At 73.7% G+C, this 56,760-nt stretch carries 48 protein-coding genes, 4 tRNA genes and 1 pseudogene; 26 read left to right on the forward strand and 27 right to left on the reverse strand.

The window, feature by feature from the left end; translation table 11 throughout:
* Positions 1-255: hypothetical protein (locus G339_RS40055; RefSeq protein ID WP_205625640.1), on the forward strand; the 255-nt coding region annotated here is incomplete at its 5' end.
* A 279-nt stretch (positions 256-534) separates the two neighbouring features.
* Here the strand turns inward: G339_RS40055 and G339_RS0126425 are convergent.
* Complete coding sequence (locus tag G339_RS0126425; RefSeq protein ID WP_157408020.1) at positions 535-1,923, reverse strand: nucleobase:cation symporter-2 family protein; 1,389 nt, start codon at positions 1,921-1,923, stop codon at positions 535-537.
* Between the two features lie 90 nt (positions 1,924-2,013).
* Positions 2,014-2,514: a metallophosphoesterase family protein gene (locus G339_RS0126430; protein WP_019634080.1), complete on the reverse strand. Its 501-nt coding sequence runs from the start codon at positions 2,512-2,514 to the stop codon at positions 2,014-2,016.
* 106 nt (positions 2,515-2,620) lie between these two features.
* Here G339_RS0126430 and G339_RS0126435 point away from each other — a divergent pair, with 106 nt between their 5' ends.
* Complete coding sequence (locus G339_RS0126435) at positions 2,621-3,478, forward strand: alpha/beta fold hydrolase (protein ID WP_019634081.1); 858 nt, start codon at positions 2,621-2,623, stop codon at positions 3,476-3,478.
* Positions 3,479-3,652: 174 nt separating this feature from the next.
* Positions 3,653-4,060 (forward strand): helix-turn-helix domain-containing protein, encoded by a 408-nt coding sequence (locus G339_RS35350; protein WP_157408021.1) that lies wholly within the window; start codon positions 3,653-3,655, stop codon positions 4,058-4,060.
* Between the two features lie 46 nt (positions 4,061-4,106).
* Here the strand turns inward: G339_RS35350 and G339_RS0126445 are convergent, their stop codons facing one another.
* Positions 4,107-5,672 carry a purple acid phosphatase family protein gene (locus tag G339_RS0126445; protein WP_019634083.1) on the reverse strand — a complete coding sequence of 522 codons (1,566 nt, stop codon included), beginning with the start codon at positions 5,670-5,672 and terminating at the stop codon, positions 4,107-4,109.
* Between the two features lie 126 nt (positions 5,673-5,798).
* Complete coding sequence (locus G339_RS0126450; RefSeq protein WP_019634084.1) at positions 5,799-6,185, reverse strand: DUF427 domain-containing protein; 387 nt, start codon at positions 6,183-6,185, stop codon at positions 5,799-5,801.
* A gap of 169 nt (positions 6,186-6,354) precedes the next feature.
* On the opposite strand from G339_RS0126450, the gene G339_RS0126455 reads away from it, so the two are divergent.
* Positions 6,355-6,429, forward strand: a tRNA-Val gene (locus tag G339_RS0126455).
* 116 nt (positions 6,430-6,545) lie between these two features.
* On the opposite strand, the gene G339_RS0126460 is transcribed toward G339_RS0126455, so the two are convergent.
* Positions 6,546-7,223: a response regulator gene (locus G339_RS0126460; protein WP_033324423.1), complete on the reverse strand. Its 678-nt coding sequence runs from the start codon at positions 7,221-7,223 to the stop codon at positions 6,546-6,548.
* Complete coding sequence (locus G339_RS0126465) at positions 7,220-8,428, reverse strand: sensor histidine kinase (protein ID WP_240489910.1); 1,209 nt, start codon at positions 8,426-8,428, stop codon at positions 7,220-7,222. The genes G339_RS0126460 and G339_RS0126465 overlap by 4 nt, the downstream gene beginning before the upstream one ends.
* Before the next feature lie 183 nt (positions 8,429-8,611).
* Here G339_RS0126465 and G339_RS0126470 point away from each other — a divergent pair, with 183 nt between their 5' ends.
* Positions 8,612-9,298 (forward strand): hypothetical protein, encoded by a 687-nt coding sequence (locus tag G339_RS0126470; RefSeq protein ID WP_205625641.1) that lies wholly within the window; start codon positions 8,612-8,614, stop codon positions 9,296-9,298.
* A gap of 79 nt (positions 9,299-9,377) precedes the next feature.
* On the opposite strand, the gene G339_RS35355 is transcribed toward G339_RS0126470, so the two are convergent.
* Both G339_RS35355 and G339_RS0126480 read right to left on the reverse strand, forming a co-directional pair.
* Entirely contained in the window at positions 9,378-10,451 is a 1,074-nt protein-coding gene (locus tag G339_RS35355) for a cytochrome P450 (RefSeq protein ID WP_019634088.1), read from the reverse strand.
* The gene (locus G339_RS0126480) at positions 10,441-11,844 is read right to left on the reverse strand and encodes an ABC1 kinase family protein (RefSeq protein WP_019634089.1); all 1,404 of its coding nucleotides are present in this window, start codon (positions 11,842-11,844) and stop codon (positions 10,441-10,443) included. Before G339_RS0126480 ends, G339_RS35355 begins: the two co-directional genes overlap by 11 nt.
* 53 nt (positions 11,845-11,897) lie before the next feature.
* Here G339_RS0126480 and G339_RS40635 point away from each other — a divergent pair, with 53 nt between their 5' ends.
* A complete protein-coding gene (locus G339_RS40635; protein ID WP_026341800.1) occupies positions 11,898-12,485 on the forward strand; it encodes a TetR/AcrR family transcriptional regulator in 588 nt (195 codons plus the stop codon).
* A gap of 51 nt (positions 12,486-12,536) precedes the next feature.
* On the opposite strand, the gene G339_RS0126490 is transcribed toward G339_RS40635, so the two are convergent.
* Positions 12,537-13,487: a carboxylesterase family protein gene (locus G339_RS0126490; protein ID WP_476692186.1), complete on the reverse strand. Its 951-nt coding sequence runs from the start codon at positions 13,485-13,487 to the stop codon at positions 12,537-12,539.
* 14 nt (positions 13,488-13,501) lie between these two features.
* Here G339_RS0126490 and G339_RS41215 point away from each other — a divergent pair.
* Together G339_RS41215 and G339_RS40645 are read left to right on the forward strand one after the other, a co-directional pair.
* Positions 13,502-13,570 (forward strand): annotated as a pseudogene (locus G339_RS41215) (TetR/AcrR family transcriptional regulator); the annotation flags it as partial.
* Positions 13,554-13,907, forward strand: coding sequence for a TetR family transcriptional regulator C-terminal domain-containing protein (locus tag G339_RS40645; protein ID WP_276203776.1), 354 nt, complete (start codon positions 13,554-13,556; stop codon positions 13,905-13,907). The pseudogene G339_RS41215 and the gene G339_RS40645, both read left to right, overlap by 17 nt.
* Positions 13,908-13,913: 6 nt before the next feature.
* Here G339_RS40645 and G339_RS0126500 read toward each other — a convergent pair whose 3' ends face one another.
* The 5 genes from G339_RS0126500 to G339_RS0126520 are packed head-to-tail and all read right to left on the reverse strand — an operon-like array spanning position 13,914 to position 21,213.
* Positions 13,914-16,232, reverse strand: coding sequence for an arylsulfatase (locus G339_RS0126500; RefSeq protein WP_019634093.1), 2,319 nt, complete (start codon positions 16,230-16,232; stop codon positions 13,914-13,916).
* Positions 16,229-17,833, reverse strand: a complete 1,605-nt coding sequence (locus G339_RS0126505; RefSeq protein WP_019634094.1) for a dipeptide ABC transporter ATP-binding protein — start codon at positions 17,831-17,833, stop codon at positions 16,229-16,231. Before G339_RS0126505 ends, G339_RS0126500 begins: the two co-directional genes overlap by 4 nt.
* Positions 17,833-18,684, reverse strand: a complete 852-nt coding sequence (locus tag G339_RS0126510; protein ID WP_019634095.1) for an ABC transporter permease — start codon at positions 18,682-18,684, stop codon at positions 17,833-17,835. Before G339_RS0126510 ends, G339_RS0126505 begins: the two co-directional genes overlap by 1 nt.
* Positions 18,681-19,640: an ABC transporter permease gene (locus G339_RS0126515; RefSeq protein WP_019634096.1), complete on the reverse strand. Its 960-nt coding sequence runs from the start codon at positions 19,638-19,640 to the stop codon at positions 18,681-18,683. The genes G339_RS0126510 and G339_RS0126515 overlap by 4 nt, the downstream gene beginning before the upstream one ends.
* Before the next feature lie 10 nt (positions 19,641-19,650).
* Positions 19,651-21,213, reverse strand: coding sequence for an ABC transporter substrate-binding protein (locus G339_RS0126520; RefSeq protein ID WP_019634097.1), 1,563 nt, complete (start codon positions 21,211-21,213; stop codon positions 19,651-19,653).
* A gap of 141 nt (positions 21,214-21,354) precedes the next feature.
* On the opposite strand from G339_RS0126520, the gene G339_RS0126525 reads away from it, so the two are divergent.
* Positions 21,355-22,281: a TauD/TfdA dioxygenase family protein gene (locus tag G339_RS0126525; RefSeq protein ID WP_019634098.1), complete on the forward strand. Its 927-nt coding sequence runs from the start codon at positions 21,355-21,357 to the stop codon at positions 22,279-22,281.
* Positions 22,282-22,687: 406 nt separating this feature from the next.
* Positions 22,688-23,611: a MarR family winged helix-turn-helix transcriptional regulator gene (locus tag G339_RS37135; protein WP_019634099.1), complete on the forward strand. Its 924-nt coding sequence runs from the start codon at positions 22,688-22,690 to the stop codon at positions 23,609-23,611.
* Here the strand turns inward: G339_RS37135 and G339_RS0126535 are convergent.
* Genes G339_RS0126535 through G339_RS35375 form a run of 5 tightly spaced genes read right to left on the reverse strand, consistent with a single transcriptional unit; the run spans position 23,580 to position 28,798 of the window.
* Positions 23,580-24,497 (reverse strand): hydroxymethylglutaryl-CoA lyase, encoded by a 918-nt coding sequence (locus G339_RS0126535; RefSeq protein ID WP_019634100.1) that lies wholly within the window; start codon positions 24,495-24,497, stop codon positions 23,580-23,582. The genes G339_RS37135 and G339_RS0126535 overlap by 32 nt on opposite strands.
* Positions 24,494-25,669, reverse strand: coding sequence for a CaiB/BaiF CoA transferase family protein (locus G339_RS0126540; protein ID WP_019634101.1), 1,176 nt, complete (start codon positions 25,667-25,669; stop codon positions 24,494-24,496). The genes G339_RS0126535 and G339_RS0126540 overlap by 4 nt, the downstream gene beginning before the upstream one ends.
* Positions 25,666-26,517 (reverse strand): fumarylacetoacetate hydrolase family protein, encoded by an 852-nt coding sequence (locus G339_RS0126545; RefSeq protein WP_019634102.1) that lies wholly within the window; start codon positions 26,515-26,517, stop codon positions 25,666-25,668. Before G339_RS0126545 ends, G339_RS0126540 begins: the two co-directional genes overlap by 4 nt.
* The gene (locus G339_RS0126550; protein WP_019634103.1) at positions 26,514-27,716 is read right to left on the reverse strand and encodes an FAD-dependent monooxygenase; all 1,203 of its coding nucleotides are present in this window, start codon (positions 27,714-27,716) and stop codon (positions 26,514-26,516) included. The genes G339_RS0126545 and G339_RS0126550 overlap by 4 nt, the downstream gene beginning before the upstream one ends.
* Complete coding sequence (locus tag G339_RS35375; RefSeq protein ID WP_019634104.1) at positions 27,713-28,798, reverse strand: cupin domain-containing protein; 1,086 nt, start codon at positions 28,796-28,798, stop codon at positions 27,713-27,715. Before G339_RS35375 ends, G339_RS0126550 begins: the two co-directional genes overlap by 4 nt.
* Positions 28,799-29,060: 262 nt before the next feature.
* Here G339_RS35375 and G339_RS0126560 point away from each other — a divergent pair, with 262 nt between their 5' ends.
* Genes G339_RS0126560 through G339_RS0126585 form a run of 6 tightly spaced genes read left to right on the forward strand, consistent with a single transcriptional unit; the run spans position 29,061 to position 37,506 of the window.
* Positions 29,061-30,212, forward strand: coding sequence for an ABC transporter substrate-binding protein (locus G339_RS0126560; RefSeq protein WP_019634105.1), 1,152 nt, complete (start codon positions 29,061-29,063; stop codon positions 30,210-30,212).
* A gap of 28 nt (positions 30,213-30,240) precedes the next feature.
* Positions 30,241-31,968, forward strand: a complete 1,728-nt coding sequence (locus G339_RS0126565) for an ABC transporter permease (RefSeq protein ID WP_019634106.1) — start codon at positions 30,241-30,243, stop codon at positions 31,966-31,968.
* Between the two features lie 11 nt (positions 31,969-31,979).
* Positions 31,980-33,116: an ABC transporter ATP-binding protein gene (locus tag G339_RS0126570; protein WP_019634107.1), complete on the forward strand. Its 1,137-nt coding sequence runs from the start codon at positions 31,980-31,982 to the stop codon at positions 33,114-33,116.
* A 23-nt stretch (positions 33,117-33,139) separates the two neighbouring features.
* Positions 33,140-34,111, forward strand: coding sequence for a PhnD/SsuA/transferrin family substrate-binding protein (locus tag G339_RS39565; protein ID WP_019634108.1), 972 nt, complete (start codon positions 33,140-33,142; stop codon positions 34,109-34,111).
* 26 nt (positions 34,112-34,137) lie between these two features.
* The gene (locus tag G339_RS39570; protein WP_019634109.1) at positions 34,138-35,112 is read left to right on the forward strand and encodes an amidohydrolase family protein; all 975 of its coding nucleotides are present in this window, start codon (positions 34,138-34,140) and stop codon (positions 35,110-35,112) included.
* An 18-nt stretch (positions 35,113-35,130) separates the two neighbouring features.
* A complete protein-coding gene (locus G339_RS0126585; RefSeq protein WP_019634110.1) occupies positions 35,131-37,506 on the forward strand; it encodes a transketolase-like TK C-terminal-containing protein in 2,376 nt (791 codons plus the stop codon).
* A gap of 4 nt (positions 37,507-37,510) precedes the next feature.
* Here the strand turns inward: G339_RS0126585 and ald are convergent, their stop codons facing one another.
* A complete protein-coding gene (gene ald / locus G339_RS0126590; RefSeq protein WP_019634111.1) occupies positions 37,511-38,617 on the reverse strand; it encodes an alanine dehydrogenase in 1,107 nt (368 codons plus the stop codon).
* A 118-nt stretch (positions 38,618-38,735) separates the two neighbouring features.
* Between ald and G339_RS0126595 the strand changes: the two genes are divergently transcribed.
* The gene (locus tag G339_RS0126595; RefSeq protein ID WP_019634112.1) at positions 38,736-40,307 is read left to right on the forward strand and encodes a PucR family transcriptional regulator; all 1,572 of its coding nucleotides are present in this window, start codon (positions 38,736-38,738) and stop codon (positions 40,305-40,307) included.
* A 4-nt stretch (positions 40,308-40,311) separates the two neighbouring features.
* Here G339_RS0126595 and G339_RS0126600 read toward each other — a convergent pair whose 3' ends face one another.
* Complete coding sequence (locus tag G339_RS0126600; RefSeq protein WP_019634113.1) at positions 40,312-41,142, reverse strand: patatin-like phospholipase family protein; 831 nt, start codon at positions 41,140-41,142, stop codon at positions 40,312-40,314.
* A gap of 111 nt (positions 41,143-41,253) precedes the next feature.
* Here G339_RS0126600 and add point away from each other — a divergent pair, with 111 nt between their 5' ends.
* Positions 41,254-42,255, forward strand: a complete 1,002-nt coding sequence (add, locus tag G339_RS0126605) for an adenosine deaminase (RefSeq protein WP_019634114.1) — start codon at positions 41,254-41,256, stop codon at positions 42,253-42,255.
* Between the two features lie 41 nt (positions 42,256-42,296).
* Here the strand turns inward: add and G339_RS0126610 are convergent, their stop codons facing one another.
* Both G339_RS0126610 and G339_RS0126615 read right to left on the reverse strand, forming a co-directional pair.
* Complete coding sequence (locus G339_RS0126610; RefSeq protein ID WP_019634115.1) at positions 42,297-43,304, reverse strand: ABC-2 transporter permease; 1,008 nt, start codon at positions 43,302-43,304, stop codon at positions 42,297-42,299.
* 37 nt (positions 43,305-43,341) lie between these two features.
* Positions 43,342-43,785: a TIGR02611 family protein gene (locus tag G339_RS0126615; RefSeq protein WP_019634116.1), complete on the reverse strand. Its 444-nt coding sequence runs from the start codon at positions 43,783-43,785 to the stop codon at positions 43,342-43,344.
* Positions 43,786-44,101: 316 nt separating this feature from the next.
* On the opposite strand from G339_RS0126615, the gene G339_RS0126620 reads away from it, so the two are divergent.
* Both G339_RS0126620 and ppgK read left to right on the forward strand, forming a co-directional pair.
* Positions 44,102-44,521: an SsgA family sporulation/cell division regulator gene (locus G339_RS0126620; RefSeq protein ID WP_019634117.1), complete on the forward strand. Its 420-nt coding sequence runs from the start codon at positions 44,102-44,104 to the stop codon at positions 44,519-44,521.
* Between the two features lie 94 nt (positions 44,522-44,615).
* Complete coding sequence (ppgK, locus tag G339_RS0126625; RefSeq protein ID WP_019634118.1) at positions 44,616-45,356, forward strand: polyphosphate--glucose phosphotransferase; 741 nt, start codon at positions 44,616-44,618, stop codon at positions 45,354-45,356.
* A gap of 7 nt (positions 45,357-45,363) precedes the next feature.
* Here ppgK and G339_RS0126630 read toward each other — a convergent pair whose 3' ends face one another.
* Positions 45,364-46,200 (reverse strand): aminotransferase class IV, encoded by an 837-nt coding sequence (locus G339_RS0126630; protein WP_019634119.1) that lies wholly within the window; start codon positions 46,198-46,200, stop codon positions 45,364-45,366.
* Positions 46,166-47,206 carry a chorismate-binding protein gene (locus tag G339_RS35380; protein ID WP_019634120.1) on the reverse strand — a complete coding sequence of 347 codons (1,041 nt, stop codon included), beginning with the start codon at positions 47,204-47,206 and terminating at the stop codon, positions 46,166-46,168. Before G339_RS35380 ends, G339_RS0126630 begins: the two co-directional genes overlap by 35 nt.
* A gap of 213 nt (positions 47,207-47,419) precedes the next feature.
* On the opposite strand from G339_RS35380, the gene G339_RS0126640 reads away from it, so the two are divergent.
* The 3 genes from G339_RS0126640 to G339_RS0126650 all read left to right on the forward strand — a co-directional run bounded on the left by G339_RS0126640 (position 47,420) and on the right by G339_RS0126650 (position 47,708).
* Positions 47,420-47,491: transfer RNA gene (locus G339_RS0126640), tRNA-Gly, on the forward strand.
* Positions 47,492-47,530: 39 nt separating this feature from the next.
* Positions 47,531-47,601, forward strand: a tRNA-Cys gene (locus tag G339_RS0126645).
* Positions 47,602-47,633: 32 nt separating this feature from the next.
* Positions 47,634-47,708 (forward strand) — tRNA-Val (locus G339_RS0126650).
* Positions 47,709-48,167: 459 nt separating this feature from the next.
* Here G339_RS0126650 and G339_RS0126660 read toward each other — a convergent pair.
* The gene (locus tag G339_RS0126660) at positions 48,168-51,284 is read right to left on the reverse strand and encodes an AfsR/SARP family transcriptional regulator (protein WP_169514787.1); all 3,117 of its coding nucleotides are present in this window, start codon (positions 51,282-51,284) and stop codon (positions 48,168-48,170) included.
* A 260-nt stretch (positions 51,285-51,544) separates the two neighbouring features.
* On the opposite strand from G339_RS0126660, the gene G339_RS0126665 reads away from it, so the two are divergent.
* Genes G339_RS0126665 through G339_RS35385 form a run of 3 tightly spaced genes read left to right on the forward strand, consistent with a single transcriptional unit; the run spans position 51,545 to position 54,300 of the window.
* Positions 51,545-52,732, forward strand: coding sequence for a hypothetical protein (locus G339_RS0126665; protein WP_019634123.1), 1,188 nt, complete (start codon positions 51,545-51,547; stop codon positions 52,730-52,732).
* A 30-nt stretch (positions 52,733-52,762) separates the two neighbouring features.
* Positions 52,763-53,374 (forward strand): hypothetical protein, encoded by a 612-nt coding sequence (locus G339_RS0126670; protein ID WP_019634124.1) that lies wholly within the window; start codon positions 52,763-52,765, stop codon positions 53,372-53,374.
* The gene (locus G339_RS35385) at positions 53,371-54,300 is read left to right on the forward strand and encodes a carbohydrate kinase family protein (RefSeq protein ID WP_157408023.1); all 930 of its coding nucleotides are present in this window, start codon (positions 53,371-53,373) and stop codon (positions 54,298-54,300) included. Before G339_RS0126670 ends, G339_RS35385 begins: the two co-directional genes overlap by 4 nt.
* On the opposite strand, the gene G339_RS35390 is transcribed toward G339_RS35385, so the two are convergent.
* The gene (locus G339_RS35390; protein ID WP_019634126.1) at positions 54,301-56,382 is read right to left on the reverse strand and encodes an ATP-binding protein; all 2,082 of its coding nucleotides are present in this window, start codon (positions 56,380-56,382) and stop codon (positions 54,301-54,303) included.
* Positions 56,383-56,760: the final 378 nt, after the last annotated feature.

Consider the following 56,760-nt stretch of genomic DNA (forward strand, 5'->3'; position numbering starts at 1 on the left):
TACGGGGCGGCCGAGCGAACGAATGTCACCCGGCCGATAAAGGCACTGGCTTTTAACACGCTGTTGAGTTCTCAAGAAACGGACACCCACCGCGCTCCGACCGCTTCCGCGATCCTCGCTCCGGGGCGACATTTCTTACTTTACCGGTTCCGCCCGGACTGTCAATTCCGCGCTTTCCCCGGCACCCCCCGATTCCAGAACCGCTTTCGCGGGTTCTTCGTCGAGGGCTCCGCTATTTCACCAGACTCCGCGTGATTGTCAAACCACACGATTCCCCGGCACGCGACAACGTGCCGGACGCGACAGAGCCACGCCGGTGAAAGATCGAGGAGGTTTCCCCCACGGGCCGGCCGCCGCACATGCGACGTCCTGCATCCCTCCGGGGACAAGTGGATAACTTAGGCGCTCCGCCGTCCCGAGTCAAATCGGGGCTCCGGTCGGGCAAACAGCGTCCCGCGTCGAGGGTCGCGGTGTTCGAGCGTCGGCTCGGCCGAGCGGTCCGTTCCGGGCGGCCGCCCGGAACGGACCCGGCCGTCAGACCGTGGGCGGTTCGAGCGGGGGGACGTCCGCGTCGGCGGGGTCGATCGGCGGTTTGCGGGTGAGGACGTTGAACACCAGGTTCAGGAGCACCGCCGCGAGGCTGCCGAGCAGGATTCCGCTGTTGAGGATCGCGGAGACGTCGCGCGGCATGTTCTCGCCGAACGCCGGGACGGTCCCCGGCAGGAACGCGATCCCGATGCTCATCGCGACGACGAGGGCGTTGCGCTCGTCCCGCAGGTCGGCCTTCGACAGCGTCTGGATGCCGACGACCGCGACCATGCCGAACATGGCGACGGCCGCGCCGCCGAGGACGTCCGGCGGGATGGACGCGACGTAGGCGGCGACCTTCGGGAACAGCCCCAGCACGATCATGATGAAGCCCGCGGCGACGACGACGAACCGGCTGCGGACACCGGTCAGCCGGACGAGCCCGACGTTCTGCGCGAAGCAGGTGTAGGGGAAGGCGTTGAACGCACCCCCGAGGAACGTGGACAGGCCGTCCGCGCGGAGCGCCCGCGCGATGTCGTCGTCGCCCACGGACTTTCCGACGATCTCACCGGTGGCCTTGGCGTCGCCGACGGTCTCGACCACGGTGACCATCATGACGAGCAGCATCGCGACGATCGCCCCGATGTGGAACGTCGGCGCCCCGTAGTGGAACGGCGTGGTGACGCCGATCCAGTCCGACTTGCCGACCTGGTCGAAGTCGGTGTCGCCGAGCGCGTAGGACACGACGGTTCCGGCGACGAGCCCGAGCAGGATCGCGATGCTGCTGACGAACGGCCGCCGCAGGCGGTACAGCACGAGGATGAACAGCAGCGTCCCGCCCGCGTAGGCGAGGTGCCGCCAGCTCCCGAAGTCGTGTCCGGCGGCCTTGGCGGCCGCGCCGCCCGCCGCGTCGGTGATGGCGTTGGGCAGCAGCATGAGGCCCATGACCGTCAGGACGGTGCCGGTGACGACGGGCGGGAAGAAGCGGACGAGGCGGCCGAGGAACGGCGCGGCGAGGAACGTCACGATGCCCGCGGTGATGACGCCGCCGTAGATGGCGAGGAGCGCGGCGGTCCCGTTCTCCGCGCCCTGGCCGATGGCGATCATGGGGGCGACGGCGGTGAAGGTGACGCCCTGGACGATCGGCAGCCGCACGCCGATCCGCCAGAAGCCCCACGCCTGGATGATCGACGCGATGCCGCAGGTGAAGAGGTCGGCATTGATCAGGTAGACGAGTTGTTCGGGCGACAATCCGATGGCGCTCGCGACGAGGATCGGGACGACGACGGCTCCGGCGTAGAACGCGAGGACGTGCTGGAACCCGTAGAGCGCGAGCTTCGGCGCGGGCAATACCTCGTCGACGGGGTGGACGGCGGGGGGTGGGGTTTCGGACATGCCTGCCTTGCCTTTCCGGTAGGTGAATGACATGTGCGCGTCGGGGCGGGGCGACCCTATCCGGGACCGTTCCATCCACCGGGGGGCGGATCAGGTGACGGGCACGATGCGGGCGTCCGCGAGCGTCCCCCGCCGGATGTCGAGCAGGCCGATCGTGCCGTGGGGCTGGCGGCGGCGGTCGGTGGGCGAGCCGGGGTTGAAGATCCGCACGCCGTCGCCCGTCTCGTCCAGCGGGATGTGGGAGTGACCGAACACGACCAGCCGCGCGGACGGGAACCAGCGGTGGAGCCGCACGGTGCGGCCCTTGGCGGGTCCGGAGTCGTGGACCATCGCGACGGGCAGTCCGCCGAGGTCGAGTTCGAGGCGTTCGGGCGCGCCCCAGGCGGCGACGGCGGGGCCGTCGTTGTTGCCGAGGACGGCGTGGACGGGCGCGTAGGCGGCGAGTTCGTCGAGGACGTCCGGAATGCAGACGTCCCCGGCGTGCAGGATCACGTCCGCCCCGCGCAGGTGCTCCGCGACGGCGGGCGGGACGCCCTTCCAGCGGCGCGGCGCGTGGGTGTCCGACAGGACGACGACCTTCACGTCCGCCATTTTCCCAAATGTGGGAGGGGCCACCGGTGGCGGCCGTCGTCTACGCTCGCGTCCACGAGCGGGCCGCCCGCCGCCCGCGCCGCCCGAGTCGCGAGGAGCGCCCCCGATGTTCACCTTCACCAGCACCGACGGCGTCGAGGTCCACGTCCATGTCTGGGAGCCCACCGGGGAGCCGCGCGGGGTGGTGCAGATCGCCCACGGGATGGGCGAGCACGCGGCCCGGTACGCGCATCTGGCGGAGCGGTTGGCGGCGGCGGGCTACGCGGTCTACGCGGGCGACCACCGGGGGCACGGGCGGACGCTGACCGGGGAGCCGGGGCATCTCGGGGCGGACGGGTGGAATCTGCTCGTCGCGGACGTGGTGACGCTGTCGGAGGAGGCGCGGCGGCGGCATCCGGGCGTTCCGCTGGTCCTGCTGGGGCACAGCCTGGGGTCGTTCGCGGCGCAGCAGTACGTCCTGGAGCACGCGGATCTGCTGGCGGGGCTCGTCCTGTCGGGGACGACGGCCGTGGACGGGCTGCTGGAGCGGATGGTCGCGGCGCTGGCGGAGAACCCCGAGGGCGACGTGATGGCGCTGTTCAACGGGCCGTTCCAGCCGGGCCGCACCGGTTTCGAGTGGCTGAGCCGCGACGAGGCGCAGGTGGACGCGTACGTCGCGGACCCGCTGTGCGGGTTCAGCGTGGACGACGGCGCGATGGGCGACCTGTTCGGCGTTGCCCCGCGGCTCGCCGAGCCGGCGGGCATCCCGGTGGATCTACCGGTGTACGTCGTCGTCGGGTCGGAGGACCCGCTGAACGGGAAGCTGGAGCTGAGCGACTTGCTCGTCCAGCGCTACCGGGACGCGGGCCTGACCGACGTGACGTACCGGACGTACGACGGCGCGCGGCACGAGGTGTTCAACGAACTCAACCGCGACGAGGTCGAGGCGGACCTGATCGCGTGGCTCGCCCGCGTGACGGGCTGATCCGGGCGCCGGGGGCGTCTTCCGGCGCCCCCGGCCATCCGTCGCACCGCACCGCCGGAGTGAACATTCCGCCCTTCCCATGACCGCCACAAGAACCTATAGTTACTCTCAGTCATCAGATCGTCACGTGCGCGCGGCGTCGCCGCGGGCGGCTCAGACCGATCGGAGCGACAGATGCAGGACGAGCGAGCGGCCCCCGACGCCCCTCCGCCGACGATGGCCGAGCTGGCGCGGGAGGCTATCGCGCATCTGGAGGGGCTGGCCCGCGTCGTCGCGCGGATGCAGGGCCTGACCGAGCCCGCGCCCGCGGGGCGGCCGGTCGAGAACGGGGGCCGTCCCGACTCCGACGGGCTGCCGCCGGGCTCGCCGCATCTGGACCGGCTGACCCGCCGGGAGCGGGAGGTCCTGGCGCTGCTGGTGCGCGGGATGCCGAACCGCAGGATCGCGCGTTCGCTGAACATCACGGACGCGACGGTGAAGAACCACCTGCACGCGGTGTTCGTGAAGCTGGGCGTGGCGGACCGCACGGAGGCGGTCGCGAAGGTGCTGGCGCATCCGGGGCCGCACTCCCCCGCCCCGTGAGCCCGCCGCCGGCCGCCGTGCGGGCGGCGGCCGGCGGCGGCCCGGGTCAGCGCCGGGCCGGGCGGGCGATGGTGAACCGGTCGATCTCGGTGCCGTTCTCGGCGAGGGCGCGGACGGCGAGGGACGCGGTCCGGCCGCGGCCGCCGGGCTCGACGTCCACGGCGATGAACGAGTAGCCGGTGAACCGGACGCGTGACCACTCGACGGTCTCGACGGCCTTGCCGCCGGACTTGTCCCAGGAGTAGGTCCTGATCGCGTCGATGCGCTGCTCGTGGCCCGCGTAGCTGTCGGGGACGGGGAAGCTGTAGAGGCTCTTGCCCGCGCCGCCCGCGGTGACGTACACGGTGCCGTCCGTCTCGGGGCGGACGGTGCCGCCGATGGGCAGGGCGCGGCCGACGGCGTTGCCCTTGATGGCGTCGGTGCGCTCGTAGACGTGGTTGTGGCCGTTGATGACGAGGTCCACGTCGTACTTCTCGAACAGCGGCACCCAGGCGTCGCGGACGCCGCCCTCGGAGGCGTGCTGGTTCGTGGTCGAGAACGCGCAGTGGTGGAAGAAGACGACAATGAAGTCGATCTCGCGGCGGCGGTACTCCTTGAGCCGCGCCTCCAGCCACGTCGTCTGGACGCCCTTGGACAGGCCGAGGTTGGCGGGGATCTCGTAGGAGACGTCGTTGGCGTCCAGGGAGATCACGGCGGTGTTGCCGTAGACGAACGAGTAGACGCCGGGCAGGTTCCGGCCGTCCGGCCCGTTGTCCGGGAGCTGGAAACGGGCCTCCTCGCCGCCGTAGCCGTTCGGCGAATACCACGCCTCCATGTCGTGGTTGCCGTAGGCGACCATCCACGGGACCTGCTTGGCGACGGTCTCGGTCTGGGCGAGGAACTGGTCCCAGGCGCGGGTGTCGAAGGTGTCGGACGGCTTGCCCTGGCCGGACGAGTCCGCGTAGCAGATGTCGCCCGCGTGCAGGTGGAACGCGGGGCGCTGCGCGAGGATCAGGCTGTCGTTGGCGAGGGCGTGGTAGCTGACGCCCTGGTCGCCGAACGCGGTGAAGGTGAAGCGGGAGTCGCCGGACGGGGCCGTGGTGAACGTGCCGACCGTCCCGGCCAGGTGCGGGTCGGCGGGGTCGAAGCCGTCGTGGCCGACGCCGTAGTAGTAGGTCGTGCCCGGATGGAGGCGGGCGAGCTGGACGTGCAGGAAGTACTGCGTCACGTCCGGGCTCGCGCCGACGCCCGCGGGCGTGTGGAGGCTGCGGACCTCCGCCGGGAGCTTCTGCGACAGGTTCCACGGGTGCGTGCCGAGGCGCAGGAACGGCCGCTTCACCGCGGCGGGGACCTGCCAGGACACGGTCATCTGGGTGCGCGGGTCGTTCCCGAACGCGAGGTGGCGGCCCATCGGCGCGACGAGCGCGCCGTCGATGCGCGGCGCGGACGGCAGGAACGCGGGCGCGGCGGGGCCGGCGGCGCGGGCGGTGCCCGGCGCGAGCCCGGCGGCGACGAGCGCGCCGGCCGCGGCGGCGCCGCCGCCGAGGATGCGGCGGCGGGAGTGGCGCGAGCGCAGGTATTCGTGCTGTTCCGCCATGCTCATGCGCTCGGCGAGCTGGTCGGGTACGCCCATGCGAGGAGTGTTCACCTGGGCAAGGGTGGCCCGTTGCAGCGTTCCAAGGGTGCCGTTGGGGTGAACGTTGGCGATACGTCTTGTGACCGCCGGGGGCAGCCCGGGCTAACGCGGCGGACAGGCCCGTCAGCCGTCGCGCTCGACCGCGACGTCGATGCGGTCGGTGTAGAACGCGACGTGCCCGGCGATGGCGGCGACCGCCGGATACGGGTGCTCGTAGGTCCACACCGCGTCGGAGACGGCGCCTTCGGGGCCGAGCACGTCGTAGTACGAGCAGTCGCCCTTGTACGGGCAGTAGGTCACGGTGTCGGCGCGGCGCAGGAGCGACTGGTCGACATCGCCCAGCGGCACGTACTGCACGGGCGGGTAGTCCGCCTCCTGGAGCGTCAGCGCGGCCGAGCTGTCGGCGAGGACGCGGCCGCCGACGCGCACGGTCACGCGCGCGCCCGTCGGCTCGACGGTGATGGGGTGCCCGGGTCCGGGCACCAGGACTTTCCGCTCGCTGTGCGTCACGGTCCGACCCCTCCGGTCGATGCGGCGGCGCGCCCGCGGCCCGCGCGGACGCGATCTTCCCCCGACCCTACGTCGCCGCGCGCCGGATGCGCCGCCGCCGCGGTGCGCATCACGTCCTCGGATGCGCTAGTCTTTTCCACGACGGAACGCCCGCGAGGGCGGTCATTCCGGGCGATTAGCTCAGTGGGAGAGCGCTTCGTTCACACCGAAGAGGTCACTGGTTCGAACCCAGTATCGCCCACCAGCAGGTCACGGGCTGTCTTCTCTTACGCGAGAACACGGCCCGTCTGCTTTTCGCGCGTGAATCATGTGTGGGATGCCTGTGCGGATCGGCCGCATCCTCACCTTCCCCGGCTTCTCTCAGTGGCTCCGCTGCGCCTGGAAGACCATGAGGGCGAGCTGGACCCGGTTGTCCAGGCCGGTTTTGGTGAGCGCGCGGGAGATGTGCGTCTTGACGGTGCCCTCGCTCATGAAGAGCGCCTTGGCGATCGTCGCGTTGGACGCGCCTTCGGCGACGGCCTCGGCGACGGCGCGCTCCCGGTCGGTGAGCGCCGCCAAGGCCCGTTGGGCTTGGGCGCCGGCGGAGTCGCCGCCCGTGCGGGTGTGGCGTGCCACGAGTTGGCGGGTGATCGTCGCCGAGAACGCGGACTCGCCCGACGCGGCGAGGTGGATCGCGTGGCAGAGTTCCCGCGGCGCGACGTCCTTGAGCAGGTATCCGCTCGCGCCGGCCTGCAGTGCGTCGAGGACGTGGGTGTCCAGATGGAACGTCGTCAGCATCAGCACGGCGGCGGACGGCACCGCCGCCCGGACGCGGCGAGTCACCTCGACGCCGTCCATCTCCGGCATCTGCAGGTCCATCAGCACGACGTCGGGACGGTGCCGCGTCGCCGCGCTGACGGCCTCGGCTCCGCCGGGCGCTTCGGCGACGATGGTGATCGTGGGGTCCGCCGACAGGACCATCGACAGCCCGGCGCGGACCATCGCGTCGTCGTCGACGATGAGCACCGAGGTGGACGCGCTGCTGAAAGGGCCGGTCATCGTAGGGGCACCCGCGCGGACAGCCGGAACTCATGGGTGTTCCCGCCGCGGTCGACGACCTCGTGTTCGGCGGCGCCTCCCACGGCGGCGACCCGTTCGGTGAGACCGCGCAGCCCGGCACCGCTTCCGGGCAACGTTGACCCGGCGCTTTCGATCGGGTTGGTCATCGTGAGGAGAGCATTATTGCCCTCGCGGCGAACATTCACCGTCACCAGTGCGCCAAGGGCGTGCTTGCGCGCATTCGTCAGCCCTTCCCGCACGACGCGGTAGATGTGCTCGGCGTTCGGGGATTCCCGCAGCACGGCCGTGCCGTCTGCGTGGTCGCCGTCGTCGGCCAGGTCGAGGTGCGCGACGATCAACTGGCCCGCTTGTCTGGCTTCGTCGATCAATCCCGCGACGGTCTGCTCGTGCTCGGCGCTCCGCGGTGTCACGACGGTGCCGTCGCGCAGCACGCCGATCACGGTGCGCAGCTCGTCGAGTGCGCTGACCGCGGTGGTACGAATCGTCGCGGCGGTCGTGCCGACGTTCTTCGCATTGTCCCCCGCGACCGCGAGCCCGCCGGCGTAGAGCGCGATCAGCGAAATGTAGTGCGCGACCGAGTCGTGCATGTCCCGGGCGATCCTGGCGCGCTCGGCCATCTGGATCTGCTCCGCGCGCAGCTCGCGCTCGCGTTCGATACGGGCCGCCCTGTCCCGGTAGACCGCGACCAGGTCCTGCTGTTTCTGCTGCAGCGCTCCCCAGGCCACGACGGCGAGCGCTATCGCGGTATTGACCACCACGGTCAGGCTCAGCGCGGAATTGGCCGGGTACAGCATCCAGAAGACCAGGGCGCCGACGATATCGGCCAGGGCCACGACGAATGCCTGCTCGATGCGTCGGCTGCGCGCCACCGCGAAAAGGGCCACGTAATTGGCCACCCCGGCCGCGGCGAAGAACGCTCCGGCGACCGCGAGCACCAGCCCGACGACGACCGGGGAGCGGTGCCGGACCAGCAGCACGAGACTCGCGACCGCGCCCACGGCGACATCGAGGACGCGCCACCCGCCTCCCGGGCGCTGTTCGAGGACGAGGAACAGCATGGCGAGCCCACCGGCGAACGCGGCGAGAACGAGCAACGCGGACCGGCCGTGCTCGATCCACGACTCTCGACGCACCGGGGTCTTGTGGCTGCGACCGCCGGCGACGGCGAGTGAGGGGGACGGCACCGGACCACCCTAACCGTCCGGCCTCGACGAGGCCGTCAACGAAAGTCGCAGATCCCGATGGCCATTCGTTGACGCGATCGGTCCCGATCGGCAGACGCCCCGCGCATCGGCCCCTCGACATTGTCGAGGCATGAACACGACACGTCCTCACCGTTCCCTGATGAAGCTCACCCGGGAGTCGCTGTGACCACGCACAACCCGTCCCGTCATGCAGCCGATCCGCTCCCCCGCGCGTTCGCCGGGCGGGCGGGGATGGCGGTGGGCGCCCTCTCGGTGCCGATGGTGGCCCTGTACTTCGTCTACTCGGGACCGCCGCCGGAGTGGAACGTCCTGACGCGCAGCCTGCTGACGCTCGTGATCATGGCCGTGCTGACGATGTTCGGGGTCGCTCTCGCACGGCTGCTCCCCCGGGACCGCACGGGCCGGCGCACCATCGCCGGACAGCTCGCCGTCGTGTCGCTGCTGACCTACGTCGGGGTGATCCTCTTCGCCACCTCACTGGAGGCCGGCACGCCCCTGGCCTTCCCCGATCAGGCGATGGACCCGACCACGGACGGCCCTTTGGCGGCCGCGATGGCACTGGCCCACGGCCCGATCGCACATCTGTGGATCGCGATGTTCTTCCTGGGGTTCGTCCGCGCCGCGCAGCGACGTACGACGGCCGCGTCACCGGTCGCGCCGCGGTGGACCCTGCGCGGGACGACCGTCGTCGGAGTCATCAACCTGCTGGCCGTCCCGTCGCTCTACTTCGGTACGGACGCCACCCACTTCTACGCCGTCAACGGCTGGGGCGCCGACGCCCTCGTCGGGCTCATCACCCTGGTCTGGGTCGGCTTCATGGGCCTGGGCATCCACAAGAACCGGGCGTGACCACCGTCCGCTCGATCTCGCGGGCGCGCACAGCGGCGAAGCCTCCCCGTGTGTTCCGGGGAGGCTTCTCGCGGTGTTCTCAGAGGCGGACGCGCAGCTCGTCCAGCCCGTGGAACGTGGACGACGCGCGCCATCGGGCGTCGCCGTCCCGCGCCAGCTTCGGGAACCGCGTGAACAGGCGGGACAGCGTCTCGGCGGCCTCCATGCGGGCGAGCGCGGCGCCGAGGCAGAAATGCGCGCCCGCGCCGAACGCCAGATGCGGGAGCGGGGGGCGGGCGAGGTCGAGGCGGTCCGCGTCCGGGGCGCGGCCCGGGTCGCGGTTCGCCTCGCCGATCATGACGAACACCTGGCTGCCCGCGGGGACGCGGACGCCGCCGACCGTCTGGTCCGCCACCGCGACGCGTCCGGCGAGCTTCACCGGGCTCTGGTGGCGGAGCAGTTCCTCCACGGCGCGGGACGGGTCGGCGAGCAGCGCGTCCCGCTGGCTCGGGTCGTCCAGGACGGCCAGCGCGCCCGTCCCGATGAGGTTCGCGGTCGTCTCGTGCCCCGCGGCGAGCAGCAGGACGCAGGTCGCGAGGACCTCGTCCAGCTCGATGCCGTCCACGGCGAGCAGCGCGCTGATGAAGTCGTCGCCGGGGTCGGCGCGCCGCTCGGCGATCAGCGGGGTGAGGTACAGCATGATCTCGGTGGACGCCGCCGCCGCGAGCGCCACGCCGTCCGGTGTGACGTCGAGTTCGAGCAGGCCGGCGAGCGCGGGCGTCTCGTCCCGGAACAGCTCCGCGCCCGCCACGCCGACATCGAGCAGTTCGGCCACGACCGCGAGCGGCACCAGGTAGGCCAGCTCGGCGACGAGGTCGGAGCCGTCGGCGAGGCCGTCCAGCGCCGCGTCCACGATCGCGGTGACGCGGGGGCGCAGCCGCTCGACCGCGCGCGGCGTGAACGCGGGGCTCAGCATCCGGCGCAGCCGCGTGTGGTCGGGCGGGTCGAGGAACAGCAGGACGTTCGGCGGCAGGTCGGCGAACTGCGGCGGCGTCCTCGGACCGCGGCGCGGGTCGCTGCTCCAGCCGGTGCCGCGCAGGACGGCCGACGCGTCGTCGTAACCGGAGATCAGGAACGCCTGGGCCGCCGCGTCCCAGCGGACGTCACCGGACACGTTCGGCCGCCCGGAACGCGAGATCCCGCTCGCCGTACGGGGTGGCGGGCGGACCGGCCTCGTCCCATTCGCGGCGGATCGCCTCCCACGGACCGGTGGCGTTCAGCTCCCCGAGAATCGCCGTCACGCCGAGGTCGATGCGCGACAGGAACACGAAGTGCGGGGGCGGCGTCATCTTGCGGATCACCTCGCGGTGTTCGCCGTTGACGGAGTACGCGGCCGCCACCACCCGCGCCGCGCACTCGCGCGTGAACGTGAACGGCTGCGGCGCGAGGCTCGCGCGCAGCGACTCCCGCATGTAGGCGAGCAGTTCGGCGGGCTCGGGGGCTTCGGCGCCGTCGAGGAAGCCGTTCGCGCGGAACGTCGCGGTCAGCGCGTCGGCGTCCCCCGCGACGGCCGCGCGCACCGACGCGGCGACCGTGTCCATCTGCTCGGCGGTGAACCTCCGGACGCAGCCGAAGTCGAGGAAGGTGACCGTCCCGTCGCGGTGGAACAGGTAGTTGCCGGGGTGCGGGTCGCCGTTGAAGACCCGCAGCGTCCGCAGCCCGCCGACCGAGAAGCGGAACACGGCCTCGCCCCAGAGGTCCTTGAGCCGCTGGTCCTCCTTCAGCGCGTCCGCGAACCGCAGGCCGTCCGCGAGTTCGGTGGTGAGGACGCGGCGCGTGCTCAGCTCCGGCACCACCTCCGGGATGCGGATGAACGGGTGGCCCCGGTAGAAGTCGGCGAACTCGCGCTGGTGGGCGGCCTCCGTCCGGTAGTCGATCTCCTCGCCGATGCGCTCGGCGACCTCCCGCGCCATCCCCCGCACGTCGAGCTGGACGGGCCGGGGCATCATCCCGCCCGCCAGCCGGAAGAACGTCGCCAGCAGCTCGGTGTTGGCGAGGTCCGCGCGGATCGCCTCCGCCACGCCCGGATACTGCACCTTCACCGCGACGCGGCGGCCGTCGCGCAGCCGCGCCGCGTGGACCTGCCCGATGGACGCGGCGGCGAGCGGTTCGGGCGCGAACTCGGCGAACAGCTCGCCGGGCGGGGCGCCCAGCTCGGCCTCGATCGTCCGGGCGGCCAGTTCGGGCGGCATCGGCGGCGCGTCGTCCTGGAGCCGCGCGAGCGCCGCCTGGTAGACGGACCGGTACTCCTCGCCGACCATCGCGCCGAAGCTGACGAACGACAGGAGCTGCCCGGCCTTCATCAGGACGCCCTTGGACCGGCCGAGCCGTTCGGCGTACCGCTCGGCGGCGCGCGCGTGGACGGCGGCGCGGCCCTCGGCGCGGTCTCGGGCGCGCAGCCGGAGCGACGCGACCACGGTCTCCCCCGCCGTCCGTCCCGCGAGCCCGACGAGCGGGGCGGTGCGCGCCACCCGGCCGCCCCGGACCGGGCGTTCCTCCTCGTCCATCACTGACTCCCCGTCAGTAGACACTGAGTTCGCCTCAGTGTTTACTTAGGCCCATGACGACGTCAACCCCCACCCGGGACCGCATCATCGACGCGGCGATGGAGCTCTTCGGCGCGCACGGCTTCCGCGGGACGAGCGTCGCCAAGATCGAGGCCGCCGCCGGGCTCACCCCCGGCGCGGGCGGCCTCTACCACCACTTCCGCAGCAAGGAGGACCTGCTGCGGGCGGGCATCGACCGCCATCTGGCCCGCCTGCGCGCCCTCCGCGACATCCGCGCGACCTTCACCGGCGTCGGCGACCTGCGCACCGAACTCACCCTGACGGCCCGCTACGTCCTCGCCGAACTGGACGAGGAACGCGAACTCCTGCAGATCCTCGCCGCCGAGGCCCGGTCCCGCCCCGACCTCGTCCGCGACGCGGTGAACCAGCTCCTGGGATCGTCGCAGCGGGACTTCGCCGCCCACCTGGCCGACCTCGGCGGCCTGCCCCCCGACCGCGCCGACGCGATCGCGGCGGTGGCCCTAGGCGCCCTCTACTCCGCCCGCATGCCCCGCGACCTGTTCAACGCCGACCCCGTCCTGGACGACGAGACCTTCATCCGGACGTGGGTGGGACTCCTGACCACCCTTCTCGCAACCTGACCCCGGGCCACGGTGGTGGTCGTCAAAGTCGCGCTCAGGCGGTGGAGACGCTCAGCCCGGTCGCCCGACGACGTCGAAGGGCTCCGGAGTGCGTCCGCGCCAGATCCGGCGTGAGGTCTCCTCGGGGTAGCGAACGGTCGCCGATTCGGTGTCCAGGACGCGGGTGAGGCGCTGGTCGGGTCGGTACCGCGGCCAGCCGGGATCACCGGTGGCGGCGAATCGGGTCCACGCCGCGCCGAGTTCGCGGGCGACGCGGAGAGCCGCGGGAGGGGGTGCGTCTCCGAACGCGCTCTTGGCCGTGGGGCTGTCGAGCGTGCCGAAGGCGAGGGGGACGTCCAGGCTGTGGCAGGCGCCCAGCGCGCCGTCGAACGCGGTCGAGGCCAGGCCCAGCTCGAAGAGGTGCGACGCGCCGCCCGCCGCGGTGTTGGCCTGGGCGAGGTGGAGCGAGGGCATTCGGAACAGCGCGTCCGACCCCACCGTCGCCAGCAGCTCGTCGGCGGTGGCACCCGGAAAGGCCGTCCGGTAGGCGTGCGCGCCGTGCGGGCCGGGAGCCAGGAGGTCGAGCGCGGTCCGGGCCTGGTCGTCGGTGACGCGTCCCGCGAGGCCGGCCATCACCAGGAACAGCCGGAACTCGTCCCGGGTGCGGCCGGCGAGCAGTTCGATTCCGCTCGCGCGGCCGCCGGTCAGCGCGCTCCAGGGCGTCTCCGGCAGGACGTCGCCGTCGACCACGGGACAGACGGCCACCCCGAACTGGGCCAGCCGGCCCCAGCGCGCGGTGTCCCCGGCGAGGTCGGCGTTGAAGGCGGTGAGCTCGGCCGCGAGACGCCAGGGGTCGACGTCGGCGAGCGCGGCGGCCGTGGGCGGCGCCCCGATCCTCCGCGCCAGCGCGGCGGCGACCTGCTCGGCCAGCGCGGGCGTCAGGTGGCTGCCCGGCACCGAGTGGGCGATGGCCCGGCGGAACAGCCCGCGCGCCGAGCGCATGGTGAGCAGGGCGGCGACCAGGCCGGCAGGCGACCATGCGGGAGGTCGCCCAGGAGGCCGGCGTCTCCCTCGGGCAGGTGCAGCACTATTTCTCGTCCCGGACGGAGATGCTCGCCTTCGCCATGCGACTCGCCTCGGAGCAGACCGCGCTCCGCGTCGCGCGGCGCGTGCGCTGCCTACGTCCTCGAGGCGCTGCACGACCCGGCGCTGCGCGAGCAGGCACGCGTCGGGCTGCGCGACGGCCGGGCCGCGGTCGAGCGCCTCGTCCGCCAGGCGGTCGCGGACGGCCGGATCGCCCCCGACCGCGACCCGGCCGTGGAGACCGACCTCCTGCTCGCGCTCACCGGATTCACCCCGCTCCTCCAACTCGGCGTGATCAAACCCGAGGAAGCGCTGGCAGCCCTGGATCAGCACCTGGACCGGCTCTTCACCCGCGCATAGGAAGGGTTACTCGTAGACGTCGGTGGCCGCCTCGGTGGCCTTGTGGATCTGGGTCGGTGCGTAGTCCGCGGGTCCGCCCGGGACATAGCGGACGTGGTGCAGGCGGCCGGTGAACGGGAAGGCGCGGCGGCGTTCGTGGAGCGGCCAGGAGACCGGGCCGCCGCGGTCGATGCCGACCGAGATTCCCGTCCAGGGGGCCATGCCGACGAGCATCGCGACCTCGTCCAGCGCGGCGAGTTCGGTGCCGTCCGCGTGGACGGAGACGCGCCAGCGGAACTTCGGCAGGGCGGTCAGGCGCAGCGTCCAGTCCGCCGGGCCTGGCCGGATCGGTCCGGCGTCGAGTTCGCGCAGCCTGCCGTACTCGTTCCAGTCCAGCCGCAGGCGGCCGTCCTCGACGTACAGGACGTAGCCGCCGCCCTGGTCGCCGTGTGCCACGAGCACGCCCTCGTCGCCGGGCGCGAGGACGGCGCGGACCTCGATGTCGGCGTCGCGCAGCGCGATCAGCTTGCTCGACCGGTAGCGCTCCAGCGTCGGCGTGCCCGCCGGGATCGTCACCGGGCGGCTCAACGCCGACTCCGCGGGCCGCCGGACGTTCAACCGCCCCGACGCGTCGGTGAGGGGGAAGACGGTGTTGCGCCAGGCGGCCTTCTCCCACGCGGCGGCCAGCTCGCGGGTCAGGTCGGGGTGGCGGGCGGAGACGTCCTCGGTCTCGGTCGGGTCGGCGGCGACGTCGAAGAGCTGCCATTCCGCGTCGTCGTAGGGGGTGCCGGGCTCGTGGAGGGTCAGCAGCTTCCAGCCGTCGCGGTAGTAGCCGCGCTGGCCGCCCCATTCGGCGTACTGCTCGGGGTGGGTGCTGTCCGCGTCCGCCGACTTCGCGACGGGCGCGAAGGACTCGCCGTCCAGGTCGAGGACGGGGACGCCCTGCCGCGTCTCCGGCCGTCGGACCCCGGCGAGTTCCAGCAGCGTCGGGTAGAGGTCGGTGACGTACTGGTACTGCGTCCGGAGCCCGGAATCGTCCGCGCCGCACGGCAGGCCCGCGGGCCACGACAGGACGAACGGCACCCGGACGCCGCCCGCGAACGTGTTGCCCTTGTAGAGGCGGAAGGGGGTGTTGGACGCCATGCCCCAGCCGCGCGGGTAGTGGACCATCGCGCGCGGTCCGCCGATCAGGTCGGGGTCGAGCGGGGTGTCGCGCTCCCACGTCGCCGGGAGCCCCGCGACGTGGACGAACTGGCTGAAGTAGCTGCGCGTCCCGGCCGCGCCGCCCTCGGCGGTCCCGCCGTTGTCGGAGGTGAACACCACGATGGTGTTGTCGAGTTCGCCGTAGGCGTCGATCGCGGCGAGCAGCCTGCCGAGGTTGCGGTCGATGTTGTCGACCATCGCGGCGTAGACCTCCATGTACCGGGCGAGCAGCGCGCGCCGCTCGGCGGGGAGGTCGGTCCAGGCCGGGACATCCAGGCCGCGTTCGGAGTTGCGCGGCGCGATGCGCGTCCCGGGCGGGAAGAGGCCCGACGCGAGCTGGCGCGCGAACCGCTCGTCGCGCAGCCGGTCCCAGCCCGCGTCGTACCGGCCCCGGTAGCGGGCGATCGTGTCGGCGGGGGCGCCGAGCGGGCCGTGCATGGCGTGGTGGGCGAAGTAGAGGAAGAACGGGCGGTCGTCGGCGGCGCGCAGCGAGCGGATCATGCCGATCGCCTCGTCCGTGAAGTCGTCGGTGAGGTAGTAGTCGTCCGGGTAGTCGTCGATGCGGACGGGGCTGTTGTCGCGGATCAGCCGGTTCGGGGCGAAGAAGCTGTTCAGTCCCTCCAATGAGCCGTAGTAGCGGTCGAAGCCGCGCTGGACGGGCCAGGAGTGCCGCCGTCCCGCGTCGTTCATCTGCGCGTCGCGGGTGAGGTGCCACTTGCCGACCATGTACGTCGCGTACCCGGCCTCGCGCAGCGCCTCGGGGAGCGTGACGACGTCGTCCCCGAGTTCGAGGGTGAGGCCGGGGAAGCCGGGGTCGGAGTTGGCGACGCTCGCGAAGCCCGCACGGTGCGGGTTCACGCCGGTCAGCAGCGCGGCGCGCGCGGGCGAGCAGACGGGCGTCGTGTGGTAGTTCGCGAACCGGTAGCCGGTCGCGGCGAGGCGGTCGAGGGTCGGCGTGGCGACTTCCGCGCCGAACGGGCCGATGTCGGAGTAGCCGAGGTCGTCGGCGAGGACGACGACGATGTTCGGGGCGCCGCGGGGCGGCGTCGGGACGTCCGGCCACCAGGGCTCGGACTCGCCCGCGGTCCGCGCGATCCGGCCGCGGAAGCCTTCGTATCCGCGCGCGTACGGGGGGACGGTCATGCCGGAACCTCCAGGTCGGGTCCGCGTCGGGACCGCTGGGCGACGGGATCGGGCACCGGCACCGAGTCCACGAGCGTGCGGGTGTAGAGGGCCGAGGGGCGCGTCAGGACGTCGCGGGCCGGGCCGAGTTCGACGAGCCGCCCGTCGCGCAGCACCGCGACCCGGTCGGCGACGCGGTTGACGACGGCGAGGTCGTGGCTGATGAACACGCAGGCGAAGCCGTGGCGGTCCTGGAGTTCGGTGAACAGGTCGAGGACGGCGGCCTGCACGGACACGTCCAACGCGCTCGTCGGCTCGTCGGCCAGGAGCAGGTCGGGTTCCAGCGCGAGGGCGCGGGCGAGCGCGACGCGCTGCCGCTGCCCGCCCGACAGCTCGCGCGGCAGCCGGTCGCCGTGCTCGGGGCGCAGCGCGACCTGGTCCAGCAGCGCGTGGGCGCGGGCGACGCGTTCGGCGCGGGTGCCGACGCCGTGGACGTCGAGCGGTTCGGTGACGGAGTCGAGGACGGTCCGGCGCGGGTCGAGCGACGCGGCCGGGTCCTGGTGGACGACGCCGATGCGCCGCCGCAGCGCGCGCAGTTCGGCGCGGCCGAGTCCGGCCGGGTCGCGGCCGAACAGGCGCACCGTGCCGGACGCGGCCCTCAGCCGCCCGACCGCGACGCGGCCGAGCGTCGTCTTGCCGGAGCCGGACTCGCCGACCAGGCCGAGGACTTCGCCGGGCGCGACGGACAGGGTGATCCGGTCGAGTGCGGCGGGACGGCCGGGATGGTCCACGACGATGTTCTCGGCGGCGAACACCGGTTCGTCCGTTTTCGTGAGGCGGGTCGGCCGGTCGTGCGCCTCCAGCCGGGGGACGGCGGCCAGCAGCCGCTCGGCGTACTCGGTTCTCGGGGAACTGAACAGCCCTTCGACGTCCTGCGTTTCGAGCACGCGGCCGTCGCGCATCACCGCGACGCGGTCGGCGAGGTCCGCGACTACGCCCATGTTGTGGGTGATGAGCAGCACGGCGAGCCGCCGGTCGCGCCGCAGGTCGCGGAGCAGGCCGAGGATCTCGGCCTGGACGGTGACGTCGAGGGCCGTGGTCGGCTCGTCCGCGATGAGGACGTCCGGGTCGGCGGCGAGCGCGAGGGCCAGGACGATCCGCTGCTTCTGCCCGCCGGAGAACCGGTGCGGGTGGTCGCGCGCCCGTTCCGGCGGAATGCCGACCTGTTCCAGCAGTCCGGCCGTGCGGGCGGCGCGCTCGCGGCGGGACGCGACGCCGTGCGCGCGGAGCACCTCGCCGATCTGCCAGCCGACGCGCTCGACGGGGTTGAGCGCCGTCGAGGGCTCCTGGAAGACCAGCGCGATCCGCGCGCCGCGCACCCGGCGCAGCTCGTCCTCGGGGAGGCCCAGGATCTCCCGGCCGTCCAGGACGACGCTGCCCGACACGGCCGCCGAGCGGGGCAGCAGGCCCATGACCGCCAGCGCGGTGACCGATTTGCCCGAGCCGGATTCGCCGACGACCGCCAGGACCTCGTCCCGCCGCAGTTCCAGGTCGACGTTCTCCACGGCCGTCGCGCCCGGGAACCGGACGTTCAGGTTCGCGATCCGCAGCAGGGCGCCCATCACGCATCTCCTCGCCGCGAGGCCAGGAGGGCCTGCGCGATCAGTTGGAAGCCGAGCACGAGCACGACGATGAACAGCAGCGGGCCGACCGCGTACAGGGTGTTGGTCCCGAGCTGCCCCATCGCGGCGGCCAGGACGCCGCCGAGCGACGGCGTCGGCGGCCGCACGCCGATGCCGATGAAGTTCATGGCGCTGTCGATGAACACCGCGCCGGACGCGGAGATGGCGAGCTGGACGATCAGGGCGTCCAGGATGTTGGGCACGACGTGTTTGCGCAGCACCCAGGGCCAGGACGCGCCCATCGTCTCGGCGGCGTCCACGTACGGCAGTTCGCGCACTTTGAGCACGGACGTGCGCACGAGCCGTCCGAACAGCGGGACCTCCGCGCCGACCACGACGCAGATCACGGGCAGCGCGCCGACGCCGGTGACGGCCGCGATGGCGATGCCGAGGATGATCGGCGGGAACGCGAGCAGCACGTCGAAGACGCGTTGCGCGACGACGTCCGCAACGGCGGTCCGGCTCGCGAGCAGGCCGGCGAGGCCGCCGACGAGCGCGCCGCACGGCACCGCGACGAGGCAGATCCCGAGGTCGATGCGCAGGCCGTACAGGACGCGGGAGAAGACGTCGCGGTTCACCTCGTCCGTGCCGAACAGGTGCCGCCCGCTCGGGCCGAGCAGGTTCGCGCCCGGGATCTGCTGCTGCGGCGCGTACGGCGCGAGCAGCGGCGCGAGGACGCCCGCGGCGATCACCGCGCCGACGAGGACGAGCCCGGCCAGGCCCCTTCCGCGCGTCAGCGCGCCGCGCCGCACGCGCGGGGTCCGCCCGGCTCGCAGGGCGATGTCGGTCATCGGGCGCCTCCGAGGCGGATACGCGGGTCGAGAAGGGCGTGCGCGGCGTCGGTGAGCAACTGGAGGACGACGAAGACCGTCACCGAGAGCATGAGCAGGACCTGCACGACCGGGTAGTCGCGGCCGGTGATCGCGCGCTCGATCAGCATCCCGAGGCCCGGCCAGGAGAAGGTGAACTCCACCAGCACCGCGCCGCCGAGCAGCGCACCGGTCTGCAGGCCGAGCACCGTCAGGCTCGTCGGCAGGACGTTGCGCAGCGCGTGCCGCAGCAGGACGCGCCGCCTCGGGACGCCCGCGGCGAGCGCGGTGACGACGTACGGCTGCGCGAGTTCGCTGCGCAGCGATTCGGCGAGGTAGCGGGTCAGGACCGCGCCGACCGGCAGGCCCAAGCACACGGCGGGCATCAGCAGGTACTGCGCGGTGATGCCCGGGTCCGCGAGCAGGCCGCCGCGCGGGACGCCGCCCGCGGGCAGCACCGGGACGACGACGCCGAACAGCAGGGCCAGCGCCACGCCGAGGACGAACGTCGGGACGGCGATGGCGAGCGTGTTGACGCCCGTCAGCAGGTGGTCGAGCCAGGGCCGCCGGGCGCTCGCCCACAGCGGGCCGAGGACGAGCGCGGTGAGGACCGCCAGCAGCAGGGCGCTGGCCGTCAGCAGGAGCGTGTTGCCGAGCGCGCCGCCGATGAGCGGGCCGATGCCGCCGCCGATGATGTAGGAGCGGCCGAGGTCGAAGGTGACCAGGCCCGTCAGCCAGTGCGCGTACTGGCTGAGGACCGGCTGGTCGAGGCCGAGCTGGTGGCGGATCGCCGCGATCGTGTCGGGGGTGGCGTCGGAGCCCGCGAGCGTCGTCGCGGGGTCGCCGGGGACGAGCCGCAGCAGCCCGAAGACCAGCACGGACGAGACCGCGAGGACGACGGCCAGCGAGGGCAGCCGCCGGAGCAGGTAGGAGGTCACGGCCGGGTCCTCACGCGGTGAGCTGCGCGTCGGTCAGCACGAGTTCGGAGCGTTTGGTGTAGGCGACGCCCCGGACGTTCTCGCTGACGGCCCAGCGTCCTTGGACGACGCCGATCTCGATGAGGAACAGCCCGTCGAGCAGGTCCCGGGAGAGGTCGCCGTACGCCTTGCGCGCGTCGGCGCTGTCGCCCTTGACCTGCTGCCACGCCGTGTCGGCGTCCTTGGTGTACGTCGCGGACGAGTAGTGCGAGCTGTTCTTCAGCGCGTTGAACGGATAGGCGCTGACGGTCAGCGTGGACGGCGTGTACTGCGCCCACGAGTGGTACGCCGACCACAGGCCGGGGAACTTCCCGCCGATGAGCTGGGCGACGAACGTCGGCGGGTCGAGCGGGTCCAGCGTCGCCTCGATGCCGATCTCCTTGAGGTTCGCCTGGACGATCTGGGCCGTCGCCGCGATCAGCGGGTCCTTGGCCGGATAGCTGTACTTCAGCGTCGGGACGGGTTTGCCGTAGGCGGCGAGCAGGCTCTTGGCCCTGGCGACGTCGCGACGGTAGGTGGCGTTGAGGCCCGCGTCGTAGGCGGGGGACGTCTTCGGCCACGGCAGGTTCGCCGTGTAGCCGCTGCCGCGGAAGACCTCGGCGATGACGCGGTCCCGGTCGAGGGCGTGGGCGATGGCCTGGCGGACGCGGACGTCCGAAAGGCCCTCGGCGGTGACGTTCGTCCCGACGTAGATCTGCGTCTCGGCGCCCTGGAGCTGGATCTTGCCGAACTTGCCGGACTTCTCCAGGCGCTCGATGTCCAGGAAGCTGCTGCCGTAGGCGTAGTCGATCTGGCCGCTGCGGAGCTGGCTGGTCAGCGCCGTCGCGTCCGTGATGACGGAGATGTCCACGGCGTCGAGGTAGGGGCGGCCCGCGACCCAGTAGTTCGGGTTCTTGCTGAACTCGAGCCGGGTGTTCGGCGTCCACTTGTCGAACTTGAACGGGCCGGTGCCGACGTAGGCGCTGCCCGTCCCGACGCCCGCGAACGTCTTCTCGTCCACGATCGGGACGATCTCCAGCAGGTCGAGGATGTTGCCGAGCGGGTGCTTCAGGTGCAGGACGGCGGTGTGCGGGTCCTTGGCGTCGATCGAGTCGATCGCCTGCGCGGTGCTCTTGAGCTGGCCGTTCCACTTGGGGTCCGCGTAGGTCTTGAGGGAGAACGCGACGTCCTTCGACGTGAACGGGCGACCGCTGTGGAACGTGACGTCGTCGCGGAGCGCGAGGGTCACCGTGCGGCCGTCGGGTGAGATCGTCCAGCTCTTGGCGAGCTTCGGCTGCGGTGTCAACCGGTCGACCGGGTAGTGGACGAGGCTCTCGTAGACCAGCCCGATGATCGTCGTGACGCCCGCGTTGGAGTTGGTGAAGAAGTTCGCGGGGACCAGGTCGGTCGAGATGCCGCCGGCGAACGTCCCGCCCTTCTTCGCCTTGCCCGACCCCTGCGAGCCGACCGCCGAGGTGCAGGCGGACAGCGCGAGCAGGGCGGCCCCTCCGGCCGTGCCGGACAGCAGCGCGCGACGGGACAGTGTGGGGTTCATTGCGGTCTCTCTTCCGGGAGGACGGACCCGTCACCGGCCGGTTCGGGGGTGCGTGCGAACGCTGTTGTATATTAAACCTACTTATCCAATCAACTTAGTAGGGGACGCCGCGACGGCGGGCTCCGGTGAGGATCACGAGGCATGAGCAAGTTCCCGGGGACGGCAGCGCTCGAAGTGACCCAGGTCGGCGGCAATATCGGCGCCGTCGTCGCGGGCCTGCGGATCGGCGCGGACCTCCCGCCGGCCGCCGTGGCCGAGTTCCGCGCCGCCCTTCTCAAGCACCGGGTCGTGTTCCTGCGCGACCAGGACCACGCCACCGACGCCGACCAGTACGACTTCGCGGCCCAGCTCGGCGAGGTCACCACGCCGCACCCGACCGTGCGCGGCGACGGGCGGGCGGTCCTGCCGATCGACTCCGAGCGGGGCAAGGCCAACAGTTGGCACACCGACGTGACGTTCGTGGACCGCGTTCCCGCGATCAGCGTGCTGCGGGCCGTCAACCTGCCCCCGTACGGCGGCACGACGGTGTGGGCGAACACCGTGAACGCGTACGCGACGCTGCACCCCGGGCTCCAGGCGCTCGCGGCGGAGCTGCGGGTTCTCCACAGCAACGCGTTCGATTACGCGATCGAGCGGCCGACGATCGGCGGGGTGGACGTCAAGGAGGAGGCGTACCGGGCCGAGTTCCGGCACACGTCGTTCGTGACGGAGCACCCGCTCGTCCGCGTCCACCCGGAGACGGGCGAGCCGTCACTGCTGCTCGGGCACTTCGCGCAGTCGATCCGGGGACTGTCGTCGTCGGACTTCAAGGACCTGTACGCGCTCTTCCAGCGGCACATCACCAAGCTGGAGAACACGGTGCGGTGGACGTGGCGGCCGGGCGACGTGGCGATCTGGGACAACCGGTCGACGCAGCACTACGCGGTCGCCGACTACGACGACCACGCGCGCCTCCTGCACCGCATCACCGTCGCCGGCGACGTACCGGTGGGCCTCAACGGCGAGACCAGCACGGTGATCGAGGGCGACGCGAGCACGTACTCCTCCGTGGCGACCCCCGCCGCCTGACCTCCTCCCCCGCCCCGGCCCGTTGACGGGCCGGGGCGCTTCGCCGCCAATGCCCCCTGGAGCGCGGCGTCGCCAGGCGGGCCATTCGATCAGTCGCCGGGGGCGGCCTTCTTCGAAGCGCCATCTTTTGCCTTCGGGGGCCAGTGTCTCGATCAGGAACCCCACATCGAAGCGGCGCCGCACGACGGGACGGCGAACGCCATATGTCGGGCAGGCCGCGATCGGCGATGGGTCCAGTCCGTCGACGTCGCACTCGGTGACGCGGCGCATCGCCTCGTCCTGGCCGGCGGGCCGGCTCGGGGCGCTCGGGGATGGTTTGTGTACGTAGTATTCTTTGGGCGGCGTTCGGTGGGCGCTTGTCCGTGTCGGGTCTCGGGTCGGGTCGGGGGTTTGCGGTGGGTGCTTCGTGACGGCGGAGGCTGAGGCCGGGGCCGGGGAGCTTCCCGTCCTCGCCGCGGCGCCCGGGCATCTCATCCGCTGCGCGCAGCAGGCGCACACGAGTCTGTGGCAGCGGCACGTGCTCGTCGGACTCACGTCCGTCCAGTACGGCATCCTGCTGGTCGTCGGGCAGCACGGGAAGCTCGACCAGAAGACCGTCGGGGACCTGATGTCCCTGGACAAGTCGACGACCGCCGACGTCATCTCGCGGCTGGTCCGGCGGGGGCTGGTCACGCGGCAGCGGGACGCCCGGGACGGGCGGCGGCGGCCGGTGTGCCTGGCGGCGCGCGGGAGGCTCGCGCTCGCGCAGGCGACCCCCGCCGTGGTCGAGGTGCAGCGGCGGCTGCTCGCCCCGCTCGCCGAGGCCGACCGCGACGACCTGTTCGCGCTGCTCAGCCGCGTCGCGTACGCGGGCGACCCGCCCGCCGGCGACGGCCCCGGGCCCGAGGGCGCGGCGGACGCGCGGATCCCCGGCGAGCGCCTGCACCGCCACCCCGGCCACCTGATCCGCCGCGCGCAGCAGGTCCACACGCTGCTGTGGGCGCGCACGGTGTCGCCGTCGATCACGTCGGTGCAGTACAGCGTCCTGCTGGCGCTGCATCGGGAACCGCGCCTCGACCAGCGGACGCTCGGCGGCCGGGTCTCCCTCGACAAGTCCACCGGCGGCGACGTCGTCGGACGGCTGGAGGAGCGCGGCTGGGTGGAGCGCACCCGCGACGCCGACGACGGCCGCCGCAACCTGCTCGACGTCACGGCGGCGGGCCGGGCGTTCCTGTTCGACCGGGCCGCCGCCGTGCTCGAGGTTCAGTCCGCGCTGCTCGCGCCCCTGCCGGAGCGGGACCGCGCACGGTTCACCGACCTCATGGTGCGGCTGGTCGAGGCGGAGCCGTAGGGAACGGCCCGGCCGCCGCCATCGCGGAGCGGGGCGCGACGCCGAGGACGCCGCAGATCCACCGGCCGGTGTCGGTGACGGCCTCGACGTCCAGGCCCGTCGGGTATCCGCTGCGGTGCAGCATCCACGCGACGTCCTCGGTGGCGGCGTTCCCGGCCGCGCCGGGCGCGAACGGGCAGCCGCCGATGCCGCCCGCGCTCGCGTCGTGGACGGTCACGCCTTCCGCCAGCGCGGCGTGGACGTTGCCGAGCGCCGTGAGCCGCGTCTGGTGGAAGTGGGTCCGCAGCGGCAGCGCGCACGCGTCGCGGACCGCGCGGACCCGGGCGGTGACGTCGGCGGGGACGGCGCAGCCGATGGTGTCGGCCAGAGACAGCTCGTCCGGTCCGGCCGCGGCGGCCGCGCGCGCCGCGGCACGCACCCGGTCCACCGGGACGTCGCCCTCGTAGGGGCAGCCGAACGCGACGGCGAGCGTCACGGTCGTCCGCAGCCCGGCTCCGGCGGCGAGCGCGACCACGTCCGGGAGCGCGGCGAGCGCCTCGGCCGTCGTCTGCCCCTGGTTGGCCCGGCCGAAGGAGTCGGTGAGCGGGACGACGCAGTCGATCTCGTCCAGCGCCCCGGTCGCGGCGGCCCGCTCCGCGCCGCGCCGGTTGAGGACGAGCCCGGCGAGCCGCACGCCCGGCAGCGGCCCGAGGCCGGCGAGGACCGCCTCGGCGTCGGCCATCTGCGGGACGCGCTTGGGGTGGACGAAGCTGACCGCCTCGACGCGCCGCGCCCCGGCGGCGGCGAGCCCGCGCACCAGCCGGATCTTGTCCTCGGTGGAGACGACGCGCTTCTCGTTCTGGAGCCCGTCGCGCGGGCACACCTCCACGATCTCGGCGCCGGTCACGGCACCCTCCCCTCGCGCCGGTCGAGCGCGCCGAGCACCTCGTCGTTGTGGGCGCCGGGCCGCTGCGGTCCCGCCCAGCGGACCGCGCCGGGCGTGGCGGTCAGCCGCGGCACGACGCCCGGCATGACGATCTCCCCGAGGTCGGGGTCTTCGACGGGCAGCAGCATCTCCCGCTCGGTGAACATCGGGTCGGCGAAGATGTCCGCGACGGTGTGGACGAGCCCGGCGGGCACCGCCGCCTCGTCCAGCAGGGCGAGCAGGTCGTCGGCGTCCCGTTCCCGGGTCCACTCCCCCACGATCGCGTCGATCTCGTCCTGGTGCTCGCCGCGCGCCGCGTGGGTCGCGAAGCGCGGGTCGGTGACGAGTCCGGGGCGGTCCATGCACGCGGCGAGCCGCGCGAACACCGTGTCCTGGTTGGCGGCGACGACGATCCACCGCTCGTCGGCGGTGCGGTACAGGTTGGACGGCGCGAGGCCCGGCAGCGCCGTCCCGGTCCGGCCGCGCACCGCGCCGGTCGCGGCGTGCTCGGGCACGACGCCCTCCAGCAGCGAGAAGCACGCCTCGACCAGGGACACGTCCACGACCTGCCCGGTCCCGCCGCGCACGTCGCGCCAGTACAGCGCCATCATGATGCCCTGGACGGCGATCATCGCGGCGAGGCTGTCGCCGAGGGAGATCCCGGCGCGGGGCGGCGGCCGGTCGGGGAAGCCGGTGAGGTGCCGCAGGCCGCCGACCGCCTCCGCGACGGACGCGTACCCGGGCCGGTGCCGGTTCCGTCCCGTCTGCCCGAAGCCGGAGACGCGCGCGACGACGAGCCCGGGATTGCGCTCCCACAGCGTCTCCGGCGCGAGGCCCCAGCGCTCCAGCGTGCCGGGCCGGAAGTTCTCCAGCAGGACGTCGGCGGTCTCGACGAGCCGCAGCAGGGCGTCGCGGCCCTCGTCGGTGCGCAGGTCGAGGGTGACGAGCCGCTTGTTGCGGCTCTGCACCGACCACCACAGCGTGCGGCCGCGGTGCCGCGCCGCGCCCCACTCGCGCAGCGGGTCGGGGCGGCCCGGGTCCTCGACCTTGACGACGTCCGCGCCGAAGTCGGCGAGGACGCGGCCCGCGTATGGCCCGGCGATGAGGCTGCCGAGTTCCAGCACCCGCAGCCCGGCGAGCGGCCCGGCGCTCATCGGGCCGCGCCCGGCGGGGGCGGCGGGACGGGGCCCCGGTCGCGGCCCGCGGTGTGCGAGGCGACGGCGTCGTCGGCGCGGACGGTGACGGCCAGGTCGAGGCCGATCCCCGACAGCCGCAGCCGCACCGCGTCGCCCGCCGCGAGCGGGCCGACCCCGGCGGGCGTGCCGGTGGTGACGACGTCGCCGGGGTTCAGGGTCGTCACCCAGGACGCGTACGACACCAGCCGCGCGGCGCTCCAGATGAGGTCGCGCGTGTTGGCGTGCTGCCGCAGGTCGCCGTTCACCCAGCAGCGCAGGTCCACGTCGGCGGGGTCGCCGAACTCGTCGGCGGTGACCAGGACGGGCCCCATCGGGGTGAACGTCTCGAAGGACTTGCGGGTGGAGCGGTCCTCGCCGCCGCGCATGGTGATGTCGAGCAGGCCGGTGTAGCCGAAGACGTGGCCGAGCGCGTCGGCCTCGCTGACGCGCCGCGCGGTCCGCCCGATGACGAGCGCGAGTTCGCCCTCCTGGTCGAAGCGGCGGTCGTGGTACGGGAGCTGGATCGTCCCGCCGGGGTCGAGGAGCGACGACGGGGCCTTGAGGAAGAACCCGAGCCCCCCGACCTGCGAGTCCACGCTCATCTCGGCCTGGTGGTCCCGGTAGTTGACCGGCGCGGCGACGATCTTGGAGGGGTTCGGGACGGGGACGCGCAGCCGAACCCGGTCGAGCGGCACGCCGGGACCGCCCGGCGGCGCGGTCGGGAGGCCGTCCGCGATCAGCTCGGGGATGGTGCGTCCGCCGAGGTCGTACACGCGGTCGCCGCGCAGTTCCCCGGCGCGGCCGTCGTCGTAGGCGACGAGCTTCATGGCGTCCTCTCGGTGGGGGCGGCTCCGGTGCGGTGGCCGTAGAGCCAGTCGGTGTACTGGAAGTCGCGTTCGTCGCGGCCGCCGAGCAGGGCGTCGCGGAGCAGCGCGGTGACGCCGTCCGCGTGGACGATCTCGCCCATGCGGCGCGCCCACGTCTGGACCTTCGCGGTGCGGGGGACGCGCTCGGCCTCGTAGGCGGCGAACGCGGCGGGGACGTCCGGGCCGTGCGCGGCGAGCAGGTCCGCCAGCGCGACGGCGTCCTCCAGCGCCTGGCAGGCGCCCTGCGCGAGGTACTGGGCCATCGGGTGGGCGGCGTCGCCGAGGAGCGTGGCGCGGCCGCGGGACCAGGCGGCGGCGGGCGGCCGGTCGCGCAGCACCCAGTGCCGGTCGCGGTCGACCAGGCGGACGCCCTCGCGGACGTAGTCGGACGTCGCCTCGAAGGCGCGGTCCAGCTCGTCCGGCTGCCCCCACTCCTCGGCGGGGCCGTGCGCGGCGGCGGTGAACACCGCGACCTGGTTGAACAGCTCGCCGCCCCGGACGGGGTACTGGATGAGGTGCAGGCCCGGCCCGATCCACCAGGTCATGTCCTCTTTGCCGGCGCGGTCGGAGATCGCGGCGGTCGGGATCGTCCCCCGGTAGGCGACGTCGCCGATGTAGGCGGGGTCGCCGTCCCCGACCGTGTGGGCGCGGACCGCCGACCAGAGGCCGTCCGCGCCGATCAGCGCGTCGGCGCGGTACTCGGCGCCGTCCGCGCACTCCGCGACGGCGGTGTCGCCGTCCTGCCGGACGGCCCGGACGCTCCGCCCGGTCTCCAACGTGATCGCGGGCTCGGCGCGGCAGGCGTCCAGGACGGCCGCGAGCAGGTCGGAGCGGTGCGTGACGACGTACGGGTGCCCGTACGCGGCGCGGAACTCCTCGCCGAAGTCGATCGCGGTGATCTGCTCGCCGGTGACCGCGCTCATCATCACGGCCTTGGGCGGCCGGACGGCGGACGTCAGCACGTCCCCGAGCACGCCGAGCCGGTCCAGGACCCGCAGCGCGTTCGGCGCGAGCTGCACGCCCGCGCCGATCTCGCCGAACTCGGGCGCCTGCTCCAGGACGTGGACGGGCAGGCCGTGCCGGGCGAGGGCGAGCGCGGCGGTGAGGCCGCCGATGCCGCCGCCGACGACGACCCGTTCGACGCGGTGCCGGGCGCTCACGACGCGCCGCCGGAGCGGGGGTCGGTCATGGTCTGGTTCTCCTCGGGTTCGGACCGGCGGGCGAGGCCGACGGCCTCGATCACCGGTGCGTCGGACAGGACGAACAGGTCGGCGTCGGCGTCCGCGCGGTGGTCGGCCTCGGCCCAGGACGGGACGACGAACACGTCCCCGGCGGACCAGTCGATGCGCCGCCCGGCGACGCGCGAGGACCCCGCGCCCCGGTGGACGACGTACACCGCGCTGCCCACGGCGCGCGTCGTCGGCGTGCGGGAGCCCGCGAGCACCCGCAGCAGTTCCGCGCGCAGCGTCGGCATGACGTCCGCGCCGGTCGCGGGGTCGGTGTACCGCAGCCGCGCGTGGCCCGCGCCGGTCGCCGCGAGCCGGGCGCGCAGCGCGGCGTCGGTGGCGGTCCAGCGGTAGACGAGCAGCGCGGAGTGCCGTCCGGCCGGACGCGGCTCGTCGGCGGGCGCGAGCCCGGCCCGGCCGTGGCGCTCCTCCGAGCGGCAGGGGTCGCCGGGCTCGAACGGCGTCAGCTCGTCGGGGCCCGGTTCGAAGAACACGGCGTCCAGGGCGCGGACGAGCGGCAGGTCGAGCCCGTCGAACCAGATCATCGGCTGATCGCCCATGTTGCGGTGCTCGTGCCAGGTGCGTCCGGGGGTGAGGACGAGGTCGCCGGGCTCCATCGCGATCGGGTCGCCGTCGACGAGCGTCCAGACGCCCGAGCCCGCCAGCACGAACCGCAGCGCGGCCGGGCTGTGCCGGTGCGGCGGCGCGCTCTCGCCGCCCCCGAGGTACTGGACGGCCGCCCAGAGCGTGTGCGTGGCGAACGGGAGTCCGCCCAGGTCGGGATGGGAGAGGGCGAGGACGCGCCGGTCGCCGCCCCGGTCGATGCCGACCAGGTCGCCCGCGCGTTCGGCGAGCGCGCGCAGCGTCCGGCCGTCCCAGCGGTGGGGGCGCAGGCGGTCCGGGGCGCGGGGCAGCAGACCCCGCTGCCGCCAGAGCGGCTGGAGGTCGGCCGCCGCGAGGTCGGCGTAGAGCGCGGCCAGGTCGGGGCTGTCGTCGTCGAAGCGGGTTGTCGCCATGATCCTCCTCGGCTGCGGGGCGGAGCCCGGAAATAGTCCGTGTACGGACTAGATCGCTCACGGTAGGACCGGCGGCCGGGCCCGTCAAGGGCCGCGTCCGCACCGCCCGAGCGCTGCGGCGACTCGATCGGGGGTGTTGACACGGTGATGTGGGTCTCATACGTTGCCCCGAGGTAGTCCGTACACGGAACGACCGGCGGCGCGGCACGCGGCGCGGTCCCGTGGCACCCCCGCGGACACCCGAGCAGGATCGAGGAGGATCATGCGTCCCCTGCCCAGCGTTCTGTCCGGCGGCCGACCCGGCCGCCCGGCCGCCCTGGCGGCCGCGCTGTCGGCCGTCGTGCTGGCGGCGGCGTGCGGCGGCCCGCCCACCGGCAGCGCCGACCCCGCGTCCGCGTCCGACTCCAAGGTCGCCGTCTACGAGAAGTTCGCCCGGATGACCGGGGCCGAGCGCACCGCCGCCCTGGTCGAGGCCGCCAAGGCCGAGGGCGAGGTGGACGTCTACACCAGCAACGAGAAGCTGCAGAGCCTCGTCGCGGGACCGTTCCAGAAGAAGTACGGCATCAAGGTCAACGTGTTCCGCGCGCAGAGCGAGGACCTGCTCCAGCGCGTCGTCCAGGAGGACAGCGCGAACAAGCCCAAGAACGACGTCGTGGACGCGACCAACTTCGAGCTGGGCGTCCTGTCGGACAAGAAGATCCTGTCGCGCTACGACAGCGACCTCCGCAAGAAGCTCAGCCCGCAGGCGCAGATCGACGCCGGGTGGGTCGCGACGCGGTTCAACGCCATCACCGTCGTGCGCAACACCGAGAAGGTGTCGGCCGCCGACGCGCCCCGCACGTTCGAGGACCTGGCCGACCCCAAGTGGAAGGGCAAGCTCGCGATGGAGCTGTCCGACTCCAACTGGTACATGGCGCTGCGGGACTACTTCCGCGACCAGGGCCGCAGCGACGCCGACATCACCAAGCTGTTCAAGGGCATCGCGGCCAACGCCCGGACCGTCCAGGGCCACGTCAAGCTCAACGACCTGCTCGCGGCGGGCGAGGGCGCGATCGGCGTCACCGCCTACAACCGGCTCGCGCTCGCCGCGCGCGCCAAGGGCGCGCCGCTCGCCGTCGACACGGCCGTGCAGCCGATCGTGCTCGTCCCGTCCGGCGTCGCGCCGATGACGCGCGCCGCGCACCCGGCCGCCGCGCTGCTGTTCATGGACTTCCTGCTCACCGACGGGCAGGCGATCTACGCGGCGGACAACGACATCGTGTCGAACCCGTCGGCGGTCCCCGGCTACCGGCCGCTGCTGCCGACGGACGCCAAGACCGTCACCGTCGACACGGCCAAGTACGTCCGCGAGTCCGCCGCCTGGGCGAAGGCGTACGACAACCTGCTGCGCCACCACGACCCGGTCACGCCGTGACCCGACCCCCGAGAGCCGGTGAGAACCCATGACGACGACCACCGCGCCGGTCCGCGAGCCGCGCCCGGCCCCGCCTCCCCCGCGGTCCCGCCGCCGCCCCGGCGCGCGGGTCCTCGCCGGGACGGGCACCGTCGCCGTCGTCGGCTACCTCGTCCTCGTGCCGCTCGTCTACCTGGTGTGGGGCGCGTTCGCGGGCGAGCGGGGCGCGACGCTGGCGGGCTTCCGCCGCGCCTACCTCGACGACGCGCAACTCCCCGGGCTCGTCGGCACGACGGCCCTGTACGTCGCCGGGTCGACGGTCGTGGCGGTCGCGTTCGGAACGCTGATGGCGTACGCGCACGTCCGCACCGACGCGCCGTTCAAACGGCTGTTCCTGCTCGCGTCGATCATCCCGCTGGCGCTGCCGAGCATCGCCTACGTGCCCGCGTGGATCTTCCTCGCCAGCCCCGACATCGGCCTGCTGAACCGGATGACCGACGCCGTCGCGGGCGTCGCGCCGTTCAACGTCTACGGCATCTGGGGCATGGTGTTCGTCCAGGGCGTCCACTCGACGCCGCTGGTGTTCCTGCTGATGTCGTCGGCGTTCCGCTCGATGGACGCCTCGCTGGAGGAGTCCGCGCAGACCTGCGGGCTCGGCCGCGCGGTGATCCTGCGCCGCATCACGCTGCCGCTGGCCCGGCCCGCGCTGGTGTCGGCGACGCTGATCGTGGCGGTGCAGTCGCTGGAGAGCTTCGAGGTCCCCGCGATGCTCGGCCTGCACGACGGCGTGTACGTGTTCATCAGCAAGATCTACTTCCTGATGCAGCAGTACCCGATCGACTACCAGGCGACGGGCGCGCTGTCGCTCGGGCTGCTGCTGGTCGCCGCGCTCGGCGTGGTGCTGAGCCGCCGGATCTCGCGCGGCGCGGCGCAGACCGTCACCGGCAAGGCGTTCCGGCCGCGGCCGATCCGGCTCGGGCGGATGCGCGGCGTCGTCGGCGCGCTGACGCTCGCGTACTTCACGGTGTGCGTGTTCGCGCCGATCGCGATCCTGCTGTACGCGTCGCTGCTGAAGACGTACCGGACGCCGTCGTTCTCCACGGCCGGGTTCACGCTCGACAACTTCACCGCCGCGCTGTCCAACGGGACGACGCTCACGGCGGTGCGGAACTCGACCGTCCTCGGCCTCGGCGCGGCCGTCGTCGTCATGGCGCTCAGCGCGTTCGCCGGCTGGCTCGTCGTGCGCTCCCGGAACCGCCGGATCGGGACGGCCGTGGACGCGCTGGCGTTCACGCCGCTCGTCATCCCCGGGCTCGTGCTCGGCCTCGGGCTCGCGTTCGTCTACCTGCGGTCGCCGCTGCCCATCTACGGGACGCTGTGGATTCTGCTCATCGCCTACGTGACGCGGTTCCTGCCGTACGGCGTCCGCTACGCCGGCACGGCGATGCAGCAGGTGTCGACCGAGCTGGAGGACTCGGCGGTCGTGTTCGGCGCGTCCTGGTGGACGACCATGCGCCGCATCCTGCTGCCCCTGGCGAAACCCGGTCTGATCGCGGGCGGCCTCTACATCGTCGTCGTGTCCTTCCGCGAGCTGTCCAGCTCGATCCTGCTCTACAGCCCCGGCACCGAGGTCGTCGGCATCCGGGTGTTCGAGCAGTACCAGGAGGGCTCGCTGACGAGCGTCGCGGCGATGGGCGTGCTGCTGTGCGCGTTCCTCGGCGCGCTCGTCACCGCCCTCGTCGCCGTCGCCGGACGCCTCGGCGTCGACCTCGACTAACGGAGAGAGCCATGCTCCACGTGCAGGACCTGACCATCGACTACGCGGGCGGCGGGCGGCGCGCCCGCCGGGGCGGCGCGGAGGAGACCGTGCGCGCCGTGGACGGCGTCGGCTTCGACGTCGAGCCCGGCCAGCTCTTCACGCTGCTCGGCCCGTCCGGCTGCGGGAAGACGACCACGCTGCGGTCGGTCGCGGGGCTGGAGACCCCGAGCGGCGGCAGCATCACCATCGGGGACCGGCTCGTGTACTCCGCCGCCGAGCGCGTCGACGTCCCCGCCGACGACCGGCAGCTCGGCATGGTGTTCCAGTCGTACGCGATCTGGCCGCACATGACCGTGTTCAAGAACGTGTCGTTCCCGCTGGAGCTGGCGCGGCGGCGGACGCGGCCGTCCCGCGCGGAGATCCGCTCCCGCGTGGAGAAGGTGCTGGCCGTCACCGAGCTGGACCGGTTCGCCGACCGGCCCGCCACCAAGCTGTCCGGCGGCCAGCAGCAGCGCCTCGCGCTCGCCCGCGCGCTGGTCATCGAGCCGGAGCTGCTGCTGCTCGACGAGCCGCTGTCCAACCTGGACGCCAAGCTCCGCGAGACGATGCGGATGGAGCTGAAGCGGCTCCAGCGCGAACTCGGCCTCACCGCCGTGTACGTCACGCACGACCAGGTCGAGGCGCTGGCGATGTCCAGCGTCATCGCGGTGATGGACCAGGGGCGGATCGTCCAGATGGGCACGCCCCGGGAGATCTACGAGCGGCCGAACTCGCGGTTCGTGGCGGACTTCATCGGCACGTCCAACCTCCTCCCGGCGACCATCGCGGGGACCTCGCCGGACGGGACGAGCGTCCGCGCCGAGCACGCCGTGCTGCGCTCCGCCGACCGGGTGGCGGCCGCGCCCGGCGCGGAGGTCCTGATGTCGCTGCGCCCGGAGGACCTGGCGCTCTCCCCCGCCGACGAGACCGGCGCCGCGCCGGACGGCAACGCGCTCGCGGGCGTCGTCACCGCGCGCGCGTTCCTCGGCGAGGCCACCGAGCACGTCGTCCGCGTCGGCGACCGGGGGCTGCGCTGCCGGTCGAACCCGTCGCTGTCCATCGAGCCCGGGAGCGAGGTGACCGTCCGGATCGCGCCGGAGAAGGTCCGCCTCATCCCGCTCGGCTGAATCCCCAGGAGAAAGGCTCGTCCGTGAGCGCTGTACGGCTGTCGGCCGCCACCGCCGACTACGACCACGTCCGCGACCTGGCCGCCGGGACCGTCCCGGTGGACGGCGCGGACCCGGTCTGGATGACGCTGCCCGTGGAGGAGATCTTCCACCGGTTCTTCGTCCACGGCGAGTTCGACGTCGCGGAGGTGTCGATGGCCCGGTACGCGCAGTACCGGGCCGAGGGCGGCGACGCGTTCGTCGCGCTGCCGGTGTTCACCTCGCGGGTGTTCCGGCACCGCGCGTTCGTCGTCCGCGACGACTCGCCGCTGACGTCGCTGGAAGAGCTGGCCGGGAAGCGCGTCGGCGTCCCCGAATGGGTGCAGACGGCCGGGGTCTACGCGCGCGCCGTGCTGGAGCACCACGGCGTCGCGCTCGGTTCCGTCGCGTGGACGCAGGCGGGGCTGCGGCAGCCCGGCCGCCGCGAGCACGTCCCGCCGCGCCTGCCGGACGGCGTCGCGATCACGCCCGTCGCGGACCGGTCCCTCAGCGCGATGCTCGCGGACGGGGAGCTGGACGCGCTGATCACCGCGCGCGAGCCCCGACTGGACGGCGCCGAGTTCCGCCCGCTGCTCGCGGACGCGCGCGAACGGGAACGCGCATACTACGCCGAGACCGGCATCTACCCGATCATGCACACGGTCGCCGTCCGCCGCCGCCTGCTGGACGAGCACTCCTGGCTCGCGACGTCGCTGTTCAAGGCGTTCTGCCAGGCCCGCGACGCCAGCCTGGAACGCCTCGCGGACACGGCGGTGTCGCGCATTCCCGTGCCGTGGCTGCCGCAGACCGCCGCCGACCCGTCCCTGCCCGGCCACGGCTGGCCGTACGGCGTCGCGGCCAACCGGACCACGCTCGACGCGTTCCTGCGGCACTGCCACGAGCAGGGCGTCTGCGCGGAACGGCTCGCCCCCGAGGACGCGTTCCTCACCGCCGTCGAGGACGACTACCGCGTCTGACCGCCCACCGCCCGAGGAGACCCCCGTTGACCGTCATCGACTGCCACCACCACTACGTCCCGCCCGCGCTGGTCGCCCGCTACGACGCCGGGCGCAGCGACACCCAGGTCGCGCCCGCCGGGATGACCAAGATCAACAGCCATCCGGGGCTGTCGGACACGGCCGAGCGCCTGCGCGTCATGGACGCGGCGGGCGTGGACGTCGCCGTCCTGTCCAGCATCCTGAGCTGGGACGCGTCCACCGCGGAGTGCCGCGTCACCAACGACGCCTTCGCCGAGCTCCAGGCGTCCCGGCCGGACCGCTTCGCGGGCCTCGCCCACGTGCCGCGCGGCATGACCGCCGAATCCCTCAAGGAGGTCGACCGCGCGCTCGGGGACCTCGGGCTGCGCGGCCTCAGCCTCCCGTCCCAGCCGGACGGGCTCCCGCTCGACGCGCCCGAGCTGTGGCCGCTGTACGCGAAGGCGTGCGAGCGGGACGTGCCGATCTTCGTCCACCCCGCGATGCCGCCGCGCGGGTACGCGCTCATCGGGGACTACGACCTGTCGCGGATCGTCGGCCGGGAACTCGACCTCGTCCTGCAGACGACGCGGATCATCGCCAGCGGCCTGCTCGACCGGTTCCCCGCGCTGACGTTCGTCATGAGCCACATGGGCGGCGGCATCGCCGCGATCACCGAGCGGCTGCGCGGCAAGCAGCACCGCTTCGGACCGCACCTGGAACGGTCCTTCGACGACTACCTCGGCCGGATCTACTTCGACCTCGCCGGGTTCGAGGGCGGCGAGGGCGCGCTGGCGTGCGCGCTCACCGCGCTCGACCCCGCGAACCTCGTGTTCGGCACCGACTATCCGCAGGACTTCTCCGGCGTCGGCTCCGTCGAGGCGAAGGGCGCGGCGGGCATCGCCGCCTACGTCCGCGCAATCACGGCGCTCGACCTGCCGGACGGCGCGGCGGACGCGATGCTCGGCGGGAACGCCGCACGGCTGCTCAAGCTCGAACGCTGAACGGCGCCCGGACCGGGCATGACCACTCTCGACACCGGAACCGCCACGGAAGGCGTCATGGACCTGATGACCGACCTGACCGACACCGAGCCCGCCGCCGAGCCCGACACCGACGCGGCGGTGCGGGCCGTCGAACGGCGCGTGCTGTGGCTCGCGACCTCGATCGTCCACCACGCCAACCGCGTCCGGCCGAACCCGGGCGGGCTCAAGGTCGGCGGGCACCAGGCGTCCAGCGCGTCGCTGGTGACGATCATGACGGCGCTGTGGCTGGAGGAGCTGCGCGCCGAGGACCGCGTCTCGGTGAAGCCGCACGCGTCGCCGGTGCTGCACGCGCTGGAGTATCTGCTGGGCGGCCTGGACGCCGACGACCTGACGACGCTGCGGCAGTTCGGCGGCCTGCAGAGCTACCCGAGCCGGTCCAAGGACCCGGTCCCGGCCGACTACTCCACCGGCTCGGTCGGCATCGGCGCGACCGCGCCGATCTGGGGCGCGGTCGCCCGCCGCTACGTCCGCGACCACTTCGCGGCGGGCGGGACGGGCCGCCAATGGTCCCTGGTCGGCGACGCCGAGCTGGACGAGGGCGCGGTCTGGGAGGCCGTCCTGGACCCGATGGTCGCCGACCTCGGGGAGGTCAACTGGATCGTCGACCTCAACCGGCAGTCGCTCGACCGGGTCGTCCCCGCGATGGCCGGGACGCGGCTGCCCGGCGTGTTCGCCGCCGCGGGCTGGCAGGTGATCACCGCCAAGTACGGGACGCGGCTGGAAGCGCTGTTCGCCCGCCCGCACGGCGACGCGCTGCGCCGCCGCATCGACGCGATGCCGAACGCCGAGTACCAGCGGATGCTGCGCCGCCGCCCCGACGAGCTGCGCGCGGCGCTGCCGGGCGACGGCCCGGACGCGTCCGCCGTCGCGGCGCTCGTCGCGGACGTCCCCGACGCCGACCTCGCCGCCGCCGTCCGCGACCTCGGCGGCCACGACCTGGCCGCGCTGCGCGCCGCGTTCGCCGCGATCGACGACACGCGCCCGACCGTGATCTTCGCGTACACGCTGAAGGGCCACGGCCTGCCCATCGAGGGCCACCCGCAGAACCACTCGGCGCTGCTGACCGACGCGCAGATGACGGAGCTGGCGGCCCGTCTCGGCGCGGACCCGGCGCGGCCCTGGACGCGCCCGGCCCCGGACTCCCCCGAGGACCGCCTGCTGTCCGCGACGGCCGCGCGGCTCCGCCGCCCGGAGCCCGCCGCGCCCGCGCCCGTCGCGGTGCCCGCCGACCTCGGCCGCACCCCGTCCGGCGTCCAGGCCACGCAGACCGCGCTCGGCCGGACGCTGCTGGAGCTGAACCGCGCCGCCCCGGACGCCGCCGCGCGCGTCGTGACCGTCAGCCCCGACGTCAGCTCCAGCACGAACCTCGGCGGCTGGGTCAACAAGGTCGGCGTGTGGTCCACCGAGGAGCGCGCCGACTGGTTCGCCGACGACGCCGAGACGATCCTGCACTGGCGGGAGCGCCCGGCCGGGCGGCACATCGAACTCGGCATCGCCGAGACGAACCTGGTCGGGCTGCTCGGCGAGCTGGGCGCGACGTGGAGCCGCTGGGACCAGCCGCTGCTGCCGATCGGCGTGCTGTACGACCCGTTCGTGGAGCGCGCGCTGGAGCCGTGGTCGTTCGGGATCTACGCGGGCGGGCGGTCGATCCTGGTCGGGACGCCGTCCGGGGTGACGCTCGCGCCGGAGGGCGGCGCGCACCAGTCGATCAAGACGCCGTCGATCGGGCTGGAGCAGCCGGGCTGCGTCGCCTACGAACCGGCGTTCGCGCTGGACGCCGAGTGGTGCCTGCTGGACTGCCTGGCCCGGCTCGGCGGCCCGGACGGGACGTCGGCGTACCTGCGGCTGTCCACCCGGCCGGTCGATCAGACGCTCGCCGCCGTCCCGGCGGACCCGGCGGCCCGCGAGCAGCGCCGCCGGTCCGTCGTCGCGGGCGGGTACGCGCTGCGCCGCGCCGCCGACCCGCGCGTCGCGCTGGTCGCGGTCGGCGCGCTCGTCCCCGAGGCGCTGGCGGCGGCCGACCGGCTCGACGCGCTCGGCGTCGGCGCGGACGTCGTCTGCGTGACGAGCCCGGACCTGCTGTTCCGCGCCCAGCAGGCGCGGCGCGGCCTCGGCGGCGCGCCGACCTGGATCCTGGACGCGCTGTTCCCCGCCGACCGCGCCCGCCCGATGGTCACCCTGCTCGACGGGCACCCGCACACGCTCGCGTTCCTCGCGACCGTCCGGCAGGTCCCCGCCGCGCATCTCGGGGTGACGGCGTTCGGGCAGAGCGGCGGCCTCGCGGACGTCCACCGGCACCACGGCCTCGACGCCGACGCCGTCGTGGCCGCCGCGCTGACCCTCACGGGGTGACGCGCTACCCGAGGACGTCGTCCAGCGGCGTCCCCGGGAGGTCGAGGGCGTCAGCGACGGGTGCGCTGGTGAGACGGCCGCCGCAGGTGTTGAGCCCGCGGGCGAGGCTGCGGTCGTCGGCCAGCGCCCGCCGCCAGCCCTTGTCGGCCAGCGCCACGACGTACGGGAGCGTCGCGTTCGTCAGCGCGTACGTCGAGGTGCGCGGCACCGCGCCGGGCATGTTCGCGACGCAGTAGAACGTCGAGCCGTGGACCCGGTACGTCGGGTCGTCGTGCGTCGTCGGCCGCGTGTCCTCGAAGCATCCGCCCTGGTCGACGGCGATGTCGACGAGCACGGACCCCGGCTTCATCGCCGCCACGAGCCCGTTGCCGACGAGCTTGGGCGCGGCGGCCCCCGGGATGAGGACCGCGCCGATGACGAGGTCGGCCCGCCGCACCTGCTCCTCGATCGCCAGCTCCGACGACGCCAGCCCCCGGACCCGGTTGCCGTACCGCCAGAACGACATGCGCAGCTTGTCCAGGTCGGTGTCGAGCAGCGTGACGTCCGCGCCCATGCCGAGCGCGATGTTGGCCGCGTTCTGCCCGGCCACGCCCGCGCCGATCACGACGACCCGGGCGTTGGCGACGCCGCCGAGCAGCACGCCCCGGCCGCCCTGCGCCTTCAGCAGCGCGTGCGCGCCGACCTGCGGCGCGAGGCAGCCCGCGACCTCCGACATCGGGTACAGCAGCGGCAGCCCGCCGGACGGGAGCTGGACGGTCTCGTACGCGATGCCGGTGACGCGCGCGGCCAGCAGCCGCCCGGTCAGCGGCGCGTCCGCCGCCAGGTGGAGGTAGGTGAACAGCGTCAGGCCCTCGCGGAGGCGGTGGTACTCCTCCGCGACGGGCTCCTTCACCTTCAGGACGAGGTCCGCGCCGCCCCACACGTCGTCGGCGTCGTCCACGATCACCGCCCCGGCCGCGACGTACTCGTCGTCGCCGACGGCCGAGCCGCCGCCCGCGCCGCGCTCGATCCGGACCTCGTGGCCGCGCCCGGTGAGCGCGCGCACGCCGATGGGCGTGATCGCCACCCGGTACTCGTGGTTCTTGACCTCTTTGGGGACGCCGATCCTCATGGGGGGCCTTTCGTCGTCGGTCGGTTCGGACACATCGTCCGGCCGGGCCCGGCCGCCGGGTCGCCGCAGACCGTCCGTTATTCCCGGCGAACGAGACAATCTGTAGGCTCGGTCCGCCATGACCCAACTGACCCTGCGGGACGTGCTGGCCGTCCCCGTGGTCCGCGCCGCCGACCCGGGCGTCGTCGCGGGGCACGCGCGCCTCGGCCGGGCCGTCCGCTGGGTCCACGCCGCCGAGATCGCGGACGTCGCGCTGCGCGGCGGCGACCTCGTCCTGACGACCGGCGCGGGCCTGCCCGGCGGCGAGGACGCGCTGGTCGGGTTCGTCGCGGGCCTCGCCGACGCCGACGCCGCCGGGCTGATGGTCGAGCTCGGGCGGCGCTGGCGCGACGCGCTGCCGGACGCCCTGGTCGGCGCGTGCGAGCGGCACGGCCTCCCGCTGCTGGTCCTGCGCCGCGAGACGGGCTTCGCCGCGATCATCCAGGCCGTGGGCGAGCGCATCGTGGACGAGCAGCTCGCCGAACTCCGCGACGCCGAGCGCGTCCACGAGACGTTCACCGAGCTGAGCCTCGCCCAGGCCGGGCCGCGCGACATCCTGGCCACCGTCCAGCGGCTCTCCGGCGCGGCCGTGGTGCTGGAGAGCGCGCGGCACCAGGTCCTCGACTACGTGGCGGGGCCGGAGGACGTCGCGGACCTGCTCCGGGACTGGTCCGCCCGGTCGCGCGCGGTCCGGCCCGCCGACCGGACGCACTGGGACCGCGCGAACGGCTGGCTGGTCACCCGGCTCGGGCCGCGCGACCGCGAGTGGGGGCGGCTCGTCGTCCACGCGCCCGCGCCGCCGGGGCACACGCTGGTGACCATCGCCGAACGGGCCGCCGCCGCGCTCGCCCTGCACCGGCTGCACGACCGGAACCGCGACCACCACCTGCGGCGCGCGCACCACGAGCTGCTGACCGGGCTGCTGGCGGACCCGACCGTCCCGGACCTGCTGCGGCGGTGCGAGCTGGCGGGGTTCCCGCTGGTGCGGCGGCGGTTCGTCGGGCTCGTCGTGCGGCCCGGCGCCGGGCGGCCGCTGGAGGACGTCCTGGCCGCGACCGTCCACGCCCTGCACGACCAGGACGCGGCCGCGCTCGTCAGCGAGATGGACCGGGAGGTGCGCGCCCTGGTCTCGGTGCCCGCGTCGGCGCCCGCGGACGCGGTCGTGGACCGGCTCGCGGCGCGGATCGCGGCCCGCCACCGCGTCGTGATCGCCGCGGGCCGCGCGGTCGACGCCGCCGCCCGCGTCGACCGGACGCTGCGCGAGGCGCGGCAGGTGGCCGACGCCGTCCGGCCGGGGGCGGGCGGCCCGGTCGTCCACCGGCTGGAGGACGTCCACCTGCGCGGCCTGCTCACGCTCCTGGCCGACGACGACCGGCTGCGGCTGTTCGTCTCCCGCGAGCTGGACCCGCTGCGCGCGCACGACGCGGCGCACGGCGACAACCTCCTGACGGTCCTGCGCGCGCTCCTGCAGCATCCGGGGAGCAAGTCCGAGGCGGCCGCCGGCATCCCCATGTCGCGGCCCGCGTTCTACGCGCGGCTGGCCCGCATCGAATCGACGCTCGGCGCGAGCCTGGACGACCCCGACCTGCGCGTCTCCCTGCACGTCGCCCTGCTCGCGGACGAGCTGCGCCGGGCGCGCGGCACCGCGTGACGGCTCAGCCGGCCCAGGCCGCCGCGATCTCCCCCGCCTGGGCTGCCGCCTGCCGCAGGCCCGCCCGGTACGACGCGTAGCCCGCGCGCGGGTCGAACAGCTCCAGCTCGAACACGTCCCTGGTCTCGTCGTCCGGGCCGATGACGACGGTCTGCTCCGGCGACAGCCCCGCGAGGTCGTCGCGCAAGGCTTCCTCCGACAGCAGGTGCCGCAGCGGCGTCAGGATCAGGACGCGGTCGCACCCCGCCGCGAGGTCGGCGTTGGTGAACGAGTAGGCCATGCCGTCGAAGTAGTGGCGGCCGCCGATCTCGACGGGCTGGAACACGTGCGGCAGCGAGCACGCGGCCCGCACCGCGTCCGGCAGCGGACCCGCGCCGCCGTTCCGCCACACGACGCGCTCGCCGCTCTCGACCTCGACGGTCGGCAGGGCCAGCGGCCGGTCGGGCCACGCGCGCGACGGCAGCCGGTCCACGATCGGGTCGAGTCGGAACGACTCGCTCGCGGTGTCGGCGGCGAGCGCCTCCGCGCCGAGCTTCCGCCGCGCCGCCGCGCCCTCGTCCGCCGGGGGCGACGCGGCGCGGAACGTGCGCATGAACTGGTCCGCCTCGACCTCGGGCATCGGCATGACGCGGCGGGCGGCCATGATGTCGTCCATCGCGTCGGCCAGCTCGTCGCCGAACGCGGCGAGCGCGGCGATGGCGCCGCCCGAGGACGTGCCGACGACCAGGTCGGCGTCGCCGAGGTCGGTCCCCTCCCGGCGCATCCCGACGATGAGCCCCGCCTGCCAGAGCGGGCCGGCGACCAGGCCGGACCCGAGCACGACTGCCCGCGACATGCGATCCCCCTCTCCCGCGGCCCGTACCCGGACATTCCAGACTTGACACGGGACGGCGAACCCCGAGGTGGGAACGGTAGAGGAAGCGGAACACCCGGAAGGAGACGAGCCGTGGACCCGTTCATCGCAGGAATGCCCAAGGCCGAACTGCACCTGCACATCGAGGGGACGCTGGAGCCCGAGCTGAAATTCGAGCTCGCCCGCCGCAACGGCGTGGAACTGCCGTACTCGACCGTCGAAGAGGCGCGCGCCGCCTACGAGTTCCACGACCTGACGTCGTTCCTCGTGGGCTACTACGACAGCATGCGGGTGCTGCTGACCGAGCCGGACTTCTACGACCTCGCCTCGGCGTACCTGGCCAAGGCCGCGTCGCAGAACGTCAGATACGCGGAGATCTTCTTCGACCCGCAGGCGCACACCTCGCGCGGCGTCCCGTTCGACGTGGTGATCCGGGGGCTGCGGCGGGCGCTGCTGGACGCCGAGCGGCTGCACGGAATCCGCGCGCAGCTCATCATGTGCTTCCTGCGCGACTTCTCCGCCGAATACGCGATGGCGACGCTGCTGGAGTCGCTGCCGTACCGGGAATGGATCGTCGGCGTCGGACTGGACTCCGACGAGCGCGGAAACCCGCCGGAGAAGTTCGCCGCCGTCTTCGCGCGCGCCCGCGCCGAGGGATATCTGCTGACGATGCACTGCGACGTCAACCAGGAGAACTCCACCGAGCACATCCGCCAGTGCCTGGAGGTCATCGGCGTCGACCGGATCGACCACGGCGTCAACACGCTGGACGACCCGGCGCTCGCGGCGGAGGCCGCCCGGCGCGGCCTGGCGTTCACCGTCTGCCCGGTCTCGAACGCGTTCGTCACCGACGGGCCGAAGACCGACGTCGTCCGGCGGATGCTCGACCTGGGCCTCCGCGTGACGATCAACTCCGACGACCCGGCGTACTTCCAGGCGTACGTCGCCGAGAACCTGGAACTCGTCCGACGCGAACTCGACCTGGACCGCGACGACCTGGTCCGGCTCGAACGCAACGCCTTCGACGCCGCCTGGCTCCCCCGCACGACGAGGGACGCCTACATCACGGAACTCGAAACCTACGCCGCCGCCTGAGCGTCCCGACCGAACAATCCGGGCGCTCACCGCCGCGACGCCTACCGTCCGCCGGGGTGCCGGTGCCGCCAGGCCAGGAACACCGCCAGCGACACCCCGGCCCACGCCGCGAGCACCAGGAACGGCACGACGTGCTGGTGCGACCGGAAGTAGATCGCCGTGTGCTGCGCGTTCACCGCCGCGCCCGGCGGCAGCCAGCGCCCGACCGCCCCGAGCCCGGACGGCAGCAGCGGCCACGACACCGCCCCGCCCGACGACGGGTTGCCGAGCAGGACCATCAGCCCCCAGGTCGGGATCATCGCCCAGCGCCGGACGAGCGTGTTGAACATCGTGAACACCATGCCGCTGGCGAACATCGTCAGCGACAGGATTCCCCACGACTCGGCAAACGGGAGCCGCAGGACGCCCAGCAGCCAGTCCACGACGGCGGCGATCGTGAACCCGCCGAGCACCGCGTACGCGGCGATGAACGCGACCCGCTCCCCCGCGTTGAGCGCCCGCGCGTGGACGCTGAGCTGGATCGCGCCGACGAACCCGATGATCACCGAGGCCAGCGAGATGTAGAAGATCGCCAGGCCCTGCGGGTCGGTCGGCTGCAGCGGTCTGACGTCGCGGACCGCCAGCGGTTCGCCCGCGGAACGCGCCGCCTTCGGCGCGGCCAGCGCCAGCAGCCGGGCGACGGACTGCCCGGCCGCCCCGGCCAGGTCGAGCCGCGCGCCGGACGGCCCGGCGTCGAGGATCGCGAACCGCCGCTGCTCCTGCACGGCCCGCAGCGCGGCGGCGTACGACGGGTACTCGCGGACCGCCAGCCGGGTCGAGAGGGAACGATCCAACGCCGCGACGAGCGGCGCGGCGCGGGCCTGGTCGCCGGTGACGGCGATCGGGACGTGCCGGGGCGCGGGATTGGCCATCGCGTAGGTGTAGGACCCCGCGAACAGCCCGGCCGCCGCGGCGAGAATGAGCACCAGGACCACGGCGGGCAGGAACGGCGAGCCGCGGAACGCGGCCCAGCGGTCGCGGCCGGTCGGGCGGCGGGCGTGATCGTCCACGTCCGGGCCCGTACCCCGGCGGAACGGCCCGCAGTGGTCAGGACCAGGGCGTCCAGTCGGCGATGTTCCACGGCAGGTGGAAGTGGTAGAGCACCAGGTACGCGATGACCGCCGCGCCGCCGACCAGCCCGCCGAGGACGGCGAGGACCGTGTTGCGGCGCTTGGTCCGCGGGTCGAGGGCCTTCTCCTTGGCCTTCTCGGCGGCGCGCCTGGCGTGGTGGAGCGCGCGCTGCGCCCAGGCGAACTCGGTGGCGAGGATCGCCAGGCCGACGACGATGCCGAGGATGCCGGGCCCGGGGGCGACCATCATCACCAGGCCGCCGACCAGCACCGTCATGCCGACGGTGAAGACGCCGATGCGCCAGGTGGTGTTGAGCAGCGGGTTGCGCCGGATGCGTTCCCGGAAGCGGCTCATCGCGCCCGGTTCGCCGCCCTGCTCGGGAACCGCCGCCGGAGCGTCGTTCTGCTGGTTGGTCGCCACGTTTTTACCCTACGCCAGAGGATCTTGACTCCGGGCCTCGCGGCCCGCCCCCCTTAACGACCGAGCACCCTCGATCGTCACACATCGGACGGGCGCACGCACGGTGAACGCCCCTGACAGCGCGGACATATGTCCACTTTTGTGCAGGTCAGAGGGTGGTTTGCGTCGCGTGATATAGGTCACACCCAACGCGGGGCGTGGAATGTTCCCACAACCGGGCCCCGTTACGCGTCATAGATCTCGGGGACATCCGTGAGAGGAGTGTCCCATCGGAACGCCCGAGCACGAGCCGGGACCGACGTCTGAAGGAATGGCCATGAACAGCAGTACCTCCGTGTCCGCAGAGCTGGGCCTTCGCCTCGTCGTCCCCGACCGCGCGTCCGTCCCGCTGCTCGCCGGGCTGGAGTACGCGGCCGACGACCCGTACGCCATCCGCATGGCGTTCTACGTGGGCGACGACGAGCCCGTCGAGTGGATCTTCGCGCGCGAGCTGCTGACCGTCGGGATCGTCCGCCGCGTCGGCGACGGCGACGTCGAGGTGTGGCCCGCCGGCCCCGAGGACGACGACACGCTCAACCTCGCGCTGTCCTCGCCGTTCGGCGACGCGCTGTTCGAGGTGCCGCTGTCCGCGCTCGCGGAGTTCCTGCACCGCACCTACCGGGCCGTCCCGGCGGGCCGGGAGAGCGACTTCATCGACATCGACGCCGAACTGGAGAACCTGCTCTGGTCCTCGTGACCGGGTCCGCACGGCGCGTGCCGCCCCCGGCGTCCGAAGCATCCGGCTCCGGCCGCGTCCGTTGCGAACGCCCCGGAAAGGGGAGAGTGGGCGCATGAGCATCCTGGGCATCGACATCGGCGGCTCGGCGGTCAAGGGCGCGCCCGTGGACACCGCCGCCGGAACCCTCACCGCCGACCGGCTGCGGATCGCCGTCACCCGCCCCGCCGCCCCCGAGACCGTCGCGGAGGCGGTCGCCGCCGTCGCCGCGCGGTTCCCCGGCGCCGGGCCCGTCGGCGTCACCTTCCCCGGCGTCGTCCGGGACGGCGTGGCGCTCACCGCCGCCAACCTCGACGACCGGTGGATCGGCGCGGACGCCGCCGCCCTCTTCGCCGCCGCGACCGGACGGCCCGTCACCGTCCTCAACGACGCCGACGCGGCCGGGGTCGCCGAAATGCGGTTCGGCGCCGGACGCGGGCGGACCGGCACCGTGCTCGTCCTCACGCTCGGCACCGGGATCGGCAGCGCCCTGTTCACCGAGGGAGTCCTGGTCCCCAACACCGAGTTCGGGCACCTGGAGCTGGAGGGCTTCGACGCGGAGACCCGCGCCGCCGCGCGCGTGCGCGAGGAGGAGCATCTGGACTGGCCCGCGTGGGCCGAGCGGCTGGCCGCCTACCTGCGGTACGTGGAGAAGCTGGTCTCGCCGGAGCTGATCGTGCTCGGCGGCGGCGTCAGCCGCAGGGCCGACCGGTTCGTGCCGCTCGTCACCGGGGTGCGCGCGCCGGTCGTCCCGGCCGTGCTCGGCAACGCGGCGGGGACGGTCGGCGCGGCGCTGGCGGCCGCGGCCGCCGCCTGAGCCCGGGTCAGGGGTCCATCACCTCGGCGGCGTGCGCCGCGAACGTCTCCATCGCCTTGGCGGTGATCGGGCCGGGCGCGGCGGGCAGCGCGGCGCCGTCGACCAGCGCGATCGGCTGGATGTCGCGGGTCGTGGACGTCAGGAACGCCTCGTCCGCCTCCGCCAGCGCCGCCAGCGGCACGTCCTCCTCCTCGCCGCCGCACCACTCCAGCGTCAGCGCGCGCGTGACGCCCGCGAGGCAGCCCGACGACAGCGGCGGCGTCACCAGGCGGCCGGCGCGGACGAGGAACACGTTGCTGCCGGTGCCCTCGCACAGGTTCCCGGCGAGGTTCCCGAAGATCGCCTCGCCCGCGCCGCGTTCCCGCGCGTACGCCAGGGCCAGCGCGTTCTCGGCGTAGGACGTCGACTTCACGCCCGCGAGCGCGCCGCGCTCGTTGCGCGGCCACGGCACGGTCGCCACCGCGCCCGTCGCCGGGAACGGCCGCTGCTCGGCCGCAGCGACCACCGCCGTCGGGCCCGCGCCGCCCCGGTCGGAGCCGAGCGGGCCGGGGCCGCTGGTGTAGGTGATCCGGACGCGGCCGAGCGGCCAGCGCGGCGCGGCGGCCAGCACCTCCAGCACGCCGTGCGCCACCGCGTCCTGGTCGGGCGCGGGCAGGCCGAGCGCCGCCGCCGACGCGGCGAGCCGCCGCAGGTGCCGGGTCAGCGCGAACGGCTCGCCGCCCGCCGCCTTCACCGTCTCGAACACCCCGTCGCCGACGAGGACGCCGTGGTCGAACACCGACACCGCCGCGTCGCGGGGATCGACCAGATCACCGTTGATCCAGACCTTGCCCTGCTCCGTCACCGGAAGCCACCTCCAACAGCCGGGCCGCCTTGAGCCCGGTCTCCCGCCACTCACCCTCGGGGTCCGAGCCCCAGGTGATCCCGGCGCCCGTCCCGAAACGCAGCGTCCCGTCCTGCGCCCAGAAGGTTCGGATGCCGACCGCGAGGGCGCCCCGCCGCGCGTCCGCGTCCACCCAGCCGACGCCTCCACAGTACGGGCCGCGCGGGACGGGTTCGAGTTCCGCCAGCAGCGCGAGCGCGCTGGCCTTGGGCGCGCCGGTCACCGAGCCGGGCGGGAACGTCGCCGCGAGCAGCTCGGGCCAGCCCGCTCCCGGCGCGAGCCGCGCGCGGACCGTCGAGACCAGGTGGACGAGCCCCGGATGCTCCTCCAGCGCGCACAGCGCGGGCACCTCGACCGAGCCGACCGCCGCGACGCGGCCCAGGTCGTTGCGGACGAGATCGACGATCATGACGTTCTCGGCGCGGTCCTTGGGGAGCAGGTCGGCCTCGGTGCGGCCGGTGCCCTTGATCGGCCGGGACTCCACGACGTCGCCGTCGCGCGCGAGGTACAGCTCCGGTGAGGCGGACGCGATCCGCAGCCCGGCCGCGTCCAGCGTCATCGCGCACGGGGCCGGGTTGCCGCGCGCGAGGCGGCTTCCGAGCCCGGCCATCGTCGCGCCGTCCGGCAGCTCGGCGGCCAGGACGCGGCACAGGTTCGCCTGGTAGACGATGCCCTCGGCGATGGCGGCGCGGATGCGGCGGACGCCGTCGCGGTAGGCGTCCGCGTCCAGGGACGTCGACCAGCGGCCGGGGGCGCGCCACGGGCCGTCCGGGTGCCCGGCGCGGCGCACTCGCGCGAAGCGGACACAGGTGACCGCGCCCTCGTAGGTGGCGACGACGGCCCACCAGCCGCCCCGGTCGAGCACGGCGGGGTCGTGGGAGACCTCGACGGGGTCCGTGGCGAGCATCCCGCCGACGTGGGCGAAGCCGCCCGCGACCTCCGCGCCGAGCCCCGTCGCGTCCACCATGCCACCGCCCCGACCGTCCGCCTGTGGGACGCCCAGTGTGCCGCCCCGCGCGGCGGCCCCGCCGTGCGGCCCCGTCCGGCGCGAACCCGCAGGTCCCGGCCGCGCCGCCCCGCCGCCGGGGAAACCGGTTTGGGTAACGCGGCGGAACACGCTAATGTTCTTCCTGTCGCCGCGAGGGGCCGCCCCGGAAGGGAGCGGAACCGAGCAGCACACGCGGAAGTGGCTCAGGGGTAGAGCATCACCTTGCCAAGGTGAGGGTCGCGGGTTCGAATCCCGTCTTCCGCTCTGAGGGGGCCTCGGGTTTTGCACGGCAAGGCCCATCTCGGTGGAGTGGCCGAGAGGCGAGGCAACGGCCTGCAAAGCCGTGTACACGGGTTCAAATCCCGTCTCCACCTCAACCGACGTCCTTCCCCCCGGAAGAACGCACGGGCGATTAGCTCAGTGGGAGAGCGCTACCTTGACACGGTAGAGGTCACTGGTTCAATCCCAGTATCGCCCACCACCAGCCCTGGCCGATGGCCAGGGCTTTTTCTTTTGGGCCGCGTCCCGGAAGTCCGGTCGACACAGCGTTCGCCGTCGACCCCAGCCCGCCCTCTTCAAAACGGACAACGGGCGCACCGATGCCTAGATCGACACAGAAGAAGTTACTTATCAGTTTACATTAACGGAACGATCTTCGCGTTTTGCCGTTTTGATCAATCCTGCTAACCTTGCCGCGTTGCCGATCATGTCGGTGATTTCGCTTTTACGCCCCGCACAGGAAGCAAACGATGCATCCGGGAAAGCTCCTCGCGCGCGCCCTCATTCCGCTGATGTTCATGACGATGGCCGTGAACAGCGCACCAGACCTCCTCAGGGACTGGGCTCAGCACCTGATCGACTGACCGCGCCGCAACGACCGAGGCCGACGAAATCACCTTCGTCGGCCTCGATTCGGTCAGGACCGGCCGTTTGTCCGGTTTCAAGCTCCCGATGCGCCGCTCGGCCCCTCGAACCGCGCCCGCAGTGTCTCCACCTCGTCCATGACGCCCAGACCGGCAAGGAGTTCACAGGCCCGCCGCCAGTACGGTTCGGCGGCGGCCGCCCCTCCCGTCCTGGCAAGGGCGTCCGCGAGGCCCGCCAGCGCCCGCGCCTCCTGCCGGACGTCCGCGGTGGTCCTGGCCAGATCCAGGGAACGCTCGAAGTACTCAAGCGCGGTGGGCAGGCGGCCGGCGCGGAGGTTCGTCTCGGCGATCCCGCTCAGGGCGCGCGCCTCCACGAACCGGTCGGCCAGTTCGCGCGCGAGGGCCAGCGCCTTCTGCTGGTGAATCAGCGCCTCGCCGTCCCGACCCAGTTCCGCGAGGCATTCACCGATGTTCGTCAGCGCGTCGCTCTCCGAACGGCGGTCTCCGATCTCCCCGTAGATGACGAGCGCTTCGCGGTAATGTTCGACGGCCTGCGCGTGCTGACCCTTCTTCTGATATACCGACGCCACGTTGTTCAACCAGATGCCGAGATGCTGTCGCCGCATCTCCACAAGAGTCTTCGCCTGAAGGAAGTAGCTCAGTGCCGCGTCGTAGTTGCCGAACTCCTTCTGGACGTCGCCGAAGTTGTTCAGCACGATCTGCTGGCCCCGGCGGTTCCCGAGGCGGATGTAGAGATCGAGCGCCGCGTGCAGTCGCGCATCGGCATCGGCGTAGCGCCCTTGGTGCCAGTAGACGATCCCGGACGTGTTCAGTGCCTCGGCCTCGCCTTCCGCGTCGCCGCAGCGCCGGAAGCGGTCCAGTGCCTGCTCCAGATAGCCGGACGCGACGTCGTATTCCGAGAGATGCCAGTGGACGAGCCCGATCTGTTTGAGGAGATCCCCGCAGCTCTTGTCGTCGTGCATTGATTCCGCGAGGCCGAGGGCTTTGCTCGCGATACTGATGGCGTCCCGCGACTCCCCCATTCGCCAGGCGAACTTGCTGTGGCCGACCGAGGCGCGGACCACGCCCGCGTCGTCGCCGCTCTCGCGGCAGAGCGCGACGGCCGTCTCGTGCAGGGCGATGCCGTCGCGCCAGCGTCCAGCCGACTCCAGGCGCGGGGCCAAGACCGCGGCGAAGCGGACGGCGCGGTCGCGGGAACCGCGGGCGGCGGCTGCGCGGGCGGCCAGGATGAGGTTGTCCATCTCGGCGTCCATCCAGCGAGCGGCCGCGGCGGCGTCCGGGAACGCGGGGCTCGTGGTGGTGCCCGGCAGCGGGTCGGCGCGGTCGCCGTCCGGGCGCAGTAGGCGTTCCGCCTCGACGGCGGTCGCGAGGTAGTGGTCGGTGAGCCGGTCGAGCGCGGCGGCGTCGGCGGGCGGGTCGGCGGCGGCGAGGTCGCGGGCGTACTCGCGGACCAGGTCGTGGAAGCGGTAGCGGCCCGGCCGGCTGGTGTCGAGCAGGTGGTCGTCGAAGAACGCCTCGAGCGTCCGCACGGCGGCGGACCGGTCGACGCCCAGCAGGGCCGCCGTGTCCTCGGGCGTCATGTCCGCGCCCGGGTGGAGGCCGAGCAGGCGGAACGCGAGCCGCCGGGAGTCGTCCAGGCCGTCGTAGGACAGGGCGAAGACGGCGGTCAGCTCGCGGTTCTCGGCGCGGATCTCGGCGAGCCGGTCGCGGCTGTTCTCCAGGACGTCCACGAGGTCGTCGACCGCCCATCCCGGACGGTGCAGCAGCCTGCTGCCGACCAGGTGCAGGGCCAGCGGCAGGCCGCCGCAGAAGCGGACGACGCGCGCGACCGCCGGGTCGGCGGCGGCCAGGGGGCGGCCGGACGCGCGGGCGAGCAGCTCGACGGCCTCGTCGTCGGTGAGGACGTCGAGGCTGAGCGGCCGGGCCGCCGCGAGGCCCGCGAGCCGGCGGCGGCTCGTCACCACGGCGAGGTTGCGAGGGCCGGTCGGGAGCAGCGTTTCGACCTGGTCGCTCCCGGCGGCGTCGTCGAGGACGAGCAGCAGCGCCCTGGCCGCCGTCTCGGTCCGCCAGAGCGAGAGGCGCGCGGCCTCCTCGTTCTGGATCGCGGCCTCCGGGACGCCGATGGCGACGAGCAGGTGCATGAGGGCGTACGCGCGGTCGACGGGGGCGCCGTCCGGGGCGTGGGCGCGGAGGGGGAGGAAGATCCGGCCGTCCGGGTACCGGTCGGCCAGGCGGTGGGCGAGGTGGACGGCGAGGGTGGTCTTGCCGACGCCCGGCATCCCGTCGATCGCGATGACGGGGGCGGCCGCGCCCGGCCGGGCGGCGAGCGCGGTGAGGCGGTCGAGTTCGGCGTCCCGGCCGGTGAAGGTGTCGAGGTCGCGCGGGAGGTCGTCGGGGGGACGGGCGGCGGCGCGGCGGGCCGGGGCGGGGCGGGCCGGAGCGGCGTTCTGGATGCGGCGGCGCAGTTCCTCGGTCTCGGCGCTGGGGTCGACGCCCAGTTCGGCGGTGAGGCGGTCGCGCAGCCGCGCGTAGCTTTGCAGCGCGTCCGCCGGGCGGCCGGCGCGGTGCAGGGCGAGCATCAGCAGCCGGACGAATCCCTCGCGGTTCGGGTAGCGCGTGGCGAGGTCGTCGAGTTCGGGGATCACGGCGGCCGGATCGTGCTGCGCCAATTCAATTTTGAAACGGTCCAGCGCGCCGTCGACGAGATCGTCCTCGATGGTCCGCCGCATGCGGTCGAACCACGTTCCCTCAATCCCCTGGAGGGGCGTCCCGCGCCACAGCAGAAGTGCCTCGCGCAGGAGTGAAAGCGCGCCTCGCTGATCACCGTCGGCGATGGCGGAACGCGCCTGCTCGCGCAGTCGCCGATATCGCTCGTAGTCGATCTCGGCCTGGGCCACGTCGAGGCTGTACGCGCCGTCGCGGTTCTGCACGCGGGGTCGGCCGTCGAGGGCCGTGAGACGTCTGCGCAGGCGTGAGACCTCCGTGTGGAGCGAGGTTCGTGCGCTCGGTGGCGCGTCCGGACCCCATACGCGGTCGATCAGCGCCTCCACCCGCACCGGGCGTCCCGAGGCGAGCAGCAGAACGGCGAGAACGGCACGTCCCTTGGCCCAGCCGAGCTGCTGACGCTCACCGTGCGCCCACAACTCCAGCGGCCCCAGTATGCGGAATTCCATCCGCGCTCCCGAAGACATTTCCTTCGCCTGTCGACTTCGGCGATCGTCTCATTGTCAAGTCAGTTTTTCCAGGAGTAAGACTTCTCTTCCGTGGCCGGTTCGGGCCGTCGCCCGTTTCGCCGCCGCAAGCCGCGCCGCAAGGTCTTCCGCAAGGCCCGCCGCAATGTGCCGAACGGACCATCGGCGCAGGGCCGCCGCGCAGGGCGGCCGGACGCACGGGGAAGGTCATGATGGCGGAGAGAGAGTGGAGAAGGGTTCCGGTGGGGCCCGACGCGGACCGGCTCACGACGCGCGCCGCCGCGCGGACGGTGCTGCTCGTCGTCCACACGGTGACGTCGGGGCAGCGGCTGCTGGACGCGGCGCGGCTGCTGGAGGACGACCTGCGCGTGCAGACCGTCTTCACGCAGGGACCGGACGTCTTCGGGGCGGGCGTCCCGGAGTTCCTGGCGCGGCTCGGCGCGGTGACGATCTCGTGGGAGCAGGCGGTCTCGGCCCGGTTCGACCTGGCCATCGCCGCGAGCGACGGCGGGACGCACGAGATCCACGCGCCGTTGATCATGATGCCGCACGGCGCGGGGTTCAACAAGCTGGTGCTGCGCGGCGCGGGGCGGGCGGCGGGGAGCCGCATGGTGTACGGGCTGGACTCGCAGCGGCTCGTCCACGACGGCGCGCTCGTCCCGTCCGCGCTGACGCTCGCGCACCGCGACGACCGGGCGACGCTGGCGCGGACGTGCCCGGCGGCGCTGCCGGTGGCGGAGGTCGTCGGCGACCCGGCGTACGACACGCTGCGGGTGAGCCTCGACCGGCGCGCGTCGTACCAGGTCGCGCTGGGGGCGGGCGACGGCCGGCGGCTCGTGGTGGTGGCGTCGACGTGGGGCCGCAACTCGCTGTTCGCGCGCCGGCCGGAGCTGTGGTCGCGGCTGCTGGACGAGCTTCCGGCGGACGAGTTCCGGATCGTCACGACGCTGCATCCGGCGATCTGGTCGACGCACGGGCTGTGGAACATCCGGACGTGGATGGCGGGCTACCTGCGGCGGGGCCTCGGGCTGCTGCCGGTGGAGGCGGACTGGCGCGCCGCCATCGCGGCGGCCGACTGGGTCATCGGAGATCACGGTTCGGTCACGGTGTACGGCGCCGTCACCGGCAACCCGGTGCTGCTCGGCTCGTTCAGCGCCGCCGACCTCGACCCCGCCTCGCCCGCCGCGCTGCTCGGCGAGGCCGCGCCCCGGGTGACCGGTCGGAGCGGGCTCCGCCGCCAGCTCCTCCAGGCGGCCGAGAACCACCGGCCGGACCTGTACGCGCCGGTCGCGCGGCGGATCACCTCCGAACCGGGCCAGTTCCACCGGAACATGCGGCGGCTCATCTACCGGATGTTGAAACTCCGGCAGCCGGCCGCCGTGCCGACCGTGTTCCCCGCCGAGCCGCCGCGGCTGTGCCCGGGCGCCTGACGCGCGATCCCCCTTCACAGAGAGCAGGGCATGATGAACCACGAGAAGATGATCTCGACGGAGCTGTACCGGCCGGACGCGGGCCTGCGGCTCGCCGGGCCGTACCCGGGCCGCCGGGGCGAGGGCGTCCGGGCGATGCTGGTCGTCCCGCACCGCAGGCCGTCCGCGGGCTGGCGGGTCGTGACGTTCCGCGACGCGGACGGCGCGGCGGCGGCCGGGGGCGAGGCGCACGCGGTCGCGTTCCTGCCCGCCGGGGCGCGGGCGCCGCGCTGCGCGGAGGTCGCGGACGTGCTCGTCCTCGACGGGCGCGGACCGTCCGCCGTGACGGCGGCGGGGCTGCGCTCCGTCCTCGCGGGCAACCCGGGCTGCGCGGTGGCCGCCGCGTGCGGCGCGGACCGGTGCGTCACGGTGGTGCGCGACGGGCCGGTCGTCCGGTTCGCCGGGGCGCGCCGGGCGGGCCGCGGCTGGCCGCAGACGTGCGGGTCGTTCGTCTACGCCTGGTGGGCGGCGGGGCTGGCCGTGGCCTCGCTCGCCGAGTCGCTCGTCCTGGCCGGGCGGCTGCGGCCGGGCGAGTTCGAGGTCGCGGGCGGCGTCACCGCCGTCGTCACGGCGCCGGCGCGGACGTGGCGGGCGGCGTCGTGAGCGCGCGGATCGTCGTCGCGGGCGTCGCGAGCCTGTACGCGTCGGTGGGCGTGAATGGGTTCCCGCTCGGTTACGCCTCGACGTCCGCGCCGCGCTGGATGGAGTTCGGCGTCTCCGGGACGGCGACGCACGTCGCGCGGGTCCAGCGGTCGCTGGGCGACGGCGTCCGGTTGTGCTGCCCCGTCGGCGGGGGCGTGGCGGGCGCGGTCATCCGCAACGAGCTGTGCCGGCTCGGGCTGGACGGGCCGGGCGTCGTGGCGTCGCCGGAGTCGTCGCTCGGGCTCGTCCTGGTCGGACCGGACGGGAAGCGGATGGGCATGCCCCACGTCGATCCGGTCGACCGCTTCCCGTATCCGTTCGACGTGCTGCGCGAGCAGGCGCGGGACGCGGACCTGCTCGTCCTCACCAACGCCCGCTTCGTCCGGCCGCTCGTGGCGGCGGCGGCGCGGCTCGGCCCGCCGATCGCGGTGGACGTCCACCGCCTGGCGGGCCTCGGGGACGACTACGACCGGCCGTGGCTCGACCGCGCCGAGATCGTGTTCTGCAGCGACGAACGGCTCGGCGACCCGCTCGCGTGGCTCCCGGCGATGTTCGCCCGGTATCCGCGCTGCCGCGTCGCGGGCGTCGGACTGGGCGCGCGGGGCGCGCTGGTCGGGCTCCGCGACGGCCGCCTGGTCGAGGTCGGCGCGGTGACGCCGCGCCCGCCCGTCAACACCTCGGGCGCGGGCGACGCGCTGTTCGCGACGTTCGTCAGCACGCTGCTGCGGCTCGGCGACCCGGTCGCGGCGCTGCAGGCGGGCGTCCTGCACGCGGGCTGGAAGATCGGCCACCGGCTGCCCGCCGCCGTGTCGCTGGACGCGGCGGAACTGGACGCGCTGCGGCGCGCGTCGCCGCCGCCCACCGCCGTCCGCCGCTGGGACCGCTGATCAGTCCCGGTCGGGGAGTCCGGCGAGCCGGAGGTCGACGGTCCTGGTCGAGGCGCCCGCCGCGACCAGGACCGCGCGGGCCCGCCGGTAGAGGTTCCGCGCGGCGGCGGTCCGGCCGTCCCGCGCCTCCAGGTCGCCCGCGACCTCCAGCGCCTCGGCCTCGCCCGCGGCGGAGCCGAGCGCCCGCATCGCGGCGCACGCGCGGGCGGCCAGGTCCCGGGCGGCCGCGGGGTCGCCGCCCGCGGCCCTGGCCTGGGCGAGGAGCGTCAGGACGCGCGCGCGGTTGTAGGCGTCGTCGTGGTCTTCCAGGAGCGCGGCGGCCTCGTCCAGGGCGGCGACGGCCCCGTCCGCCGAGCCGCCCGCGATGAGCGCCGTCGCGACGTCGCACAGGGTCAGCGCGACGTGCCGGGGTTCGCCGAGCGCGCGGTACGCCTCGGCGGCGGCGGCGAACCGGGCGTGCGCGGCCGCGAGGTCGCCGCGGTCGTACTCGACCCAGCCGAGGCGGCGGTCGGCGCCCGCCGTGCGGGACCGGTTCCCGAGCTCCGCCCAGATCACCGACGCGGCGCGGAAGTCCCCGGCGGCGGCGTCCAGCGACCCGGCGGCGCGGCGGGCGAGGCCCGTGCGGTTGAGCATCTTGGCCTCGGCCGTGCGGTCGCCGTCCGCGCGGGCGGCCGCGAGGCCGGTCTCGTCGAACGACAGGGTCCGCTCGCCGTGGCCGAGGTGCAGGACGCCGGGCCAGGCGGCGTCGACGATCATCCAGGCGTGGCGGTGCAGTCCCGCGTCGTGGGCGCGGCGGACGATCGCGCGGAGGTTGACCAGCTCGTTCTCGAACCAGCGGAGCGCGTCGGCCGCCGAGGCGGGCGGGACGGGTTCGGGGACGCCCGGTTCGGCCGGGGGTTCGGCGAGCCGCCGGTAGGGGGCGGCCGCGCCGCTCGCCGCGAGGGTGGCGGCGAGCGTCCAGGCGACGAGCCGCCGCAGGGCCGCCGCGCGCACCTGGTCGGATTCCTCGGCGGCGGTCTCGCGGGCGTGGAGGCGGGCGAGTTCGTGGAAGCGGTAGCGGCCCGCCGGGGCGTCGTCGATGAGGTTGGCGTCGGTGAGCTGTTCGAGGACGTCCGCGGACTCCCCCACCGGCGCGCCGGTCAGCGCGGCCGCGGCGTGGGCGTCGAACGTGCGGCCCGGGTAGAGGCCGAGGAGGCGGTAGAGGCGGCGGGCCTCGGCCGGCAGGTTGCGGTAGGAGAGTTCCAGCGCCGCCCGGACGGTCATCTCGTCCTCCCCGCTCCGGATCGCGGACGACAGCACGCCCAGCCGCCGGTGCTCCTCCCCCAGTGCGCTGACCATCTCGCCGAGCGTCCGGTTCGGGCGGATCGCCAGCCGGGCGGTGGCGACGCTGAGCGCGAGCGGCGAGTACGCGCACAGTTCGGCCAGGCGTTCCGCGGAGTCCGCGTCGGCGCGCACGCGGTCCCGGCCGAGGCGGGTGGCGAGCAGTTCGGTCGCGGCCTCGCGGGTCAGCGGGCCGAGCTGGACGGCGCGGGCGCCGCGCGCCATCAGGCCGCCCAGCCGCCAGCGGCTCGTCACGACGGCGGCGCCGCCCGGCCCCGGGAGCAGCGGGACGACCTGCGCCACCGAGTGGGCGTCGTCCAGGACGACCAGCAGCCGCCGGTCGGCGGTGAGCGAACGGTAGAGCGCGGCGCGCTCGGCCAGGCCGGACGGCACCCGAGCGGAGGGGACGCCGAAGCTGCGGATGAACTCCGCCAGGACGTCGCCGGGGCTCGCCGGTTCGACCGCCGCGTGGCCGAGGAGATCCGCGTAGAGCTGGCCGTCGGGGAAGTCGCCGGAGCGGCGGTTGGCCCAGTGCAGGGCGACCGCCGTCTTCCCGATCCCGGCCGGGCCGCTCACCACGACGACGTCGGCGGACTCGCCCGCCTCGTCCAGCTCGGCCAGCACGTCGTCGCGGTCGACCAGCGCGACGGTCCCGGGGAGCTGCCGGGGCTGCGGGAACGCCGCCGGCTCGCGGGCGTGCAGGTGGACGCCGCCCTTGATGTCCCGGGCCTGGACGACTCCGCCGACCACGTCCGCGCGCATTTCATTGAAATTTTCAGCGGGGTTTCCGGGATCGAGTTGCGCGTTCATCTTCCCCAATCACGACAGAGGATCGGAACAGCATCATAACTCGATGAGTCAAGGGTGAATTATCCATTCGCGGGGGCCGCGCGAACGCAATGACCGGCCCGCCACCGGGCGTCTACCAGGAATTTCTTCGGGCCGCCCGGGCACGACGCGACGCGGGACACCGCTCGCATATGACCTCAAGTGGCCATACTCACGACAAGTCAGACACCGCCCGGGGGCCGGCGTCGCACGCCTTCTACCAGGGGATTCGTCAAGCCGCGCCGTCCAGAGCCGACGCAGCCGGTAATCGGACGCGGGCACGGCACAAAACAGACAGCCTCCCCACGTATT

Source organism: Actinomadura atramentaria DSM 43919, from assembly GCF_000381885.1.
GTDB classification, from domain to species: Bacteria; Actinomycetota; Actinomycetes; order Streptosporangiales; family Streptosporangiaceae; genus Spirillospora; species Spirillospora atramentaria.

Bases quoted from the DNA above. Each gene is read 5' to 3' on its own strand.
- G339_RS0126425 (WP_157408020.1), bottom strand. From the start codon at position 1,923: ATGTCCGAAACCCCACCCCCCGCCGTCCACCCCGTCGACGAGGTATTG.
- G339_RS35390 (WP_019634126.1), bottom strand. From the start codon at position 56,382: ATGCGCGCGGACGTGGTCGGCGGAGTCGTCCAGGCCCGGGACATCAAG.
- G339_RS0126500 (WP_019634093.1), bottom strand. From the start codon at position 16,232: ATGACCGTCCCCCCGTACGCGCGCGGATACGAAGGCTTCCGCGGCCGG.
- G339_RS0126620 (WP_019634117.1), top strand. From the start codon at position 44,102: ATGAACAGCAGTACCTCCGTGTCCGCAGAGCTGGGCCTTCGCCTCGTC.
- G339_RS0126595 (WP_019634112.1), top strand. From the start codon at position 38,736: ATGACCCAACTGACCCTGCGGGACGTGCTGGCCGTCCCCGTGGTCCGC.
- G339_RS0126600 (WP_019634113.1), bottom strand. From the start codon at position 41,142: ATGTCGCGGGCAGTCGTGCTCGGGTCCGGCCTGGTCGCCGGCCCGCTC.
- G339_RS0126435 (WP_019634081.1), top strand. From the start codon at position 2,621: ATGTTCACCTTCACCAGCACCGACGGCGTCGAGGTCCACGTCCATGTC.
- G339_RS0126505 (WP_019634094.1), bottom strand. From the start codon at position 17,833: ATGGGCGCCCTGCTGCGGATCGCGAACCTGAACGTCCGGTTCCCGGGC.
- G339_RS0126560 (WP_019634105.1), top strand. From the start codon at position 29,061: ATGCGTCCCCTGCCCAGCGTTCTGTCCGGCGGCCGACCCGGCCGCCCG.
- G339_RS0126540 (WP_019634101.1), bottom strand. From the start codon at position 25,669: ATGAGCGCCGGGCCGCTCGCCGGGCTGCGGGTGCTGGAACTCGGCAGC.
- G339_RS0126525 (WP_019634098.1), top strand. From the start codon at position 21,355: ATGAGCAAGTTCCCGGGGACGGCAGCGCTCGAAGTGACCCAGGTCGGC.
- ald (WP_019634111.1), bottom strand. From the start codon at position 38,617: ATGAGGATCGGCGTCCCCAAAGAGGTCAAGAACCACGAGTACCGGGTG.
- G339_RS0126480 (WP_019634089.1), bottom strand. From the start codon at position 11,844: ATGGACGAGGAGGAACGCCCGGTCCGGGGCGGCCGGGTGGCGCGCACC.
- ppgK (WP_019634118.1), top strand. From the start codon at position 44,616: ATGAGCATCCTGGGCATCGACATCGGCGGCTCGGCGGTCAAGGGCGCG.
- G339_RS0126445 (WP_019634083.1), bottom strand. From the start codon at position 5,672: ATGGGCGTACCCGACCAGCTCGCCGAGCGCATGAGCATGGCGGAACAG.
- G339_RS40635 (WP_026341800.1), top strand. From the start codon at position 11,898: ATGACGACGTCAACCCCCACCCGGGACCGCATCATCGACGCGGCGATG.
- G339_RS0126660 (WP_169514787.1), bottom strand. From the start codon at position 51,284: ATGGAATTCCGCATACTGGGGCCGCTGGAGTTGTGGGCGCACGGTGAG.
- G339_RS0126460 (WP_033324423.1), bottom strand. From the start codon at position 7,223: ATGACCGGCCCTTTCAGCAGCGCGTCCACCTCGGTGCTCATCGTCGAC.
- G339_RS35375 (WP_019634104.1), bottom strand. From the start codon at position 28,798: ATGGCGACAACCCGCTTCGACGACGACAGCCCCGACCTGGCCGCGCTC.
- G339_RS35380 (WP_019634120.1), bottom strand. From the start codon at position 47,206: ATGGTGGACGCGACGGGGCTCGGCGCGGAGGTCGCGGGCGGCTTCGCC.
- G339_RS0126520 (WP_019634097.1), bottom strand. From the start codon at position 21,213: ATGAACCCCACACTGTCCCGTCGCGCGCTGCTGTCCGGCACGGCCGGA.
- G339_RS0126670 (WP_019634124.1), top strand. From the start codon at position 52,763: ATGATGAACCACGAGAAGATGATCTCGACGGAGCTGTACCGGCCGGAC.
- G339_RS0126585 (WP_019634110.1), top strand. From the start codon at position 35,131: ATGACCACTCTCGACACCGGAACCGCCACGGAAGGCGTCATGGACCTG.
- G339_RS0126545 (WP_019634102.1), bottom strand. From the start codon at position 26,517: ATGAAGCTCGTCGCCTACGACGACGGCCGCGCCGGGGAACTGCGCGGC.
- G339_RS0126430 (WP_019634080.1), bottom strand. From the start codon at position 2,514: ATGGCGGACGTGAAGGTCGTCGTCCTGTCGGACACCCACGCGCCGCGC.
- G339_RS35350 (WP_157408021.1), top strand. From the start codon at position 3,653: ATGCAGGACGAGCGAGCGGCCCCCGACGCCCCTCCGCCGACGATGGCC.
- G339_RS0126570 (WP_019634107.1), top strand. From the start codon at position 31,980: ATGCTCCACGTGCAGGACCTGACCATCGACTACGCGGGCGGCGGGCGG.
- G339_RS0126510 (WP_019634095.1), bottom strand. From the start codon at position 18,684: ATGACCGACATCGCCCTGCGAGCCGGGCGGACCCCGCGCGTGCGGCGC.
- G339_RS0126565 (WP_019634106.1), top strand. From the start codon at position 30,241: ATGACGACGACCACCGCGCCGGTCCGCGAGCCGCGCCCGGCCCCGCCT.